This is a genomic window from Hydrogenophaga sp. GW456-12-10-14-TSB4, assembly GCF_059424305.1.
On record NZ_JBWKZH010000021.1, the window covers coordinates 1 to 54,776 of the forward strand.

General features: G+C 69.7%; 54 protein-coding genes (1 of these 54 running past the window's edge). 32 read left to right on the plus strand and 22 right to left on the minus strand.

Features of this window, described 5'->3' with window-relative positions; all coding sequences use genetic code 11:
- Together AC07ZS_RS12285 and AC07ZS_RS12290 are read left to right on the plus strand one after the other, a co-directional pair.
- Positions 1-881: isocitrate lyase/PEP mutase family protein (locus AC07ZS_RS12285; protein WP_494798885.1), on the plus strand; the 881-nt coding region annotated here is incomplete at its 5' end.
- Positions 882-884: 3 nt separating this feature from the next.
- Positions 885-1,184, plus strand: a complete 300-nt coding sequence (locus tag AC07ZS_RS12290; protein ID WP_494798886.1) for a YciI family protein — start codon at positions 885-887, stop codon at positions 1,182-1,184.
- 4 nt (positions 1,185-1,188) lie between these two features.
- Here AC07ZS_RS12290 and AC07ZS_RS12295 read toward each other — a convergent pair whose 3' ends face one another.
- Positions 1,189-2,100, minus strand: a complete 912-nt coding sequence (locus AC07ZS_RS12295; RefSeq protein WP_494798887.1) for a glutaminase — start codon at positions 2,098-2,100, stop codon at positions 1,189-1,191.
- Between the two features lie 12 nt (positions 2,101-2,112).
- Positions 2,113-2,763, minus strand: coding sequence for an NUDIX hydrolase (locus AC07ZS_RS12300; protein WP_494798888.1), 651 nt, complete (start codon positions 2,761-2,763; stop codon positions 2,113-2,115).
- A gap of 142 nt (positions 2,764-2,905) precedes the next feature.
- Between AC07ZS_RS12300 and AC07ZS_RS12305 the strand changes: the two genes are divergently transcribed.
- The 6 genes from AC07ZS_RS12305 (at position 2,906) to AC07ZS_RS12330 (ending at position 9,819) form a co-directional block, all read left to right on the plus strand.
- On the plus strand, positions 2,906-3,721 hold the full coding sequence (locus tag AC07ZS_RS12305) for a cysteine hydrolase family protein (RefSeq protein WP_494798889.1): 816 nt from the start codon (positions 2,906-2,908) through the stop codon (positions 3,719-3,721).
- Positions 3,722-3,747: 26 nt separating this feature from the next.
- Positions 3,748-4,935, plus strand: coding sequence for a nicotinate phosphoribosyltransferase (gene pncB / locus AC07ZS_RS12310; RefSeq protein WP_494798890.1), 1,188 nt, complete (start codon positions 3,748-3,750; stop codon positions 4,933-4,935).
- Between the two features lie 28 nt (positions 4,936-4,963).
- The gene (locus tag AC07ZS_RS12315; RefSeq protein WP_494798891.1) at positions 4,964-6,679 is read left to right on the plus strand and encodes an NAD+ synthase; all 1,716 of its coding nucleotides are present in this window, start codon (positions 4,964-4,966) and stop codon (positions 6,677-6,679) included.
- Between the two features lie 27 nt (positions 6,680-6,706).
- Positions 6,707-7,729, plus strand: coding sequence for an NUDIX domain-containing protein (locus tag AC07ZS_RS12320; protein ID WP_494798892.1), 1,023 nt, complete (start codon positions 6,707-6,709; stop codon positions 7,727-7,729).
- Positions 7,730-7,844: 115 nt separating this feature from the next.
- The gene (locus AC07ZS_RS12325) at positions 7,845-8,837 is read left to right on the plus strand and encodes a Bug family tripartite tricarboxylate transporter substrate binding protein (protein ID WP_494798893.1); all 993 of its coding nucleotides are present in this window, start codon (positions 7,845-7,847) and stop codon (positions 8,835-8,837) included.
- A 4-nt stretch (positions 8,838-8,841) separates the two neighbouring features.
- Positions 8,842-9,819 (plus strand): D-2-hydroxyacid dehydrogenase family protein, encoded by a 978-nt coding sequence (locus tag AC07ZS_RS12330; protein WP_494798894.1) that lies wholly within the window; start codon positions 8,842-8,844, stop codon positions 9,817-9,819.
- On the opposite strand, the gene AC07ZS_RS12335 is transcribed toward AC07ZS_RS12330, so the two are convergent.
- Genes AC07ZS_RS12335 through AC07ZS_RS12350 form a run of 4 tightly spaced genes read right to left on the minus strand, consistent with a single transcriptional unit; the run spans position 9,785 to position 14,481 of the window.
- Positions 9,785-10,621, minus strand: coding sequence for an alpha/beta fold hydrolase (locus AC07ZS_RS12335; RefSeq protein WP_494798895.1), 837 nt, complete (start codon positions 10,619-10,621; stop codon positions 9,785-9,787). The genes AC07ZS_RS12330 and AC07ZS_RS12335 overlap by 35 nt on opposite strands.
- Positions 10,611-12,710 (minus strand): acetate--CoA ligase family protein, encoded by a 2,100-nt coding sequence (locus tag AC07ZS_RS12340; protein WP_494798896.1) that lies wholly within the window; start codon positions 12,708-12,710, stop codon positions 10,611-10,613. Before AC07ZS_RS12340 ends, AC07ZS_RS12335 begins: the two co-directional genes overlap by 11 nt.
- Before the next feature lie 7 nt (positions 12,711-12,717).
- Positions 12,718-13,512, minus strand: a complete 795-nt coding sequence (locus tag AC07ZS_RS12345; RefSeq protein WP_494798897.1) for an enoyl-CoA hydratase/isomerase family protein — start codon at positions 13,510-13,512, stop codon at positions 12,718-12,720.
- A gap of 24 nt (positions 13,513-13,536) precedes the next feature.
- A complete protein-coding gene (locus AC07ZS_RS12350; RefSeq protein WP_494798966.1) occupies positions 13,537-14,481 on the minus strand; it encodes a tripartite tricarboxylate transporter substrate binding protein in 945 nt (314 codons plus the stop codon).
- Between the two features lie 142 nt (positions 14,482-14,623).
- Between AC07ZS_RS12350 and AC07ZS_RS12355 the strand changes: the two genes are divergently transcribed.
- From AC07ZS_RS12355 to AC07ZS_RS12365, 3 genes are all read left to right on the plus strand, one after another.
- Positions 14,624-15,424 carry an IclR family transcriptional regulator gene (locus AC07ZS_RS12355; RefSeq protein ID WP_494798898.1) on the plus strand — a complete coding sequence of 267 codons (801 nt, stop codon included), beginning with the start codon at positions 14,624-14,626 and terminating at the stop codon, positions 15,422-15,424.
- A 150-nt stretch (positions 15,425-15,574) separates the two neighbouring features.
- Positions 15,575-16,021: a lipocalin family protein gene (locus tag AC07ZS_RS12360; RefSeq protein WP_494798967.1), complete on the plus strand. Its 447-nt coding sequence runs from the start codon at positions 15,575-15,577 to the stop codon at positions 16,019-16,021.
- 137 nt (positions 16,022-16,158) lie between these two features.
- Positions 16,159-16,608: a hypothetical protein gene (locus AC07ZS_RS12365; RefSeq protein ID WP_494798899.1), complete on the plus strand. Its 450-nt coding sequence runs from the start codon at positions 16,159-16,161 to the stop codon at positions 16,606-16,608.
- 1 nt (position 16,609) lies between these two features.
- Here AC07ZS_RS12365 and AC07ZS_RS12370 read toward each other — a convergent pair whose 3' ends face one another.
- The 11 genes from AC07ZS_RS12370 to AC07ZS_RS12420 form a co-directional block, all read right to left on the minus strand.
- Positions 16,610-17,626, minus strand: coding sequence for an NAD-dependent epimerase/dehydratase family protein (locus AC07ZS_RS12370; RefSeq protein WP_494798900.1), 1,017 nt, complete (start codon positions 17,624-17,626; stop codon positions 16,610-16,612).
- Positions 17,566-18,540, minus strand: a complete 975-nt coding sequence (locus AC07ZS_RS12375) for a fumarylacetoacetate hydrolase family protein (protein ID WP_494798901.1) — start codon at positions 18,538-18,540, stop codon at positions 17,566-17,568. The genes AC07ZS_RS12370 and AC07ZS_RS12375 overlap by 61 nt, the downstream gene beginning before the upstream one ends.
- A gap of 41 nt (positions 18,541-18,581) precedes the next feature.
- Positions 18,582-19,364, minus strand: a complete 783-nt coding sequence (locus AC07ZS_RS12380) for an SDR family NAD(P)-dependent oxidoreductase (protein ID WP_494798902.1) — start codon at positions 19,362-19,364, stop codon at positions 18,582-18,584.
- Positions 19,361-19,939, minus strand: coding sequence for a cupin domain-containing protein (locus AC07ZS_RS12385; protein ID WP_494798903.1), 579 nt, complete (start codon positions 19,937-19,939; stop codon positions 19,361-19,363). The genes AC07ZS_RS12380 and AC07ZS_RS12385 overlap by 4 nt, the downstream gene beginning before the upstream one ends.
- Positions 19,940-19,949: 10 nt before the next feature.
- Positions 19,950-20,924, minus strand: a complete 975-nt coding sequence (locus tag AC07ZS_RS12390) for a Bug family tripartite tricarboxylate transporter substrate binding protein (RefSeq protein ID WP_494798904.1) — start codon at positions 20,922-20,924, stop codon at positions 19,950-19,952.
- A 31-nt stretch (positions 20,925-20,955) separates the two neighbouring features.
- A complete protein-coding gene (locus AC07ZS_RS12395) occupies positions 20,956-22,425 on the minus strand; it encodes an NAD-dependent succinate-semialdehyde dehydrogenase (protein WP_494798905.1) in 1,470 nt (489 codons plus the stop codon).
- 13 nt (positions 22,426-22,438) lie between these two features.
- The gene (locus AC07ZS_RS12400) at positions 22,439-23,458 is read right to left on the minus strand and encodes a dihydrodipicolinate synthase family protein (RefSeq protein WP_494798906.1); all 1,020 of its coding nucleotides are present in this window, start codon (positions 23,456-23,458) and stop codon (positions 22,439-22,441) included.
- Between the two features lie 25 nt (positions 23,459-23,483).
- Entirely contained in the window at positions 23,484-24,503 is a 1,020-nt protein-coding gene (locus tag AC07ZS_RS12405) for an ornithine cyclodeaminase family protein (protein ID WP_494798907.1), read from the minus strand.
- A gap of 99 nt (positions 24,504-24,602) precedes the next feature.
- Positions 24,603-25,514, minus strand: coding sequence for a LysR family transcriptional regulator (locus tag AC07ZS_RS12410; protein ID WP_494798908.1), 912 nt, complete (start codon positions 25,512-25,514; stop codon positions 24,603-24,605).
- A 43-nt stretch (positions 25,515-25,557) separates the two neighbouring features.
- Positions 25,558-25,764 (minus strand): hypothetical protein, encoded by a 207-nt coding sequence (locus tag AC07ZS_RS12415; RefSeq protein WP_494798909.1) that lies wholly within the window; start codon positions 25,762-25,764, stop codon positions 25,558-25,560.
- Positions 25,765-25,810: 46 nt separating this feature from the next.
- Entirely contained in the window at positions 25,811-27,373 is a 1,563-nt protein-coding gene (locus AC07ZS_RS12420) for an acetolactate synthase large subunit (protein WP_494798910.1), read from the minus strand.
- Between the two features lie 141 nt (positions 27,374-27,514).
- On the opposite strand from AC07ZS_RS12420, the gene AC07ZS_RS12425 reads away from it, so the two are divergent.
- Complete coding sequence (locus AC07ZS_RS12425) at positions 27,515-28,234, plus strand: alpha/beta hydrolase (protein ID WP_494798911.1); 720 nt, start codon at positions 27,515-27,517, stop codon at positions 28,232-28,234.
- Between the two features lie 15 nt (positions 28,235-28,249).
- Here AC07ZS_RS12425 and AC07ZS_RS12430 read toward each other — a convergent pair whose 3' ends face one another.
- Positions 28,250-29,188 (minus strand): LysR family transcriptional regulator, encoded by a 939-nt coding sequence (locus tag AC07ZS_RS12430; protein ID WP_494798912.1) that lies wholly within the window; start codon positions 29,186-29,188, stop codon positions 28,250-28,252.
- A 116-nt stretch (positions 29,189-29,304) separates the two neighbouring features.
- Here AC07ZS_RS12430 and AC07ZS_RS12435 point away from each other — a divergent pair, with 116 nt between their 5' ends.
- Genes AC07ZS_RS12435 through AC07ZS_RS12450 form a run of 4 tightly spaced genes read left to right on the plus strand, consistent with a single transcriptional unit; the run spans position 29,305 to position 34,243 of the window.
- Positions 29,305-30,450: a cupin domain-containing protein gene (locus AC07ZS_RS12435; RefSeq protein ID WP_494798913.1), complete on the plus strand. Its 1,146-nt coding sequence runs from the start codon at positions 29,305-29,307 to the stop codon at positions 30,448-30,450.
- Between the two features lie 35 nt (positions 30,451-30,485).
- Positions 30,486-31,460 carry a Bug family tripartite tricarboxylate transporter substrate binding protein gene (locus AC07ZS_RS12440; protein WP_494798914.1) on the plus strand — a complete coding sequence of 325 codons (975 nt, stop codon included), beginning with the start codon at positions 30,486-30,488 and terminating at the stop codon, positions 31,458-31,460.
- A gap of 18 nt (positions 31,461-31,478) precedes the next feature.
- Positions 31,479-32,825 carry a 2-oxoadipate dioxygenase/decarboxylase HglS gene (gene hglS / locus AC07ZS_RS12445; protein WP_494798915.1) on the plus strand — a complete coding sequence of 449 codons (1,347 nt, stop codon included), beginning with the start codon at positions 31,479-31,481 and terminating at the stop codon, positions 32,823-32,825.
- Positions 32,822-34,243 (plus strand): FAD-binding oxidoreductase, encoded by a 1,422-nt coding sequence (locus AC07ZS_RS12450; RefSeq protein ID WP_494798916.1) that lies wholly within the window; start codon positions 32,822-32,824, stop codon positions 34,241-34,243. Before hglS ends, AC07ZS_RS12450 begins: the two co-directional genes overlap by 4 nt.
- 4 nt (positions 34,244-34,247) lie before the next feature.
- On the opposite strand, the gene AC07ZS_RS12455 is transcribed toward AC07ZS_RS12450, so the two are convergent.
- The gene (locus tag AC07ZS_RS12455) at positions 34,248-35,288 is read right to left on the minus strand and encodes a LacI family DNA-binding transcriptional regulator (protein ID WP_494798917.1); all 1,041 of its coding nucleotides are present in this window, start codon (positions 35,286-35,288) and stop codon (positions 34,248-34,250) included.
- Between the two features lie 148 nt (positions 35,289-35,436).
- On the opposite strand from AC07ZS_RS12455, the gene AC07ZS_RS12460 reads away from it, so the two are divergent.
- The 11 genes from AC07ZS_RS12460 to AC07ZS_RS12510 are packed head-to-tail and all read left to right on the plus strand — an operon-like array spanning position 35,437 to position 45,151.
- Positions 35,437-36,339: an MBL fold metallo-hydrolase gene (locus AC07ZS_RS12460; protein WP_494798918.1), complete on the plus strand. Its 903-nt coding sequence runs from the start codon at positions 35,437-35,439 to the stop codon at positions 36,337-36,339.
- An 11-nt stretch (positions 36,340-36,350) separates the two neighbouring features.
- On the plus strand, positions 36,351-37,142 hold the full coding sequence (locus AC07ZS_RS12465) for an SDR family NAD(P)-dependent oxidoreductase (protein WP_494798919.1): 792 nt from the start codon (positions 36,351-36,353) through the stop codon (positions 37,140-37,142).
- 7 nt (positions 37,143-37,149) lie between these two features.
- Positions 37,150-37,911: an SDR family NAD(P)-dependent oxidoreductase gene (locus AC07ZS_RS12470; protein ID WP_494798920.1), complete on the plus strand. Its 762-nt coding sequence runs from the start codon at positions 37,150-37,152 to the stop codon at positions 37,909-37,911.
- A gap of 10 nt (positions 37,912-37,921) precedes the next feature.
- Positions 37,922-38,791: a branched-chain amino acid ABC transporter permease gene (locus AC07ZS_RS12475; protein ID WP_494798921.1), complete on the plus strand. Its 870-nt coding sequence runs from the start codon at positions 37,922-37,924 to the stop codon at positions 38,789-38,791.
- 4 nt (positions 38,792-38,795) lie between these two features.
- A complete protein-coding gene (locus AC07ZS_RS12480; protein ID WP_494798922.1) occupies positions 38,796-39,797 on the plus strand; it encodes a branched-chain amino acid ABC transporter permease in 1,002 nt (333 codons plus the stop codon).
- Complete coding sequence (locus AC07ZS_RS12485) at positions 39,794-40,573, plus strand: ABC transporter ATP-binding protein (RefSeq protein WP_494798923.1); 780 nt, start codon at positions 39,794-39,796, stop codon at positions 40,571-40,573. Before AC07ZS_RS12480 ends, AC07ZS_RS12485 begins: the two co-directional genes overlap by 4 nt.
- Positions 40,560-41,276, plus strand: coding sequence for an ABC transporter ATP-binding protein (locus tag AC07ZS_RS12490; protein ID WP_494798924.1), 717 nt, complete (start codon positions 40,560-40,562; stop codon positions 41,274-41,276). The genes AC07ZS_RS12485 and AC07ZS_RS12490 overlap by 14 nt, the downstream gene beginning before the upstream one ends.
- Positions 41,277-41,307: 31 nt before the next feature.
- Positions 41,308-42,468, plus strand: a complete 1,161-nt coding sequence (locus AC07ZS_RS12495; protein WP_494798925.1) for an ABC transporter substrate-binding protein — start codon at positions 41,308-41,310, stop codon at positions 42,466-42,468.
- 4 nt (positions 42,469-42,472) lie between these two features.
- Entirely contained in the window at positions 42,473-43,453 is a 981-nt protein-coding gene (locus AC07ZS_RS12500) for a Bug family tripartite tricarboxylate transporter substrate binding protein (RefSeq protein ID WP_494798926.1), read from the plus strand.
- 4 nt (positions 43,454-43,457) lie between these two features.
- Positions 43,458-44,375, plus strand: a complete 918-nt coding sequence (locus tag AC07ZS_RS12505) for an NAD(P)-dependent oxidoreductase (RefSeq protein ID WP_494798927.1) — start codon at positions 43,458-43,460, stop codon at positions 44,373-44,375.
- A 23-nt stretch (positions 44,376-44,398) separates the two neighbouring features.
- On the plus strand, positions 44,399-45,151 hold the full coding sequence (locus tag AC07ZS_RS12510) for an SDR family NAD(P)-dependent oxidoreductase (protein ID WP_494798928.1): 753 nt from the start codon (positions 44,399-44,401) through the stop codon (positions 45,149-45,151).
- A 69-nt stretch (positions 45,152-45,220) separates the two neighbouring features.
- Here the strand turns inward: AC07ZS_RS12510 and AC07ZS_RS12515 are convergent, their stop codons facing one another.
- Together AC07ZS_RS12515 and AC07ZS_RS12520 are read right to left on the minus strand one after the other, a co-directional pair.
- Entirely contained in the window at positions 45,221-46,837 is a 1,617-nt protein-coding gene (locus AC07ZS_RS12515) for an FAD-dependent monooxygenase (RefSeq protein WP_494798929.1), read from the minus strand.
- Positions 46,838-46,846: 9 nt separating this feature from the next.
- Positions 46,847-47,842, minus strand: coding sequence for a tripartite tricarboxylate transporter substrate binding protein (locus tag AC07ZS_RS12520; protein ID WP_494798930.1), 996 nt, complete (start codon positions 47,840-47,842; stop codon positions 46,847-46,849).
- A 66-nt stretch (positions 47,843-47,908) separates the two neighbouring features.
- Between AC07ZS_RS12520 and AC07ZS_RS12525 the strand changes: the two genes are divergently transcribed.
- Positions 47,909-48,835: a LysR family transcriptional regulator gene (locus AC07ZS_RS12525; protein WP_494798931.1), complete on the plus strand. Its 927-nt coding sequence runs from the start codon at positions 47,909-47,911 to the stop codon at positions 48,833-48,835.
- On the opposite strand, the gene AC07ZS_RS12530 is transcribed toward AC07ZS_RS12525, so the two are convergent.
- The gene (locus AC07ZS_RS12530; RefSeq protein WP_494798932.1) at positions 48,832-49,749 is read right to left on the minus strand and encodes a LysR family transcriptional regulator; all 918 of its coding nucleotides are present in this window, start codon (positions 49,747-49,749) and stop codon (positions 48,832-48,834) included. The genes AC07ZS_RS12525 and AC07ZS_RS12530 overlap by 4 nt on opposite strands.
- A 107-nt stretch (positions 49,750-49,856) precedes the next feature.
- On the opposite strand from AC07ZS_RS12530, the gene AC07ZS_RS12535 reads away from it, so the two are divergent.
- The 4 genes in view from AC07ZS_RS12535 to AC07ZS_RS12550 are tightly spaced (at most 26 nt apart) and all read left to right on the plus strand, a layout consistent with a single transcriptional unit that may run on beyond the window.
- Positions 49,857-50,819 (plus strand): Bug family tripartite tricarboxylate transporter substrate binding protein, encoded by a 963-nt coding sequence (locus AC07ZS_RS12535; RefSeq protein WP_494798933.1) that lies wholly within the window; start codon positions 49,857-49,859, stop codon positions 50,817-50,819.
- Positions 50,820-50,821: 2 nt separating this feature from the next.
- Entirely contained in the window at positions 50,822-52,267 is a 1,446-nt protein-coding gene (locus AC07ZS_RS12540) for an NAD-dependent succinate-semialdehyde dehydrogenase (protein WP_494798934.1), read from the plus strand.
- The gene (gene mdlC / locus AC07ZS_RS12545; protein ID WP_494798935.1) at positions 52,264-53,853 is read left to right on the plus strand and encodes a benzoylformate decarboxylase; all 1,590 of its coding nucleotides are present in this window, start codon (positions 52,264-52,266) and stop codon (positions 53,851-53,853) included. Before AC07ZS_RS12540 ends, mdlC begins: the two co-directional genes overlap by 4 nt.
- Positions 53,854-53,879: 26 nt before the next feature.
- A protein-coding gene (locus AC07ZS_RS12550) for a Bug family tripartite tricarboxylate transporter substrate binding protein (RefSeq protein ID WP_494798936.1) crosses the window boundary here: on the plus strand, positions 53,880-54,776 show its 5' portion. It continues 84 nt past the right edge of the window; the window shows 897 of its 981 coding nt (coding positions 1-897); the start codon lies at positions 53,880-53,882; the stop codon falls past the right edge of the window.

Here is a 54,776-nt window from a genome sequence, read left to right on the forward strand (position 1 = left end):
CCCCCATGACCACCGTCAACGCCACCCCGTCCCCCCACTTCCGCGACCTGGTCGCGAGCGAACGCCCGCTGGTGCTGCCCGGGGCGCACGACGCGATCTCGGCGCTGCTCATCCAGCAGGCGGGCTTCAAGGCCTACTTCATCGGCGGCTTCCCGCTGGTCGGTGCGCGCTTCGGCCTGCCCGACATCGGCCTGGCCACCCTGGGCGAAATCGGCGCGGGCGTGCGCGACATCCTCGCGGTGTCCGACCTGCCGGTGCTGGTGGACGTCGACAACGGCTACGGCGATGTCAAGAACGTGGTGCACGCGGTGCACACCTACGAGAAGATGGGCGCCCAGGCCCTGTTCTTCGAGGACCAGGTGTCGCCCAAGCGCTGCGGCCACATCGTCGGCAAGGAGCTCCTGTCTTGCGAGGAAATGGAGCGCCGCATCCGCGCCGCCGCCGAGCAGCGCCGCGACCCGCGCACCTTCATCATTGCCCGCACCGACGCCCGCGAGGTGGTCGGCATGGACGAAGCCCTGCGGCGCGGCGAGCGCTACGCGCGGGCCGGTGCCGATGGCCTGTTCATCGAGGCGCCGGAGTCGGTGGACGAGCTGGCGCTCATCGGCCGCCACCTCGCCGGTGTGCCCCTGATGGCGAACATGCTCGAAGGCGGGCGCACGCCCATCCTTCGCCCGCAGGCGCTGGAAGACCTGGGCTTTCGCATCGTCATCTACGGCATCTCGCTCCTGATGCGCAGCGTGCGCGTCATGCAGGACAGCCTGGCCGACATCCGCAGTGGCGAACTCAAGCTGGTGGGCACCGGCGTCGGCTTCGAGGAGTACAAGCGCATCGTCGGCTTCGACCGCTGGTCCGGCATCGAATCGAAGTACGGGGCTTGAGGCATGGTCTATGTGTTCCATCTCCTGGACCGCCCTGGTGCGGCGGCGCTGCGCGACGCGGTCCGGCCTGCGCACAAGGCCTACCTGGCCCAGGTCGAAGACCGGATCGCCTTTGCCGGACCGCTGCTGAGCGACGACGGCCGCAGCATGGTGGGCAGCCTGCTGGCGATCGACTTCGAGAGCCGCGAGGCGGCGGTGCGCTGGCAGCAGCACGAGCCCTTCACCCAGGCGGGGCTCTACGCCAGCGCGGCGGTGCACGCGTTCGAGAACCTGTGGCCCAAGAAAAGCGGCCAGGTGCCCTGAGCCCTCAGAACACCGACAGCCCGGTGCGGGCGGTGAACAGCTCCAGCGCCTGCATGCCCAGCAGCGAGTTGCCGGTGGCGTCCAGCGCGGGCGACCACACGCACAGGCTCAGCTGGTCGGGCACCACGGCCACGATGCCGCCGCCCACACCGCTCTTGCAGGGCAGGCCGATGCGGAAGGCGAACTCACCGGCGGCGTCGTAGGTGCCGCAGGTCAGCATCAGGGCGTTGATGCGGCGCGTCTGGCGCTCGGTCAGCAGCCGCTCGCCGGTGAACGGGTGCTGCCCGTCGCGGCACAGGTAGCCGGTGGCGCGCGCCAGCTGCAGGCAGGTCATGCGCACCGCGCAATGGTGGAAGTACGCGTCCAGCACGGTCGCCACATCGTTGTCGATCTTGCCGAAGCTCTTCATGAAGTTGCCCAGCGCGATGTTGCGAAAACCGGTCGCGGCTTCCGAGGCCGCCACTTCCTCGTCGAAGCGCACCGGCTCGTCGCACAGGCTGGACACCAGCGCCAGCATGGCGGCCTTCGCATCGCCCTGGCTCACCAGCCGGTCGGTGACGGCGATCGCGCCGGCGTTGATGAAGGGGTTGCGCGGCGTGCCTTGCTCGGCCTCCAGCTGCACCAGCGAGTTGAACGGGTTGCCCGAGGGCTCGCGCCCGATGCGCTCCCACAGGCTCTCACCCAGGGCGCGCATGCCCAGGGTCAGCGCAAACAGCTTGGAGATGCTCTGGATCGAGAATGGCGTGGCGCTGTCGCCGGCCTGGGCCTCCTGGCCGTCGCAGGTGCGCAGCGCGATGCCGAACTGCGCCGCCGGCACCCGCGCCAGCGCGGGAATGTAGTCGGCCACCCGGCCTTCCATGCCCAGCCGGGGGCGCAGGGTGCGGACGATGTCGTCGAGAACGGGTTGGAACTGCATGGTCGATGGTCCTCAGAGGCCGCGGTCGCGCACGCTCAGCGAGGAGCGGAACTGCTTCTTGAGCCGGTAGAGCTGCGCGGGCCGGTTGCGCCCGCCGAGCTTGGTGGCGCCGGGGACTTCCTCCAGGATGCCGAGGTCGTCGAGCTTGCGCCGGAAGTTGGGCAGGTTCAGCGGCTGCGCCAGCACCGCCTCGTACACCGCGTGGAGCTCGGGCACCGTGAACTCCTCGCCGCACAGGAAGGCCGGCAGCGACGAGTAGGCGGCCTTGTTGCGCACCCGCGCCAGCACGCTGGCGATGATCTGCGCGTGGTCGAAGGGCAGGGCAGGCAACTGGCTCACCTTGAACCGGTGCACCCCATCGCCCAGCACGCTGGCCGGCACCAGGGCGTAGTAGACGACGGTGAGCGACCAGCCTCGCGGGTCGCGGCCCGGGCCGGAGAAGGTGCCGTACTCTTCCAGGTAGGGGCTGACGACGCCGGCCTTGTGTTTCAGCACGCGCGCGGCCGCCGCGCCAGCATGGTCGTCCTTGTCCTCATGGACGTAGCCCCCGGGCAGCGCCCAGAGGCCCTTGAAGGGCTCGCTGTCGCGCTTGAAGAGAGCGACCTCCAGTTCGCCCTCGACCAGGGTCAGGAGCACGGCATCGACGGTCAGGATGATGGTCATGGTTTGAATTTTTCCGGATTCTATCCCTTAGATCCAAAATGAATCGAATGGGTGCTTTTATTCTTTCACCGACTAAGATGCAAAAAGAATCAAAGTGTGTATACTAAGGCCATCGACACCCACCAAGGAAGGACGGACGGACATGCGCACCAAGCTCCTGATCATTGATCCCCAGAACGACTTCTGCGACATCGAAGGCGCGGCGCTGCCGGTGGCGGGGGCCGACGAAGACCTGCGGCGCCTGGCCCGCTTCATCGAAGCCCACACGGCGCGCATCGACGACATCACGGTGACGCTGGATTCGCACGCCAGCGTGGCGGTCGAGCGCACCACCTTCTGGCTCGACCGCGAAGGCCGGACTGTGGCCCCGTTCACCTTCATCACCGCCGCGAGCGTGGCGGCCGGCGAGCACCGGCCGCGCGATGCCGGCCTCACCGGCCAGGTCGTGGCCATGCTCGACCAGCTGGCCGCCGCCGGCAAGGCCGGCATGGTGGTGTGGCCGGTGCACTGCGTCACGGCCACCTGGGGGCACAACATCCAGCGCGCGGTGGCCGACAGCCTTGCCGTCTGGGAAATGGCCCACCAGCGCGCGGTGACCAAGGTGCTCAAGGGCGAGTACCCGTTGACCGAACACTTCGGCGTCTTCGAGGCCGACGCCCCCGTGGCCTCGGTGCCGAGCACGCAGTTCAACCGGGCGCTGGCCGCGTCGGTGGCCAGCGGGGCCGACGTCGTCGCGTTCGCGGGACAGGCGTCGAGCCACTGCGTGGCCGCCAGCTACGACCAGTTCATGCGCTTCCTGGCCGGTTCGCCGGCCTTCGCGCCCCAGGTGGTGCTGCTGCGCGACTGCATGAGCCCGGTGCCCGGGTTTGAGACACTGGCAGACGGTTTGTTCGAGCGCGCACGCGCCGCCGGCAGCCTGGTGTTGAGCGTGGACGAGTTCGCCGCGCGGATTTGCTGACTTCAGACCAAGACAAGGAAAGCACCATGAACTTCTCGCCCGTTGTGACCTCGCTGCTGGGCACCGATCTCTACAAGTTCACCATGCTGCAGCCCATGCTGCATTCGATGCCGGCCAACCAGGCGGAGTACCGCTTCGTCTGCCGCAACGAACCCGGCTACCCGCTGAGCGAGCTGCGGGAAGAGGTGGAACGCCAGCTGGCGCACCTCTGCACCCTGCGCTTCACCGAGGACGAGCTGCAGTACCTGGGCGGCCTGCGGTACATGAAGTCCGACTTCATCGACTTCCTGCGCATCTTCCAGCTTCAGCACCGCTACGTGACGGTGGCCGCCGAAGGCGAGCACCTGGTCATCGTGGCCCAGGGGCCCCAGATCCACGTGATGTTCTTCGAGATCTTCGTGCTGGCCATCGTCAACGAGATCTACTTCCGGCGCCTGGCCACGCCCGAGGTGCTGAGCGAAGGCCGCCGGCGCCTGCGCGAGAAGATCGCGCTGCTGCGCACCGTCGGTGCCCGGCGCCGGCACCCGTTCGAGTTCTTCGACTTCGGCGTGCGCCGCCGCTTCTCGGCCGCGTGGCAGGAAGAGGTGGTGGCCACCTTCGCGAAGGAAGTGCCCGAGTTCTTCAAGGGCACCTCCAACGTGCACCTGGCGAAGAAGTACGGGCTGGTGCCGATCGGCACCATGGCGCACGAGTACCTGCAGACCTTCCAGGCCATGGGCGTGCAGCTCAAGGGCTTCCAGAAGGCGGCGCTGGAGACCTGGGTGCAGGAGTACCGCGGCGACCTGGGCGTGGCCCTGACCGATGTCGTGGGCATGGACGCCTTCCTGGCCGACTTCGACCTCTACTTCGCCAAGCTGTTCGACGGCCTGCGCCACGACTCGGGCGACCCGGTGGCCTGGGGCGAGAAGGCGCTGGCGCACTACGAGCGCCTGAAGATCAATGCGCACACCAAGCGCCTGGTGTTCTCCGACGGCCTGGACCTGCCGACCGCCATCGGCCTCTACGAGCACTTCGCCGACCGCATCCAGACCGGCTTCGGCATCGGCACCAACCTGACCAACGACATGGGCCTGCCGACCCTGAACATCGTGATGAAGCTGGTGAGCTGCAACGGGCAACCCGTGGCCAAGCTCTCCGACTCACCCGGCAAGACCCTCTGCGACGACGAGACCTTCCTCGCCTACCTGCGCCAGGTGTTTCGCGTCGCGGCCTGAGACCTTCTTTCACCCACCGAGGACCTCCATGTTGCGCGTGACCTGTGCCCAGATCAACCCGACCATCGGCGACATCGAAGGCAACATCGCCCTGATGCTGGCAGCGGCGCGCCAGGCCCGCCTGGACGGTGCGAGCCTGGTGGTCTTCCCGGAGATGAGCCTCACCGCCTACTACCCGGGCGACATGCTGGACGAGCGGCCGTTCCAGCAGCGCGTGGAGAAGGGGATCGAGCAGCTCCGGCTGGCGACCCGCGAGCTGCCGGGTCTGCACTGGGTGGTGGGCGCGCCGCTGCGCCGCGAGGGCCCGGGCAAGCCGTTCTACAACGGGCTGATGGTGATCCGCAACGGCGAGGTGCTGCTGCAATACGCCAAGCAGCTGCTGCCCACCTACAACGTGTTCGACGAGCGGCGCCACTTCGAGCCCGGCCCCGAGCACAGCGCGCGCACGCTGCGCGTGGACGGCGCGCGGGTGGCCTTCATGATCTGCGAGGACGGCTGGAACGACGAGGGCGCCGACTACAGCATCAACCCCTTCTCCCAGCTCTCGGAGGTGTTGCCCGATCTGGTGATCTCGATCAACGCCAGCCCGAGCAACGTGGGCAAGCGCGAGCAGCGCCACCAGGTGTTCGGCAAGGCGTGCGCGCGCCACAAGCTGCCCTTGCTCTACGTCAACCAGGTGGGCGGGCACGACCAGCTGGTGTACGACGGCGCCTCTTTCGCGGTGGACGCCGGCGGGCGCATCGTCCACGAAGCCCGGCGCTTCCGCCAGGATGTCACCACCCTGGCCTTCGACCCCGGCACCCAGGCGTTCTTCCGCGCGGACGGCAGTCCGCTGGTGGTGCCTGTCGATCCGGCCGGGCTGAGCACCATGGCCTTCTACCGCCAGCAGATCGTCCTCGGCCTCCAGGACTACGCCCGCCGCTGCGGCTTCACCCAGGTGGTGGTCGGTTGCTCGGGCGGCATCGACTCCGCGCTCACCCTGGCGCTGTCCGTCGAGGCGATGGGCGCCGACCACGTGGTGGCCATCACCATGCCCTCGCGCTTCTCCAGCGAAGGCAGCGTGTCCGACTCGGTGCGCCTGTGTCAGAACCTCGGCATCCGGCTCCTGGAGCACCCGATCCACGAGATCGTGGCGCGCTACGAGCAGGGCTTCGCGCCCGCCTTCGGCCGGGCCCTCGAAGGGCTCGCGCTGGAGAACCTGCAGGCGCGCGTGCGCGGCACCATCCTGATGGAATTCTCGAACACCTTCGGCCACCTGCTGCTCACCACGGGCAACAAGTCCGAGGTCTCCGTCGGCTACTGCACCCTGTACGGCGACACCAACGGAGGCCTGGGCCTGATCGGTGACCTCTACAAGACCGAGGTGTTCGCGCTCTCGCGCCACCTCAACGAGGCGGCCGGCTGCGAGCTCATTCCCGTGAGCATCATCGACAAGCCTCCCTCGGCGGAACTCGCGCCGGACCAGAAAGACACCGACAGCCTGCCGCCCTACGAGCTGCTCGACGAGATCCTCAAACAGCTCATCGAAGGCGAGCGGCTGCCCGCCTGGGAGAAGGAACAATCGCAGGCCGTTGTGGCGCAGCTGCAGGCGACGACAGAGGGGGCGGCCCTGGCCCGGCGCGTGGCCGGCATGATCGCCCGCAACGAATACAAGCGGCGCCAGGCGCCACCCGTGCTGCGCGTGCGGCCGCGGGCCTTCGGCAGCGGCCGCCAGATGCCGATCGCCGCGGTGACCGTGGCCTGATCCCCCGACCCCAACCACAGGCGAACCATGTCCATGTCCTCTCAAGCCGATCTCGCGGTCGTCATCGGCCGCTGGCAGCTCCCCCACCTCGGTCACCTCCGGCTGTTCGAGGCCGCGCTGGAGCGCGCCGCCCGGGTCGTGATCGTGATCGGCTCGTCCTTCCGCTCGCGCGACACGCGCAACCCCTTCACCTGGGAAGAGCGCCGCGACATGGTCCTGGCGATGCTGCCGGGGCAGGCCGGGCGCCTGCGCTTCGTGCCGGTGCGCGACTGCTACGACGACGAGCGCTGGGCGCGCTCGGTCCACGCCGAGGTCGAGGCCGTGGCCGGCGGGACGCGCGACATCCTGCTGATCGGCCACCCCAAGGACGCCACCACCGGCTACCTGAACCACTTTCCCGACTGGAAGCGCGTGGGCGTGACCCCGGTGGACGGCCTGGACGCCACGGCGCTGCGCAAGCTCTACTTCGAGAGCGACGACGTCGGCATGGCCTTGACCCTCCTGGCACCGCAGGTCCACCCGAGCACCGCGAGCTACCTGCAGGCGTGGGCGCTGCTGCCCGAGCATGGCCGCCTGCGCCGCGAGGCCCTGGTGGTCGCGGCCATCCGGGCGAAGTACACGGCACCGCACTACCTGGCCGCCGACGCGCTGGTGACGGCCAACGACCACGTGCTGCTGATCCGCCGCGGCGGACAGGTCGGGCATGGCCTGTGGGCCGTGCCAGGGGGCTTCGTCGATCGGGGCGAGCGTTTCCTGCAGGCCGCCATCCGCGAGCTCCGCGAGGAAACCGGCTACGCCCCGCTGCCCTCGACCCTGCAGGCGGCGCTGCGCGAGTCGGCGGTGTTCGACCACCCGCTGCGCAGCCCCCGGGGCGGCATCGTGTCGATGGCGTTCCGTTTCGATCTCGGGCGGCTGGCCCACCTGCCCGAGGTGAAGGCCGCGGACGACGCCATGGAAGCGCGCTGGGTGCCCATCGCCGACCTGCCCGGCATGGAGGGCCGCTTCTTCGAGGACCACGACCGCATCCTCGACCGGCTCGTCGGGATCTAATTCCATTCCGTGGAATTGGGGTGGTGCGCACCCCGACCAGGCGACCTAAGCTGCGCGAAGGTGCCACGGCCCGGCCGTGCCGCCTTCCCATACCTAGACCTGGAGACACAGACCGATGAGCACCCAACACCCCTTGTCGCGCCGGCGCTTCAACGCCGCGATCGGCGCCAGCCTCGTCCTGCCGTTCGCGGCGGCGCAGGCGCAGGCACAGGCCTTTCCGAACAAGCCGATCCGCATCCTGGTGCCGTTCGCGGCCGGCGGCCCGACCGACCTGATGGCGCGCGCCGTCGGCAAGAACCTCTCGACCACCCTCGGGCAGCCGGTGATCGTCGAGAACAAGCCGGGTGGCGGTGGCGTGATCGCCATGGGCGAGGTGGCGCGCGGCCCGGCCGACGGCTACACGCTGGTGTTCCCGTCCATCCTCGCGGTGACCAACCCCGCGCTCATGCCCAACTACCCGTTCGACACGCTGCGCGACTTCGCGCCGCTGACGGTGGTGGGCTACATCCCGCACGCGCTGGTGGTGCGGCCCGATTTCCCGGCCAAGGACCTGCAGGCCCTGGTGGCCATGGCCAAGGCCGCGCCCGGCAGCGTCAACTACGGCTCTTCGGGCAACGGCACCTCGGCCCACCTCGGCGCCGCGCTGTTCGCACAGCGCGCCGACATCAAGGTCACGCACGTGCCCTACCGCGGCGCGGCCCCGGCGGTGCAGGACCTGCTGGGCGGCCAGATCCAGTTCATGTTCCTCGACATGAGCTCGGCCCTCGCGCAGATCAAGACCGGCAAGCTGCGCGCGCTGGCCGTGGCGCCGGCCAACCGCTTCGCCGGCCTGCCCGACGTGCCCACCGTGGCCGAGCAGGGCTACCCCGGCTTCAACGTGCACGGCTGGTACGGCCTGTTCGCGCGCAGCGGCACGCCTGCGCCCATCGTGCAGGCGCTCTACACGGAGGTGAAGAAAGCGCTGGCGTCGGCCGAGATCCGCGAGCTGTTCCAGAACTACGGCATCGAGGCCGGCGGCATGACGCCCGAGGACTACACCGAGATCGTGCGCAAGGACCTCGCCATGTGGAAGCGCACCGTCGACCAGCTTCAGATCACCTTGCAATAAATCCATGATCATTGCGATTCCCGACGACTATCAGGACTGCGTGCGGCACCTGGACTGCTTCGCCAAGCTCGCCGGCCACGAGGTGCGCATCTTCAACGACTCGGTGAAAGGCACCGACGCCCTGGCGGCGCGCTTCGCCGACGCCGAGGCCATCGTGCTCACGCGCGAGCGCACGCGCATCGACGCCGCCTTGCTCGACCGCCTGCCCCGGCTGCGCCTCATCAGCCAGACCGGCAAGCTCGCGGGCCATGTGGACCTGGCCGCGTGCACCGCGCGCGGCGTGCGCGTGGCCGAGGGCAGCGGCGCGGGGTCGGCCACGGCCGAGATCGCCTGGACGCTGGCGCTGGCCAGCCGGCGCCACCTGGTGAGCGAGGCCAACCGCCTGCGCGACGGGCAATGGCAGGGCCACCTGGGCCAGCAGCTCAGCGGCCAGCGCCTGGGCGTCTGGAGCTACGGCCGCATTGGCCGGCAGGTGGCGGGCTATGGCCGCGCCTTCGGCATGAAGGTGTGGGTGTGGGGCCGCGAAGCCTCGACCGCCGCTGCGCGCGCCGACGGCTTCGAGGTGGCGCCCTCGCGCGAGGACTTCTTCGCGCAGAGCGATGTGATCAGCCTGCACGTGCGGCTCAGCGCCGAGACCACGGGCATCGTGACGGCCGACGACCTCGCGCGCATGAAACCCACGGCGCTGCTGGTGAACACCAGCCGCGCCGAGCTGATCGCGCGCGGCGCGCTGGCGCATGCCCTGGCGCAAGGCCGGCCGGGTTTCGCCGCGGTCGACGTCTACGAAGAGGAGCCGGTGCTGGGCGCGAACCACCCCCTGCTGCGCCTGCCGAACGTGCTGTGCACGCCACACATCGGCTACGTGGAGAAGGACAACTACGAGCGCTACTTCGGCATCGCCTTCGACAACATCCTGGCCTATGCGCAAGGCCGCCTGACCGACGGGGTCAGTCCCGCAGCCAGCCCAGCAGCAGCGGGTTGATCGCGTCGGCCCGCTCGTACTGCACCCAGTGCCCGGCCCCGTCCACGATGCGGGTGCGGGCCTCGGGCAGCGGGGCGGCCAGCACGGGCGCGATGGCGGCGGGTTCGGCCGTCACATCGTGTTCGCCCCAGGCCAGCAGGGTCGGCCCGGCATAGACCGCCAGCGCCGCGGCGAGGCCGCCGGCGCGTGAGATTTCCTTGCTGCGGAACCGCGTGCGCACGCAGGCCTCGGTGTGCACGCGCAGCGCGAGCGGGTCGATGTCGTCGGCCGCCACGCTGAGCATGTGCATGGCGAGGTTGTGGCGCATGGCCTGTTCCACGGCGGTCGCATCGCCCGCGCGCCAGGCCGGCTTCCAGTTGACCAGCTCGCCCTTGGGGCGGCGCGCGCCCTGGTGGCCGCCGGTGCCCAGCAGGGCCAGGCGCCGCACCCGGGGCCGCCGCGCGGCCAGGTGCGCCGCGACCAGGCCGCCGAAGGAGAAACCCACCAGCTGCAGCGGTGTGTGGGGGCCGATGAGCGTGTCCAGCGTGGACAGCGCCGGGTCCAGCAGCGCGGCCAGGCCTTCGCCCTCGGGCGCGTCCGAATCGCCGAAGCCGGGCAGGTCGGGCACCCACACGGTGTGTTGTGCGGCCAGGGCCTCGATGTTGCGCACCCAGTGCAGCCAGCTGCCGTGGCCGCCGTGCACCAGCACCACCGGGCTGCCGCTGCCGAAACTGCGCCAGCAGACCCGACCGCCGGCCCAGGCCACGCGCTCGGTGCGGGCCTGCGCCGACAGGGTGTCGATCAGCGCCGTGTCAGTCCGCATGCGCGAGCACCACCACGCCGTCGGCCGCCTTCACGCCCAGGCCTTCGGGCAGCACGAACACCGGGTTGATCTCGGCCTCGATCAGGCGCTCGCCCAGCTGCGCGGTCATCTGCGAGAAGGCCACGATGGCCGCGACCAACGCGTCCACGTCGGCCTTGGGCCGGCCGCGGTAACCGTCGAGCAGGGGCCAGGTCTGGAGCTCGCGCACCATCTCGTGGGCCACTTCCCGGCTCAGGCCGCCTTGTGGGGGCAGCATGCGCAGGGTGGTGTCCTTGAACAGCTCGGCGGTGACGCCGCCCATGCCCAGCAGGATGGCCGTGCCCAGCGCGTCGCGGTGCATGCCGAGGATGAGCTCGGTGCCACCCGAGACCATCTCCTGCACCAGGAAGCGCGTGGGCTTCACCCCGGCCCTGGCCTGCACCTCGTCGGCCATGCGGCCCAGGCGCGCGCCGATCTGTTCGGGCGGCACGTTGACGGCCACGCCGCCCACGTCGCTCTTGTGCGTGATCTCGCCCGTGAGAATCTTCAGCACCACGCGCGCACCGAGCGCGCGCGCGGCCTGCTCGGCCTCGGCGGGGCTTCCCACCACGGTTTCGGCGGTGCAGGGAATGCCGAAGCGCGTGAACAGCTGCTTGCACTCGGCCTCGTTCAGCGAGCCGCCCGCGATGTCCTGCACCGGCACCGGGGTGCCCAGCGGCGCGGCGGCGTGCTCGGCCCAGCGGCGGGTCTGCAGCATGCCCTTGAGCGCCGCCGTGCAGCTCTCGGCGTCGGCGAAGGCCGGCACGCCGCGTTGCGTCAGCAGCGCGGCCACCTGCGGCGCATGCGGGCTCACGTAGGCGATCACCGGTTTGTCGCTCAGCGGCAGGCAGTCCTGGATCGCGTTGGCCATCAGCTCGGGCATGGCCAGGCTGGACGAGCCCACGATGATGGTCAGCGCGTCGTAGCTCGGGCTCTCCAGCAGGGCGCGGATCGCGCCGCGCAGCAGCTCGGGCTGCAGGCCGGCCAGCGTCACGTCGATCGGGTTGCGGTCCAGCGCGGCCTGCTCGCCGGTCTGCAGCGCGCGCAGTTTCGCGGCGGTGGCCTCGTCGGGCGGCGGGGTCTCCAGGCCCGAGACACCGTAGCTGTCCGACACCAGCGTGCCGGCGCCGCCGGTGGAGGTGAGGATGGCGACGCGGTGACCGCGCAGCGTGCGGCCGGTGGACAGGGCCGACGGGATGTCCAGCAGGTCGCTGAAGGTCTGCGCGCGGATCACGCCCACTTCCTTGAACAGCGCGTCGTACATGCGGTCGGCGCCCGCGAGCGCGCCGGTGTGCGACACGGCGGCCTGGGCACCGGCCTCGGAGCGGCCGATCTTGAAGGCCACCACCGGCTTGCCGGCGCGCGCGGCCTTCAGCGCGGCCTGGCGGAAGCGCTCGGGGTCGCGCACGCTCTCCACGTACAGCGCGATGACCCGCGTGGCATCGTCGTCGGCGAGCTGGTCGATGAAATCGGCGAGGTCCAGGTCCACCTCGTTGCTGGTGGAAATCAGCTTGGACAGGCCGATGCCGCGGGCCGCCGCGCGCGAGAGCAGGGCACCCAGGATGCCGCCGCTTTGCGACACCACGCCCACCGAGCCGACCGGAAAGTGGTCCATCTCCAGCGCGCCGCTGGCCGAGAGCACGATGCGGTCGGTGAGGTTGACCAGGCCGATGGTGTTCGGCCCGAGGATGCGCATGCTGCCCGCGGCCTCCCTCAGCTGCGCCTGGCGGCGCGCGCCTTCTTCGCCGGTCTCGGTGTAGCCGCTGGCCAGCACGATGGCGGCGGCCGTGCCGCGCGCCGACAGGTCCTGCACCGCCTTGTGCGCGCGCTCGGCGCCGAGCAGCACGATGCCCACGTCCGGCACGGCGGGCAGGGAGGCGATGTCCGGGTAGCAGCGCAGGCCGTCGATTTGCTCGACGCGCGGATTGACCGGGTAGATGTCGCCGGTGAAGCCGTGCTTGCGCAGGTAGGCCACCGGGCGGCCGGCGGTCTTGCCCGCGTCGGCCGAGGCGCCGATGACGGCGACGCTGCGCGGCTGCAGCAGCCGGGAAATGGGAGACACGGGGTTCATGGGGCGTTCATTCCTTGGGCGTGGCCTTGTTCAGGAAGGCCATCACCGATTCGCGGTGTTCGGTGCTGGTGTAGCAGATGCCCTGGGCCTGGCTGCCCTGGGCGAAGACCTGCTGCGCCGGCAGCTCGAAGGTCTGGTTCAGGATGGTCTTGCTCAGCGCGAGCGCGGTGGCCGAGCCCTGGCTGAGTTCGCGCGCCCAGGCCTGGGCGTCGGCCAGCAGCCGATCCGCCGTGGTCTTGCGGTCCACGATGCCGAGCGAGAGCGCCTCGTCCGCATCCACCTTGCGGCCGGTGAAGATCAGCTGCTTCGCGGTGGACAGGCCCACGCGGCGCGGCAGGAAGTACATGCCGCCGCCGTCGGGCACGATGCCGCGGTGGATGTACGACCAGGTGAAGCTGGCCCACTCGCTGGCGATGACGAAGTCGCAGGCCAGCGCCGTGTCGGCGCCCAGGCCGGAGGCCGCGCCGTTCACGGCGGCGATCACCGGCTTGGGCATCGTGTGCAGCAGCGACTGCGTGTGGTGCACGCGCTGCTGGCGGTGCCAGCCATTGAAGCCCACCTCGCCCGCCGGGGCGTTCATGCGCTTTTCCATGCCGGCCACGTCGCCGCCCGCGCAGAAGCCTTTGCCGGCGCCGGTGAGCACCAGCGCGCGGATGGCCTTGTCGGCCGCGACCTGCTCCAGGGCCTCAATGAATTCGGCGCGCATGGCGTCGCTCATGGCGTTGCGTTTCTCGGGCCGGTTCAGCGTGAGCGTGGCGATGCCGGTGTCAACCTGCAGATCGATCAGGGGAGGCGTGGACATGGTGGGTTCCAGAGAGAGGAGAGGTCAGTTCGAGGTGATGTTGTTTTCTTTGACGATCTTGCGCCAGCGCGCTTCTTCGGCGCGCACATAGGTTTCCAGCTCGGCCGGTGCCCCGGCGCTGATCACCAGGCCTTCCTGTTCGACCTTCTTGCGGAACTCGTCGGTGGCCACGGCCTTCTTGGCGGCAGCGTTGAGTTTGGCAATCACGTCGGCCGGCGTGCCGGCGGGCGCGTACAGGCCGTACCAGCTCTCCATCACGTAGCCGGGGATGGTCTCCGCGATGGCAGGCACGTTCTTGAGCACCGCCGAGCGTTCGGCGCCGGTCACGCCGAGCGCGCGCAGCTTGCCGCTTTCCAGGCCCGAGGACACGGCGGTGGCGGTGCCGAAGATCATGTCCACCTGGCCGCCCATGAGATCGGTCAGCGCCGGGCCCGCGCCGCGGTAGGGGATGTGCTTCATCTGCACCTTGGCGAGGTTGTCGAACATCTCGCCGGCCAGGTGCGCCGAGGTGCCATTGCCCTGCGAGGCGTAGTTGAGCTTGCCCGGGTTGGCGCGGGCCGCGTCCAGCACGTCCTTGACGGACTTGTAGGGGCTCTCCGCGCGCACCACCAGCACGTTGGGGCCCTTGCCGATCAGGATCACCGGCGCGAACGCCTTGTCGTTGTCGTAGGGCAGCTTGGGCATCAGGCTGGGGTTGACGGCGTGCGCGAAGGTCGAGATCACCAGCGTGTAGCCGTCGGCCGGGCTCTTGGCCACGAGGTCGGTGCCGATGATCGTGCCCGCGCCGGGCTTGTTCTCGATCACCACCGTCTGGCCCAGCTCCCTGGACATGCCCAGGCCCAGGGTGCGCGCGATCAGGTCGGTGCCGCCGCCGGGAGCGAAGGGCACGACCAGGCGGATCGGCTTGTCGGGGAACTGGGCCAGGGCGGCGGTGGTGGCGAGCGCTGCCGACACGAAGAGAAGGCTCATCCGCGCGGCGGCGGTTCGACGGGAAAGGTGCATGGTTGTCTCCGGTAAGGCCATGGGAAAACGGTGTTTTTCTCAGGGAAGCATGCTACGGTCGATGCTTCCCGGCCGCACCCCTCCAATTCCAATCAGTGGAATAACGAACATGCAGACCATCCCCGTTCCGACCCCGTCCGAGGACAGCTTCGGCCGCTCGCCCACCAACCGCTCCCTGGAGCGCGGCATCCTGATCCTGCGGGCGTTCCGCCCCGGGTCCAGCTGGCTGGGCAACGGCGACCTCGCGGAGCGCACCGGCTTGTCGCCGTCCACCATCAGCCGCCTCACGCAGACCCTGGTGGGCGCGGGCCTGCTGCAGCACGACCGCCAGCGCCGCGCCTACCGCCTGGCGCCGCCGGTGCTGAGCTTCGCGCACGCCATGCGGGCCGGCTCGCAGGTGCTCGCGGTGGCCGCGCCGCGCATGCGTGCGCTGGCCGAAAGCCAGCGCGTCAACGTGGGCCTGGCCGCGCCCGACCACGACGAAATGGTGTACCTCGAATCCATCCGCTACAACCGCCGCGTGGCGCTGCGCAATGTGGTCTCGGGGCAGCGGGTGCCGATGGAGCTCACCTCGCTGGGCCGGGCCTACCTGTCCACCGTGTCGACGGCCCGGCGCAAGGCTTTGTTCGGCGTGTTCCAGCGGCGCTGCGGCAGCCACTGGCCCGAGGTGCAGGCCGACATCCTGGCGGCCGTCCGGCAGGTGCAGGAGCAGGGCTTCTGCGCGGCGTCCTGGCAACCCGAGGTGGTGGCGATGGCCATGCCGCTGAGCACCGTGGAGGGTGTCTACGTGCTCAACCTCAGCGTCTCCACCGAGGAGCCGCTGGCGCGCGTGGTGCGCGAGCTCTCGGGCTCGCTCAAGGCGCTGGCCACCGAGCTGCAGGATGCGCTGGCGCGGGAAATCGACGTGTGAGCGCGCCGTGTGCGGTGCCGAACAGACTTCGCCAACCGGCGCGCCTACAAAGGCTTCATGATGAAAAAAACGGCTTCCTGGTTCTGGCCGCTCGCGCTGGTCGCCGGCGCCTTGCTCGTGTCGGGCTGCGTGGTGCGCGTGCCCGACAAGCTGCAGCCCGTCACCGACTTCGATGTGGGCCGCTACGCGGGCACCTGGTACGAGCTGGCGCGCATCGACCACCGGTTTGAAAAAGGCCTGGTCAACGTCACCGCCCAGTACAGCCTGAACCCCGACGGCACGGTCAAGGTGGTGAACCGCGGCTTCAACCCGGCGAAGAACGAGTGGAAGCAGGCGACCGGCACGGCCCGGTTCCTGGGCGACCCGCGCACCGCCGCGTTGAAGGTGTCCTTCTTCGGGCCGTTCTACGGCGGTTACAACGTGGTGCGGCTGAGCGAGGACTACCAGACCGCGCTGGTGATCGGCAACACGCGGGACTACTTCTGGCTGCTTTCGCGGCAGAAGACGATGCCCGAGGCGCAGAAGCAGGCGCTGCTGGCCGAGGCCGCCCCGCTGGGCGTGGACCTGAACCAGGTGATCCACGTTTCCCAGCAGTGACCGGGGTGTTGCCCGGGGGGGAAACCCGGGTGCGGAATTCACGCTTTCAAGGGCTTTCTGCGCGGTTCGGTCGGCGGGGCTCACCCGCTCGTGCCAGGGTCTGCAGAATGAAGCCAGTTGCACTTTGTTTCTGGTCCATGCCCGTCATTCTGTTTCCGTTGTCCCAAGCCCGGCGCAGCGCCGCCACCGATCCCCGCCTGGGCCGCCTGGGGATCGACGAGGTGGATGCCCTGACCCAGCTCGATTTCTATGCCTGCACCGGCGTGCATGCGGAGCACGGCACCCTGCTGATCGAGCCCGACGACGAGGCCCGGCTGCTGCAGTACCTGGAGTTCCACGGCCTGCGCCTGCCGCGTGCGGTCGAGGCGAAACCCGTGCTGGAGCTGTGCAACGACCTGCGCTGGTCGTACGGCGAGGCCGTCCGTTGGGCGGCGCGCGGCGACGCCGACATCGCCGTGCAGTTTCCCGGGCTCAACGCCGAGAAGCTGGACTACGTGCGCGCGGTGGCCGGCCAGGAGCGGCGGGCGGCGAGGGACATGGCCCGAAAGCTCTTCGGCAGCCGGGTCGGTGACGTCTTCCTGTACTAGGTCAGTCCAGGCGCTCGCCCAAGGCGCGGCGCACCATCTGCTCGGCGGTGCCGTCGTCGCGCAGACCCAGCGCTCTCGACGCGCGATCATCCAGAACAGGGTAGCGACCGAAGACCGATTCCACGGCGGGTTGCGGTGCGTACCGCGCCAGCCCGGTCCTGTCGTCGCCGTACAGAGCGGCCAGTGTGCGCACCACTTCCTCGATCGAGAGCCGCAGCACGGGCAGGGGCCATGCCCGGCCCGCGTCGGCCCGGGGGACGTCCATCACGGCCGCCTGCATCAGGTTCTGGGCGCATCGCCGGGCCGACATCCACCAGGCGGTGGCCGTGGGGCCAACGGGGCAGACAAAAGACTCGCCGGCGGCGAGCGCGTGCAGCAGGTCGCTCATGAAGGCCGACGTCAGACCCGAGGGTGAGCGCGGGCGGGCGACGATGCCGGGCAGGCGGACGGAGCGCCCGTCCAGCAGGCCCCGGCGGGTGAAATCCGCCAGCAGAATCTCGCACGCGAGTTTGTGCGCACCATACGTCAGCGGCGGATGCAGCGGGGTGTCGGGGGCGACACGGTCGGGCAGATCGGTCCCGTAGACGGCGATGGTGCTGGCGTACACCACCGTCGGCGCAGGTCTGTCCGGGGTCCTGGCGTCGGCCAGGATCTCGAAGAGGCCCAGCGTGGCGTCGAGGTTCACGCGCCGGCCCTGCGCGTAGTCGGCTTCGGCCGCGCCGCCGGGCACAGCGGCGAGGTGGAACACGGTGTCGGGGCGGAACGCCGCGATGGCCCCGCGCACCGCGTCCGAGGACAGGTCTCCTTGCACGGCCTCCACCCCTTGCGGCCATGCGGCGAGTTGGCGATCCACCGCCGCGATCGCCGAAAGCCGGCGCATGCCCAGCCGTCCGTGCGCGGCAAGCGCGTCGATCAGCACCGAGCCGATGTAGCCGCCCGCACCGGTCACCAGCACCCTCATGCCTGCACCACCCGCTGATCGATGGCGCCGAATACCGGGTGACCGTCGTGTTGGCATGCCATCCGGACGCGGTCACCAAAGCGCATGAACGTGGTCCTGGGGCTGCCGTGCTCGATCGACTCGATCGCACGGCGCTCCGCGATGCAGGCCGAGCCGTTCCGGCCGCCCGCGTTCGAGACGGTGCCCGAGCCGATGATGGTGCCGGCGGACAGGCGACGCGTCTTCGCCGCGTGCGCGATGAGCTGATCGAAACCGAAGTTCATCTCTCCCCCATGCGGATGGCCGAACCACTCGCCGTTGAACGCGATCTGGAGCGGCAGCTGCACCCTGGCGTCGCGCCAGGCCTCCCCGATCTCATCGGGTGTCACGACGACCGGCGCAAAACTGGACGAGGGCTTGGCCTGGAAGAAGCCGAAGCCGGTCTTCATTTCGCGCGGACCGAACGCGCGCAGGCTGACGTCGTTGATCTGGGTCAGCAGGAGAATGCGGTCCCGTGCCTGTTCCGCCGTGCATCCCATCGGCACCCGGTCAACGATGACGCCGAACTCACCTTCAAAGTCGATGCCGTGCGCTTCATCGGGCAGCTCGATGTCGTCGTGCGGTCCCAGGAAGTCGTCGGACCCGCCCTGGTACAGGAGCGGGATGGTGTCGATGTCGGGGATGGGGGGCATGTTGAAGGCCTTCTCCATCAGGCGCGCATGGTTCAGGAAAGCGGACCCGTCGCACCATTGCGGCGACCGGGGCAAGGGCGCCGCCACCCGGTGCGGGTCGAACCCGAACGCGCTCTTCAGGGCGCCGGTGTTCAGCTGGTCGTACAGATGCTGCAGCGGGCGCTTCGCGCCGTGCCAGTTCTCGACGGCCGCCAGCAGGCTGGGGGCGACGGCGGTGGCATCCACCGCCCATTGCAGGTCTTTCGACACCACGACGAGGCGGCCGTCCCTGCAGTCGGACGGAAGGGTGGCGAGTTTCATGTCAAAGGACTTTCGTTGTGGTGGGCAAGAAAAAAGTGGTGTCAGCTGCCATCCGTGACGAGCGTGCCGCCGTCGACCACGAGGGTCTGCCCGGTGATGAAGGCGCCGGCGCGGCTGGCGAGCATGACGGCCACCCCGGCCACCTCTGCGGGTTCGCCGACGCGCCGAAGCGGGGTCATGGCCATTCGGCGTTCCATGAACGCCGGGTCGGCCAGCAGGCCATGGGACAGGGGCGTGCGGATGAGACCCGGTGCGATGGCGTTGACGCGCACGCCCGAAGGACCCCATTCGACGGCGAGGTTGCGAGCCATCTGCGACAGCGCGGCCTTGGACAATCCATACAAGCCGATCGCGCGGTTGCCCCGCAGACCGGCGATGCTGGCGAGAAATACCACACTGCCGCCGCCCGAGCGGGCCATGGCCGGCAGCAGGCCTTTCGACAGCGTCAGGGCGGAGCGCAGGTTGATGTCCATCACCCTGGCCCAATCGGCCTCGGTCGTGGCGCACAGCGGCCCCGCAGGGCCTTGCACGCCGGCGCAGTGCACCAGGATGTCCAGGGACGGGAAGTCCTGGCGCACGCCGGCCGCGAGGCCCTCCACGGAACCGGTGTCGCCCATGTCCGCCGCGCGGCCCTGCACGTCCAGCCCGGCCGCGCGCCACTGGGTCTCGGCCTGCCGGCAGGCATCGGCACCCAGGTCGCTGGCCACGACCTTGGCACCGTGCACCGCCAGGGCCTCCACGATGGCGCGGCCCAGACCGCCCGTGGCGCCCGTGACCAGCGCCACCCGGCCCTGCAGGGCGAACAGCTCCGATGCTGGACTCATGCGCCGTCCAGGGCTGCCGAAAGGGTGGGCTCGTAACGCCCGTCGATCAGCACGAACAGCATGCGGCACGGCTTGCCGGAGCGGTTGGCCCAGGCGTGGTTGGTCCCGCGCTGGATGACCACGCTGCCCGGCCGGAGGGGCACCTCACCTTCGTCGAGGATCAGGGTCAATTCGCCTTCGATCACCACGCCGTAGTCGACCGACTCCGTGCGGTGCATCAGTGGGTGCGGCGAACCCGCCTTGACTTTCGAGGCGCCCACGTCGCCGATTTCGCCGAAGGCCGCTTTCATCCGCGCTTCGCCGCTGGCCAGGAATTCGGCCGTGTCGGGTGGAATGTCCACGAAGCGAAAGCGCGTGCCCGTTTTCGGCGGAGGCAGCATGAGCGGACCCGGTGTCGGGTCCGGTCCGTTGTCGATCGGCGCGGGCGTGGCGTCCGTGCTCCAGACCTCGTGGAAGACGGTGCCGGGGATGGCCGCGACTTCCTTGACGGTCGGCAAGGGGCCATTGGACACGACGACCGCCTGGCCGTGCTCGTTGTGACCGGTCACGACGCGGTGGATGGGGGGGAATGCCATGGAAACTCCTTCAATCCTTGAACGTCAGCTTGGCGTCGGTGACGATGCGCCGGTACACCGTCATGTCCTGCTGCACGGAAGCGGCGAGCGTGGCGGGCGGGCCGCCCGCCGACGTGATGCCCAGGTCTTCCATCTGCTTGACCAGGGTCGGGTCGGCCAGTGCGGTGTTGACCGCCTTGTTCAGCTTGTCCACCAGCGGCGCGGGCGTGCCCAGGGGCGCGAAAACGCCCAGCCAGGAGCCCAGGACAAATTCCTTCAGGCCGCTCTCTGCGGCCGTCGGCACGTTGGGCAGGCGAGGGTCCCGGTGCTCGCCCGTCACCGCCAGGATCCGGACTTTGCCGGCGTCCGCGTAGGCCTTGGCGGTCGCGTCGAAGGTCAGGTCCAGGACGCCGCCCGCGACGTCGATGATGGCCGCCGACGTGGACTTGTAGGGGACGTGGACGATTTCGGTGCCCGTCAGGCTCTGGAAAAACTCGCCTGCAAAATGCGCACCGCTGCCGACGCCGGCGCTCCCGTAGCTCAGCTTGCCGGGGTTCTTCCTGGCGAGGGCGATGAACTCGCTAAGCGTGTTCACCGGCAGTTTGGCGCTCACCACCACGGGCAGTCCGTACTTGCCCACTTGCCCCACCGGCATCAGGGCCTTGATGGGGTCGTACTTCACGGACGCATCCGTGATGGGCAGCAGGGTGTAGCTCGGGTTGGTGAAGAGCAAGGTCATGCCGTCCGGCGTCGCCCGCATCACCGCTTCCGACCCGATGCGCGAACCCGCGCCGGGCCGGTTCTCGATGATCATGGTCTGCGCCAGCGCCTTGGACATGCGCTCCACGACGCCGCGCGCGACCTGGTCCGAAATGCCGCCGGCGGTGAAGGGCACGATGACCTTGATGACGTTCGGGTTGGCCTGCGCGGACGCGCCTGCGGCGGCACCCAGCACCGCAGCCCCCAGCAAGGATTGCAGGACGTTGCGCTTGAATCGGTTGAACATGGGAGTCTCCTGTTGTGAATCGTAGAGGGGTCTAGTGGCTGGCGATGCCGTCCCAGCACAAGTACTTGATTTCGATGAACTCGTCGATGCCGTATTGCGAGCCTTCGCGGCCCAGGCCGCTTTGCTTCACGCCGCCAAAGGGCGCAACCTCCGTCGAGATCAGGCCGGTGTTGATGCCCACCATGCCGGACTCGATCGCCTCCGCGGTGCGCCAGATGCGCGAGGCGTCCCGGCTGAAGAGATAGGCGGCGAGGCCGAACTCGGTGTCGTTGGCCATGGCGATGGCTTCATCGTCCGTCGTGAAGCGCACCAGCGGCATCACGGGGCCGAAGGTCTCTTCCACCGCGACCGCCATGCCTGGCTTGACGCCGCTGAGCACCGTGGGCTGGAAGAAGTTGCCGCCCAGCGCATGCCGCCGGCCGCCGGCGAGCACGCGTGCGCCGGCGCGCACCGCCTGAGCGACGTGGTCCTCGACCTTCTGAACAGCGCCGGCATCGATCATCGGCCCGATCTGCACGCCTTCGTCCAGGCCGTTGCCGACCGGGAGCGCCGCGACGCGCTCGGCGAGGCGCCGGGCCAGTGCGTCGTGAATCCCGTCCTGCACCAGCACGCGGTTGGCCGCGATGCAGGACTGGCCGGTGTTGCGGAACTTGGCGACCAGGATGCCTTCGACCGCGAGGTCGATGTCCGCATCGTCGAACACGATGCACGCCGCATTGCCACCGAGCTCCATGGAGCACTTCTTGATGGTGGACGCCGATTGCTGGAGCAGGACACGGCCCACCTCGGTGGACCCGGTGAAGGTCAGCTTGCGCACCAGCGGGTGGGAGGTCAATACGCCGCCGATGGCCCGTGTGTCGGACCCCGTGACCACGTTGAACACCCCCGCCGGCACGCCGGCGCGCAAGGCCAGCTCGCCCAGCGCCAGGGCTGTCAACGGCGTCTGGCTGGCCGGCTTGACCACCATGGAGCAGCCCGCCGCCAGCGCGGGGCCCGCCTTGCGGGCAATCATGGCCGCAGGAAAGTTCCAGGGTGTGATGGCGGCGCAGACCCCGATGGGCTGTTTGAGCGTGACGATGCGCTGCGTGTCCCTGGGCGCAGGGATGACGTCGCCGCGCACGCGCTTGGCCTCTTCGGCGAACCACTGGATGAAGCCGGCGGCGTAGTCGATCTCCCCGCGCGCTTCGGACAGGGGCTTGCCTTCCTCCAGCGTGATCAGCGTCGCCAGGTCGTCCTTGTGGTCCATGATGAGCTGCCACCAGCGCAGCAGGACCTGCGAGCGGTGCCGGGCGGTGGTCTGGCGCCAGGCGCGAAACGCCCGGTCGGCCGCCAGCACAGCGCGTTCGGTCTCCGCCTCCTTGCAACGCGGCAGGCGAGCCAGGCGTTCGCCGTTGGCCGGGTTGAAAAGGTCGGTGCTGCCGTGCGATGTGTCGGCGATCCATTGCCCGTCGATCAGGGCGGCTTCGCGCCACAGACCCGGGTCCTTCAAAAGCGATTTCATGGGTCCGGGCCGTTCAGCAAGGGAAGCGACCCACCATGTACTGGCTGTCGGGGTCGTCGGTCACGGGGAGCCGGGAGGCCACGAGGCCCTGGCGCAGCTGTTTCATGAACCGGTCGGGCACGCGCATCGCGGGTGCGCGCAAAGGGCCGCCGTTGAAACCGGCCAGCCAGTCCTGGTACTTCCACATGGTGCGGTTCAACACACCCGTGCCGCCGGCGTACGACTGCGCGGCCGCGCCATTGGCGTTGCGCGCCGGGTTGACCTGCCAGTACAGCGCCATGGCCTCTTCCCACTTCCCCTCGCGCGCGAGTTTGAAAGCGCGCGGGTAATAGTCGCTCATCCACTGCGTGTTGCTGGTGCCGGAAAACTGGAGCTGCATCAGACTCATGAGCGGAATGGCATCGCCCTCGATGGGGCAGCTGATCACCACCTCGTCGCGGAAGTGGTGGTACATCTCGCACAGGCCCGCCGGCAGGGGGAAGCCCTGTTCGGATTTGATGGCCACGATGTTGGGGCAGTCTTTCAGCAGGCGGCGCACGAAGTCCACCGACATGCCAGCGGGGTGCACGCGTTCAAAGCCCCACAGGGGGATCGGGAACAGCATCACCGCCAGGTCGGTCGCGTCGCAGAACTGCTTGGTGTAGTCGTAGATCTCCTGTTCCGTCGTGGGCCAGAACTGGGGCGGGTACGACAGCAGAACGATGTCTGCACCGGCCTTCTCCGCCAGGCGGACCGCGCGGATGTTCTCCGCCAGGGTGCCGAACGCGGCATGGAAGAAGAGCCCGAAGTCCTTGCCGCCGGTGTCGCGCGCCCAGGCGGTGAACTGAGCGTTCTCCTCGGGCGTGATGGACACCTCGGCGCACAGCAGGGTGTAGCTGTACCCGAGCTTTTTCGCGAGTTCGATGTCGTGGCGGATGCCGCGCTCGTTGAGCTTCGAGAGATCGGCGGCGTACGACGGGTTGGTCACGGCGGAGCAGCCCACGAGGTGCTGACGTGCCCAGGCGCGGGCGTCGGTGCGTTTGTACGAGGCCATAGGGGTTCCTTTGTGGATGGGTTGGTTACTTGGAGACGGGGACGATGCTGTGGGCCAGTGGTGTGCCCAGGCCTTTTTCGCGGGCGCGGGCCAGCAGCATTTCGGCGGTGATGACGTCTTGCAGCGCGGAGCCGACCGACTTGTAGACCACGATGTCGGACGCCCGCTCGCGCTGCGCCCGACCGGCGACGAAATCGCCGAGCGAGACCAGCTTGGCCGACACGTCCACTTGTGCCTTGCCGGCTGCGATCAGGTCGCCGGTGTCGTGCGCCACTTCGTCGACCATGTCGGCCACGATGAGCCCGGCCCGCGCCAGCACCTGTTCATCGACCTCCCGCTGCTCAGGCAGGGTGGATCCGATGGACACCACGGTCATGCCGGGCTCCAGCCACTCGCCGCGCAGAACGGGCGACTCGTCGCGGCTGCGCGCTGCGCACAGCACCACGTCCGCGCCGCGAACCGCTGCCGGGGCGCTGTCTGCGGCTTGCGCGCGCAGACCTTCCTGGGTCCGCATGTCGTTCGCGAACCGCTCGCGGCTCGCCGGTGTGGGGCTGAACACCTTGACGGCGGCGATCTCGCGGATGGCTGCCAGCGCGAGCAGCAGGCCGCGTGCCTCGAAGCCCGACCCGATGACGGCCACCTGCAGGGGTTTGACGGGCGCGGCCTTGTCCACCGCGACCGCCGCGGTCGCCGCTGTGCGGATCCCGGTGACGCGGTTGCCGTCGATCAGCGCGGCCAGGCCCATCGTCGCTTCGTCAAACAGGGAAATGAGGTAGCTGGCGCGGCGGTGGCGGGTCGAGGCGGAAATCAGTTTGCACCCCATGTGACCGCCGGTGGGCGAGACCGCCGTGAGTCCCCGCAGCCAGCGCCCGTCGCCCCGGGCCATGGAGCGCGGGGGCACCATGGCCGGGTCGATGGTGCTGGCGTAAGCCTGCCGCAGGGCCTGAACGGCTGAGGGCCAGTCGGTGAGCTGCGCGACTTCGGCGTCCGAAATGAAAAGTGTCGGCGGCACGGCGATCGCCGCGTCGGGGTGGGAGGTTCCCAAGGCATGTCTCCTGAAGATAGGAGCGCATGCTAGGGAGGAAGCTCTGTGCGAGCGAGAGCCGGAGCGCGAAAGCAGCTATCCGGAAATCGGGTGACTGGATTAGACGGTCTGCGGTTTCAGCAAAGCAGGCGCCACCGACAGGATCAGCTGGACGACCTCGCGCAGTGCCAGCGTGGATGGCCGGTGCAAGGTGGTGCCCAGCACCACCGAACGCGAGAGCACCGGCTCGACGATGCGCAGGGTGGCCAGCCGTTCGCGCTCGGGCGCGCTGAGTTGGCCGGCGGTGATGGCGAACCCACCGCCATGGGCGGCGATCGCATGCTGGAGGTGGATGGAGTCGGCCTCCGCGCCGATCCTGAGCACCGTGTCCCGCTGTCGCGCCAGCGTCTCCAGCCGCGAGCGCATGGGATGGGGGTTGGAGGGCAGCACCAGGGGCAGTCCCAGCACCTCGTCGAAAGCGATGGTCCGGCGCGCGGCGAGCGGGTGATCGAGGGGCGTGATCAGCAGCAGCGGCAGCCGGGTCAGGACGGGCTCGTCCGGGCGCGCGGTGTCCTCTTCCCGCAGCAGCAGCGAGAGGTCCAGGCGGCCTTCCTTGAGCCACTCTTCCAGCTGCGCGCTCGATCCCTCGATGATGTGCAGCTGCACCTCCGGGAAGCGGTGCTTCACCTCGCCGAACAAGGGGCCGGCCAACAAGGCCACGGTCGATGGCAGCAGGCCCAGCCGGACCTCGCCCATGGGAATGCCCCGGCTGGAGCGGATGTCGTCGGCCAGCTGCTCCGAGGCCAGCATCATGGCCTTGATGCGGGGGTAGATCCGTTCACCCAGTTCGGTCAGCACCACACCCCGCCCCGTGCGCCGGAACAGGCGGCTGCCGGATTCCTCTTCAAGCTGTGCGATGTGCCGGCTGACGACCGATTGCGGCATGTCCAGTGCGGCGCTGGCGCGCGAAATGCTGCCGAGCTCGGCGACTTTCGCGAACAAATGCCATTTCGGATCCAGGACGGTCTGCACGGCGGTATTGTGTCCGGGAAACGGCGAGGCGCTCCACGGCCCGCTAGGGTGTTCGTTCTGCGTGACCGGCCTGCACCGCTGCGCGCCCGATCTCGATCAGGGTCTGCCTCAGCCACTTGTGTCCGGGGTCGTGGTGCTGGCGCTCGTGCCAGGTCACGCTGACCTCCACGGCCGGCACCTCGAACGGCAGCGGCAGCACCTGGATGGGCAGGACCGCGGCGTTGGAGCGCGCCACCTGTTCCGGCACCACGGCCAGCAGATCGGGCGCATCTTCCTGCGGCCCTGACGGGGCGCCGTCACAGCACCACTTCGATCAGGCCGGGGCCGGGCGAGGCGAGGCTGCGCCGCACCGCGTCGGCCATCTCGCCCAGCGTGGTGACGCGGCTGGACGGCACGCCGTGGCCGGTGCCCAGGGCCACCCAGTCCAGCGCGGGGCGGTCGATGCTCAGCATGTCGGCGGCGCGCCGGCCGGGGGCGCCGGCGCCCACCTGGTTGAACTCGCCGCGCAGGATCTGGTAGTGGCGGTTCGCGAACACGATGACCGTCACGTCCAGGCTCTCGCGCGCCATGGTCCACAGGGCCTGCAGTGTGTACATCGCGCTGCCGTCGCCTTCCAGGGCGATCACGCGCCGGTCCGGCGCGGCGATCGCGGCGCCCACCGCCACCGGCAGGCCGTAGCCGATGGAGCCGCCCATGTTGGTCAGCCATTCGTGCGGTGCGGCGCCCCGCGTCGCGCCGTCGAACGCGCGGCCGGTGCTGACCGCCTCGTCCACCACGATGGCGTTGTCCGGGATGAGCGCCGCCAGCAGGGCGCCGATGGTCTCGGGGTTGAGCAGGCCGTCCTCCAGCTCGGGTCGCGCCGGCGCGCGCTCGACCAGGGTGGCCTGCGTGCGCGTGGCCCCCAGGGCCTCGCACAGGGTGTGCAAGGCCTCTTCCGGGTCCTGCGCGGCGTGGGACAGGGTGTGGAACCGCGTGCCCGGGGGCGCCAGCCGGCCGGGCTTGTCGGGGTAGGCGAAGAAGGCCACCGGTTCGACCGCGTTGACCCGCACGATGTGCTCGAAGCGCGACAGCACCTTCAGCGCCGCCTCCACGGCATAGGGCAGGCGCGGAATCGCGACGCGGCCGGCGCCGCGCTCGATGCTGGGCGAATAGAACTCGGACATCACCGCGCAGCCCGTGGCCGCCGCGATCCGGCCGGCCCAGGCCGTGGCACGGGCCAGCGTGGCCCGGCCGCCCAGCAGCAACAGCGTTCGGGGGCCGTGCTGGCGCAGGTGCGCGGCCAGCTCGAGCACCTGGCGTTCGTCGACCGGCTCGGCCGGGGCTTCGCGCACCGGGCCCAGCCCCTGGGGCGCGTGCGCGGCGGGCGACCACGCCCTATCCGCCGGCAGCACCAGCGTGGCGATGCGGCCGGGGCGGCCGCGGGCCTGCGTGACCGCCTCCCGGCCGTCGGCCTGCAGGCGCTCGCCCGAGGCGATGGTGCGCACCCAGTGCGACATCGGCCGCGCGACGCCTTCGATGTCCGAGGTCAGTGGCGCGTCCAGCGCGAGGTGCGTGGTGGCGTGTTCGCCGACGATGTTGACGATGCCCGAGCGCGCCTTTTTGGCGTTGTGCAGGTTGGCCAGGCCGTTGGCCATGCCCGGCCCCAGGTGCAGCAGCGTGCCCGCCGGGCGCTGGCGGATGCGGTAGTAGCCGTCGGCCGCACCGGTGACCACGCCCTCGAACAGGCCGAGCACGCAGCGCATGCCTTCGATGCGGTCGAGCGCGGCCACGAAGTGCATCTCCGAGGTGCCGGGATTCGCGAACATGGTGTCCACGCCGCCTTCCAGCAGCGTGTGTACCAGGGCTTCGGCGCCGTTCATGCGGGTCTCCTCTGTGGGGTCCATTCAGGGTGTCGGGGGATTTCAACATGCCTGGCGCGCGCGCCGGCATCGACACCGCTGATGCCGCCATCGAATGGCGGGCATGGCGCGCAGGGGCCTGTGCGCTTAGATTGCGGGCCCATGACGCTTCAAATCTCTTCCCTGCCTTCTCCCACCACCCTGTCCGTGACCCCTGCCGGCGTGCGCGTGCCCACGGTGTACTGGTCGCCCGAAGGGCCGAGCCGCGGCATCGTGCTGGCCTGTCACGGCGGCAGCGGCCACAAGCTGTCGCAGGCCGTGCTGGCGATCGCGGCCCACTGCCTGCCCCTGGGCCTGACCGTGCTGGCCATCGACGGCCCGGTGCAGGGCGAGCGGCGCAGCGACGGCAGCCTCGACCCCGTGGTCGCGCGCAACGCCTTTCGCGAAGCCTGGCGCGCCGGCGTCGGGCGCACGGGCATGGCCGAAGAATGGCGCGCGGCGCTGAATGCGCTGCTCGCCGTGCCGGGCCACGCGGGCCTGCCGATCGGCTACATCGGCGTGTCCATGGGCACGGCCTACGGCCTGCCGCTGCTGGCGGTGGAAGCGCGCATCCAGGCCGCCGTGCTGGGCCTGTGGGGCACCACCTACCCGGCCAGCGAGCACCTGGCGGCGCACGCGCAGCAGGTGCGGTGCCCGGTGTGGTTCACGCAGCAGTGGAACGACGAGTTCTTCGACCGCGAAGGCACGTTCGCCCTGTTCGATGCCATCGGGTCGAGCGACAAGCGGCTGGTGGCCTACCCCGGCCCGCACCGCGAGCTCGAAGGCGCGCGCCTGGCCGATGCGGTGGCGTTCATCGCCGGGCGCCTGTTGCCCGCGGCCTGAGGGCCCGGCCCGGCGTCAGAGGGTCGCCCGGGTCGACAGGGCCTGGCCGATGTCCCTGAGCTTGCCGCGAAGCCACTTGTGGCCCGGGTCGTTGTGCATGCGCTCGTGCCAGGTCATGCTCACGTGCACGGCGGGCACGCGAAAGGGCAGGGGCAGCACCTGCAGGGGCAGCGTTTCCTGCGATTGCATGGCCAGGTGTTCCGGCACGACCGCCAGCAGGCTGGACTTCGCCACCACACCGGGCAGCAGCGTGAGGCTGGACACCAGCAGCGCGACCCGCCGCGACTGGCCCAGCGCTTCCAGGGCCTCGTCCACGATCACCTCCATCGTGGCATGCACCACGGGCGGCGCGCCCCAGCGCACGTGGTCCGACTCGGTGAACTGCTTGAGGCTCAGGCTGCCTTGAACGTCGGGGTGGTCCTGGCAGGCGATGCACACCAGGCGCTGCGGGTACAGCGTCATCTGCCGCAGCTCCGACGGCGGCGTGCGCACGAAGGCCAATGCGAGGTCGAACTCGCCGTCGCGCAGGTACTCGGACAGGCGCCGGGGGTCGCCCGGGTGCACGGTGAAGCGCATGCGCGGCGCTTCCTGGCGGGCCACCGCCATCAGCTCGGGCAGCACCACCCGCGAGATGCCGTCCGAAGACATCACCTTCCAGCGCGAGGTCGATGCCGCCGGGTCGAACTGTTCGTCGGCAAAGCCGCGCCCTTCCAGGAAGTCCGTCATCTCGCGGATGCGGCTGACCAGTTCGAGCGCGCGCGGTGTGGGCTCCATGCCGGTGGTGGTCTTGACCAGCAGCACATCGCGGAACACCTCCCGCATGCGCGCGAGCGCCGCGGACATGGCCGGCTGCCCGATGTTCATGCGCTCCGCCGCCCGGGTCACATGGCGTTCTTCCACCAGGGCCTCGAGGTATTGCAGTTGCTGGAAAGTGAGGCGGTGCAGCCCGGTCATGTCGGCATTGTCTCCTGGTCCTGATCGACTGAGGCGAATGGCGTCATCGACGTCGGGCCATGGCGTCGGCCGTCGAAAGCCCATCCAATACGCAGCATATCAACGGAGACCCATCCATGACCACCCTGAGTACCCCAACGGCCCCTGCGGGCGCCCTGTCCCTCGAACAGATGAACCGCCAGCTGGCGAGCTTTCCCGGCTATCGCGTGGCGGAGCAGTCGCCGGCCGCCGCGCACCGCGACGCGGTGCTGCGCCTGTTCGGCGGCCCGCTGACGCCGCTGATGGCAAGCGCCGACGCCCAGGGCCGTTTTGCCCGCGCCGCGCTGTCCTGCCCGCCCACCGCCTGCACCGGCAAGCTGGAGCTGGCCCAGGGCGCACAGACGCAGCCCTGGCGCAACCCCGATGCCATCGAATGCGTGTTCTGCGTGGAAGGCCGCGTGGAAGTCCGCTACGGTCCCCAGCTGGCGAACCGCCTGACGCTGGGCCGTTTCGACATGGTTTCGATCCCGGCCAATGTGCGCCGCCAGCTCGTCAACGTCGGCGACGAGACCGCCCGCACCGTGAACGTGCTGAGCGTGGCACCACAAGGCCGCTACGACGCCGTGTTCGACGCCGCGCTGGCGCCGCAGGTCCCGCCCGCCGCCGCCGGCGCGCTGGGTGTGCGCTTCGACAGCGACGCCGGCGATGCGATCGATGCCGCGGTGCTCGAAGGCCGCGTGACGCGCTTCGAGACCCTGGTGCCCTACAAGAAAGACCTGAACCGCACCAGCGGCCTGCCGCCCGAGGCCACCGAAGCGCTGTCGGCCGGCAACGTGTTCCCGCTGATCGTGCCCGAGGGCCACATCGGCCGCTCGCGCACCGCGCCGATGTACGGCAACCAGGGGCTCTACATCTCGATCGCCGAATGCCGCGCCGGCACCGACGGCCCGCCGCCGCACGCCCATTCCGACACGCAGGAGTCGTTCTACGTGCTCGACGGCACCTTCGACATGTGCACCGGCTTCAAGAACGAAAGCGTGGTCAAGGTCCAGCCCAACGACCTGATCGCCATGCCCAACAAGGTCATGCGCACCTTCTGCAACACCACCGGGCGGCCCGCGCGCCTGCTGGTCATCATCCAGGGCCCCGACCGCATGAGCGACACGGTGTCTTTCTCCCGCGACATCGGGCAGGATTTCGCCAAGCGCTTCGGCCCCGAGACCATCGAGGCCTATTCCAAGATCCGCATGACCTTCGACGCCGAAGAGCGCGTTGGCATCTGATGCCCGCCTCACGGAACGAGTACAAAGAGACAACCATGAACCGACGAATTCTGCTGGCCACGGCCATCGCCTGCTCCGGCGCCGCCGCGCTGCCCTTCACCGCGTCCGCCCAGGACAAGTTTCCTTCCCGCCCGATCCGCCTCATCGTGCCGGCCGCGCCGGGCGGCAGCACCGACATGGGTGCGCGCATCGTGGCCAAGCTCATGGGCGAGTCGCTGGGGCAGCCGGTGGTGGTCGAGAACAAGGGCGGCGGCGGTGGCCGCATCGGCCCTTCGGAAGTGGCCCGCGCGCCGGCCGACGGCTACACGCTGCTCTACGGCAACAACATCGGCCAGGCCCTGCTGCCGGCCGTGGTGAAGACCCTGAGCTACGACCCCTTGAAGAACTTCGCGCCGGTCGGCGGCGCGTTCTGGTATTCCACCGTGATCGTGTGCAACCCCAAGGCCCCGTTCGACGACCTCAAGGGCATGATCGAGCACGCGAAGAAGAACCCGGGCAAGCTCAATGTGGCCACCGCCGGCCCCGGCAGCGGCAACCACTTCAGCAGCGAGCTGCTGAGCAGCATGGCCGGCATCCAGGTGTCGCATGTGCCCTACAAAGGCAATGCGCCGGCCACGCAGGACGTGGTGGCCGGGTTCGCCGACTGCATCCACATCGGTGAAGCCAAGCCCTACCTCGACACCGGCCGGCTCAAGGCCATCGCCACCACCGGCGTCAAGCGCGACCCTCGTTTCCCGCAGCTGCAGACGGTGGACGAACTCGGCCTCAAGGGCTTCGACGCCACCTGGTGGCAAGGGGTGTTCGCGCCCGCCGGCACGCCCAAGAACGTGATGGATGCGCTGTCGTCCGCGATGCGCAAGTCCATCGAAAACCCCAGCGTCAAGGAAGCGATGTTCGACGCCGGCTTCGTGCCCGAGTTCATGGCACCGGCCGAGGTCAATGCGCGCATCAAGAGCGACATGGTCAAGTTCCAGAAGATCGCCACCGACGCCAAGATCCACATCGACTGACAAGGTCATCCGCCTCCCATGAGCCATATGCATCCGGACGACATCCGCACGCTGTTCTCGCGTGCCATGTCGGATCTTTACCGCACGGAAGTGCCTCAGTACGGCAGCCTGTGCGACCTGGTCGCCCAGGTCAACGAGGCCGAGCTGGCCCGCAACCCCCGGCTGGCCCAGCGCCTGCGGCGCGACGGCCAGCTCGACCGCCTCGAAGTCGAGCGGCACGGCGCCATCCGCCTGGGCAGCGCGCGCGAGCTGGCCACCATCCGGCGGCTGTTCGCGCTGATGGGGATGCGGCCCGTGGGCTACTACGACCTCAGCGCGGCCGGCGTGCCGGTGCATTCGACGGCGTTTCGCCCGGTCACCGATGCCTCGCTCGACCACAACCCGTTCCGCGTCTTCACCTCCCTGCTGCGGCTGGAGCTCATCGCCGATGCGGCCCTGCGCCAGCGCGCGCAGGAGATCCTGTCGCGGCGCCAGATCTTCACGGCGCGCTGCCTGGCCCTGCTGGAGCAGGCCGAGCAGCAGGGCGGCCTGGCGGCCGGGGACGCGCGCGAGTTCGTGAGCGAGCTGATCCACACCTTCAAGTGGCACCACGAAGCCACCGTGGACCTGGCGACCTACCGCCAGCTGCGCTCTGCCCACGCGCTGGTGGCCGACATCGTGTGTTTCAAGGGACCGCACATCAACCACCTGACGCCGCGCACGCTGGACATCGACCAGGTGCAGCAGCGCATGCCCGGCGCCGACCTGGCGGCCAAGGACAGCATCGAAGGGCCACCGCGCCGCGCGGTGCCGGTGCTGCTGCGGCAGACCAGCTTCCTCGCGCTGGAGGAGCCCATCCGCTTCATCGGCGAGGCGGGCGACGGCACGCACACCGCGCGCTTCGGCGAGGTGGAGCAGCGCGGCTGTGCGCTGACCCGAAAGGGCCGGGCGCTGTACGACCAGCTGCTGGCGCAGGCCCGCTCGGGCGTGAAGAACGCCTTCGACGCCTTCCCGGACGACGTGCAGGCGCTGTTCCAGGACGGGCTGGCCTTTTTCCGCTTCGAGGTGGACGCCGCCCGGCTGGCGCAGACCGCGCCCCCGGCCGATGCCGAGTTGCCGCAGCTGGTCGCGGGCGGCTGGCTCGCCCTGACCCCCATCACCTACGAAGACTTCCTGCCGGTGAGCGCGGCGGGCATCTTCCGCTCGAACCTGGGCGAAGAGGTGCGCAGCAGCTACGACAGCCAGGGCCAGCAGGCGGCGTTCGAGCAGGCGCTGGGCAGCCCGGTGATGGACGAGATCGCGTTGTACGAGGCCGCGCAGGCGGCCTCCCTGGCGGCGTGCGAACGCCGCCTGCGCGCTGCGTGCGCCACGGGCAGCGTCGGATGACCCGGCCCGACATCGACACCGGTCTCGCCGATCGCCTGCGGGACCGGCTGGGTGAACGCGGCCTCGTGCTCGACCGCCCCGACATGGCGCCTTACGAGGCCTCCGCGCGCCACGGTTCGGGGCAGGCGCTGGGCGTGGTGCGTCCGGCCGACCTGGCGCAACTCGCCTGGGTGGTGCGCGAGCTGATCCACAGCGGCGCGCAACTGGTGCCGCAAGGCGCGGCGACCGGCCTGGTGGGCGCGGCCACGCCCACGGCGGATGGCACGCAGTGGGTGCTGTCCACGCAGCGCTTGCGCGATGTGCTGCACATCGACCCGGTCAACCGCAGCGCCACCGTGGCGGCGGGCTTTCGGCTGTCCGACGTCAACCGCGAAGCGCAGGCGCACGGCCTGTGCTTCCCCATCGATCTCGGTGCGGACCCGACCATTGGCGGCATGGTCGCCACCAACACCGGCGGGGCCCGGCTGATCCGCTACGGCGGCGTGCGCGAGAACCTGCTCGGCGTGCAGGCCGTGCTGGCCCATCCCGCCGGGCAGCTGGTCGGGGCCGACCGCAACCTGCGCAAGAACAACACCGGCCTGGACTGGGCGCAGCTGCTCTGCGGCAGCTTCGGTGCCTTCGGCATCGTGGGCCGGGCCACGATCAAGCTGCACCCCCTGCCGCAGCAGAGCGCCACGGCGCTGGTGGCGGTGGACTCCGCCGACACCGCCGTCGCCCTGGCGTGCGCGCTCGAACAGGACATGGGCGATTTCGTCAGCGCGTTCGAGGGCATGTCCCACGGCGCCCTGCAGGCGGTCGAGCGCCACCAGGGGCAGGGCGTGTTTGCGCAGACGCCGCCCTACGCGGTGCTGATGGAGGTCTCCAGCGCGGTGGCGCCGGGCCGCGGCCTGGACCTCGAAGGCATGCTCATGGCCTGGCTGGAAGGCCGGATGGAGCAGGGCGGCATCCTGGACGCCATCGTCGACAAGCCCGCGCAGCTCTGGCGCATCCGCCACGCGATCAGCGAGTCGGTGCAGTCGCAGGGGCGGCTGGTCGCGTTCGACGTGGCGGTGGCGCGCTCCGCGTTCGCCCCGTTTCGCGACGAGGCCCAGGCGCTCATCGAACAACACCTGCCCGGCGCGCGGCTCTGCGACTTCGGCCACATCGGCGACGGCGGCGTGCACCTCAACATGACGGTGCCCGACGACACCCAGGCGGCGCAGATCGAGGCCTTGCGCGAGGCCCTGTACGAAGCGGTGGTCGTGCGCTTCTCGGGCAGCTTCAGCGCCGAACACGGCGTGGGGCCCTACAACCAGCGCTTCTACGACCGCTTCACCGAAGCGCCGCTGCGCGGCCTGTGCTCGGCCCTGCAGCAGGCGCTGGACCCGGGCCTGCAGCTGGGCAACGTGCGGCTGGGCGAGGCGGCGCTGCCGGCCTGAGGAATCAGCCGGCCAGCGGGGGTGCGCACGAATGACGCAGCACCATTTCGGTCGGCATTTCGAGCATGCGGTAGGGCGCGCGTTCTTCGCCGTCCTCCCGCAACCGCTCCAGCATCATCTCCGCCGCCCAGCGGCCGCACAGCGCGATGTCCCAGCGCACGGCGGTGATGGCCGGCGTGCTCAGGCGCACCAGCTCGGTGTCGCCGATGCCGATGAGCGAGAGCTCGCGCGGGACCGACAGGCCCAGGGTGCCGACGGCCGACATCACACCGGCCAGCATCTGGGTGCCCAGGCAGATCACGGCGGTGGGCCGTTGCGCCTGCCCCAGCATGTGCTTGGTCGCGCTGAAGGCCATGTCGCCGCCCGAGGCTTCCAGGATCGCCTCCAGCGCCGGGTCGTATTCGATGCCGGCTTCCTGCAGCGCCTCGCGGTAGCCGGCCAGCCGCTCGCGGCCGGGCCGGATCGAGGCGCTGGGGGTCATCAGCGCGATGCGGCGATGGCCGAGCCCGATCAGGTGGCGCGTGGCCTCGTGCGCGCCCATGCGGTGGTCGGGCCCGACCGCATCGCCGATGCCGAGCAGATCGCGGTCGTGGAACACCACCGGCAGGCGCAGCGACTGCAGGGCCTGCAGCGTGCGCGGGTGCAGTTCGTCGGCGATGCCGGCGATGACGCCGTCCACCCGGCCCCGCCCGAACAGCTCCAGCAGCGCGACATCGCGCTCGGGCTGGCTCTTGTCGTTGGCCACGATGAGGAAGTAACCCTCGGCCTCCAGCCGCTCCTGCACCGCCGCGAGAAAACGGCCGTGCAGCGGGTTGGCCATGTCCGAGACGATGGCGCCCACGGTCATGGTGCGCTGCGTCTTCAGGCTCTGGGCCACGCTGTTGGGGATGTAGTTCAGCGCGCGGGCGGCCTCGAGCACCTGCTTGCGCAAATCGTCCGAGACCCAGTTCTTGCCGGTGAGCACGCGCGAGACGCTGCCGGGCGACACGCCTGCATGGCGCGCGACGTCGGAAACCGTGGGTTTTCGGGGCGAGGTCTCTTTCACGCCGGCGATTCTCCCACAGCTTGAAATTTACTGAAATCGATATGAGTTAACTTCAAAACAAGCCAGGGAATACCCTATAAAACGTGCCTAATATCGTTATTAGACTTCGTGCCATTCTCAGCCACTTCAGCCGCAGCGCATTTCCGACATGAAGACCATCACCCTGGGCAGCATCACCATCGACCGCGTCGTCGAATACGAAACCATTTTTCTGGACGCGGCGTGGATGTACCCCGCCGTCACGCCCGAGATGCTCGACCGCCACCAGGCCGAACTCGGCCCGGTGCTGATCCACCCCGAGACGAAGAAGCTCGGCCTGAGCTTCCACAGCTTTCTGATCCGCACGCGGGGCAAGAACATCCTGGTCGACACCTGCAACGGCAACCACAAGCACCGCGGCCCGCGCATGGCGTGGCAGCACCTGCTGGACTCGCCCGACTACCTGGGCAACCTGGCCAGGTTCGGCCTGCAGCCCAAGGACATCGACTACGTGCTGTGCACCCACCTGCACACCGACCACGTGGGCTGGAACACGCGGCTGGAGGACGGCCGCTGGGTGCCGACCTTCCCGAACGCCAAGTACGTCATGGCGCGCCAGGAGTTCGACCACTTCAACCGCCTGCACGCCGGCAAGCCCGACTACCCGGTGGGCCACGGCTCCTTCGCCGACAGCGTGTTGCCCATCGTCGAAGCCGGGCAGGTCATGTTCGTGGACATGGACCACCTGGTCGAAGGCACGCTGGACGACGGCGTCTGGCTGGAACCCACGCCAGGGCACACGCCGGGCCATGTGTCGATCCACGTCAAGGGCGGCGGGGTCGAGGCCATCATGACCGGCGACCTGATCCACCACCCGATCCTGTTCCTCGAACCCACGCTGGAGACGCAGCACAACTTCGACCAGGCGATGGCCAACGCCTCGAAGAACAAGGTCATCGAACGGCTCGCCGACACGCAGGACCTGCTGCTGACGGCGCATTTCCCCACCCCCACGGCCGGCCGCATCTGCTCGTGCAGCAGCGGCTTCCGTTTCCGCTTCCTCGACCAGTGAGCGCCACCACCATGAAACGACTCCAAGACAAGATCTGCCTGCTGATGGGCGGGGGCTCGTCCTTCCACGAGGGCGGCCTGAGCAACGGCCAGGCCGTCGCGCTCACCTTCGCCCGCGAAGGGGCTGCGCTGGCCGTGGTCGACAAGAACCTCGAGGCGGCGCAGGCCACAGCCGCGCAGATCGAGGCCGCCGGCGGCCGTGCCATTGCGCTGCAGGCGGACGTGAGCCGCCACGCCGACGTGAGCGCCGCCGTGGCCGCCACCCTGGAGGCCTACGGCCGCATCGACATCCTGCACAACAACGTGGGCATCGAGGTGCGGGGCGACGTGGTCGAGAGCAGCGAAGCGTCGTGGGACCTGGTGCACGACGTCAACCTCAAGAGCGTCTTTCTCACCTGCAAGGAAGTGATCCCCATCATGCAGCGCCAGGGCGGTGGCGCGATCGTCAACGTGTCTTCCACCGCCAGCCTCAAATGGAGCGCGCAGGCCTTCATCTCGTACAGCTCGTCGAAGGCAGCGGTGAACCACATGACGCGGGTCATGGCGCGCCAGTACGCGCACCAGAACATCCGCTGCAACGTGGTGGTGCCGGGCATGATCGACACGCCCCACATCCGCACGCTCTACAAGGACAAGACGGCCGAGGAGTTCGAGCAGATCATGGCCACGCGCAACGCGCGCTGTCCCATGGGCCGCCAGGGCACCAGCCAGGAGATCGCCAATGCCGCGCTCTTCCTGGCCTCCGATGAAGCGTCCTACGTCACCGGCGCCGTGCTGGTGGTCGACGGCGCCATGAGCATCTGAGGTGGACATGGAACTCCAACTGGCCAAAGACAAGGTGGTGCTGATCACCGGCGCCTCGCGCGAACGCGGCATCGGCCTGGCGACTGCCCGGCTGTTCGCCGAACACGGCGCCAAGGTCGCCATCCTCGACCTCGACGAAGGCGAAGCGAGCGCGGCGGCGCAAGGGCTTGGTGACGCGCACATGGGTGTGGGCTGCGACGTGACGGATGCGCAGGCCTGCCAGGCGGCGGTGGCCGCCGTCCTGCAACGCCACGGGCGCATCGACGTGCTGGTCAACAACGCCGGGCTCACGCAGCGCAAGGGCGTGCTCGACGTCACCGACGCGGACTACGAACTCGTGACCAGCGTGGTGCTCAAGGGCACTTTGCTCATGTCGCAAGCCGTGCTCCCCATCCTGCGCCGCCAGGGCGGTGGCAACATCGTGTGCGTGAGCTCGCTCTCAGCCCTGCAGGGTGGCGGTGTCTTCGGCGGCGCGCACTACTGTGCGGCCAAGGCCGGCGTGCTGGGCCTGGCGCGGGCCATGGCGCGCGAGTTCGGGCCGGACAACATCCGCGTCAACGCGGTCGCGCCGGGTCTCATCCTGACCGACTTCTCGCGCGGCGCGAACCCCGACTCGGCCAAGCACGAGCTGGCGCGCAGCTTCCCGCTGCGGCGCGTGGGCATGCCGGCGGACATCGCCGGCGCCTGCCTCTACCTGGCCAGCGACCTGGCGGCCTTTGTCACCGGCATCACGCTGGACGTCAACGGCGGCGCCTTCATCCGGCCCTGAGGAGCAGCGAATGGTCATCTCCCTCATCGTGGCCGGCCTCGCGCTCGGCAGCATCTACGCCCTGCTGGGCCTGTCCCTGGTGCTGGTGAACAAAGCCACCGACGTCGTCAATTTCGCCCAGGGCGAGATCGGCATGATCGGCGCCTTCACCGGCATGACCGTGCTGGCCGCTTCCGGCTGGCCGCTGCCCCTGGTGTTCGTGGTCGGCATGCTCAGCGGCGCGCTGCTGGGCATGTTCCTGGAGCGGGTGGTCATCCGCCCGCTGGGCGCCGCGCCGCACCTGAACCTGCTGATCGTGACGGTGGGCCTGTGGTTCATCTTCAACAGCGTGGCGGGCCTGATCTGGGGCTACGACCCCTACCGCTTTCCCTCGCTGCTGCCGGCCGAGCCGCTGGACCTCTTCGGGGCCAAGGTGCCGCCGAGCAGCCTGGGCATCGTGGCCGTGGCCTGCGTGGCCATGGTGCTGCTCTACCTGTTCTTCGAGCACACCCGCGACGGCATCGCGATGCGCGCGGCCAGCAACAACCCGCGCGCCGCGCGGCTGATGGGCATCCGCGTCGAGCGGGTGGCCGCGATCTCGTGGGCCGTGGCCTGCGGTCTCTCGGTGACCTCGGCCATGCTGATCGCGCCGGTCACCTTCCTGGACCAGCAAATGATGGTGCCGGTGATCCTCAAGGCGTTCGCCGGCGCCATCCTCGGCGGCTTCACCAGCCTGCCGGGTACCGTGGTGGGTTGCGTGCTGCTCGGCCTGGCCGAAACCTTCGTGGGCGCCTACCTCTCGGCCGCGCTCAAGGACGCCCTGGCCTTCACCCTGATCATCCTGGTGCTGATGGTCAAGCCCGCCGGCCTGTTCGGCCGCTCCATCCGAAAGAAGGTGTGACGTGATGCGCGCACTCAAACAACACGGGCTGGCCGGCCTCGCGCTGGTCGCCGCGCTGGTCGCGCCGCACGGCGTGGGCCCCTACGGCCACTACATCCTGGCCATGGTGCTGGTCTATGCCCTGGTGTGCATGAGCATGAACGTGCTCATGGGCATGGGCGGGCAGATCTCCATCGGCCACGCCGCGTTCTGGGCCATCGGCGCCTACACCAGCGCCGTGCTGGTCTCCAAGCTGGGCGCGCCGCTGCTGCTGGGCGTGCTGGCCGGCGGCGTGCTGGCCTTGCTGGCGGGCCTGCTCGTGGCGCTGCCGGCGCTGCGGGTCCAGGGCCACTACCTGGCGATCGCCACCCTGGGCTTCGCGCTGGTGGTGCACCAGATCCTCTACGAGTGGGACGCCGTCACCGGCGGCCGCTCGGGCATGCTGGTCACGCGGCCCTCGCTCTGGGGCATCGACCTCTCCAGCGACCTGAGCTACTACCACGTGGTGCTGGCGGTCTGCGTGCTCGCCGCCTGGCTCACGCACAACTTCCGCCAGTCGATGGACGGGCTGGGGCTGATGGCGCTGCGCATGAGCCCGACGGCGGGGCAGGTGATGGGCATCGGCCGCGCCCGCAGCCTCTTCGTGGCCTTCGGCATCAGCGCTTTCCTCACCGGCCTCTCGGGCGCGCTCTTCGGGCACCTGATCGGCCAGCTGAGCACCGACTCGTTCACGCTCACCGTGTCGCTGAGCTTCATGACGGCGGCGGTGGTCGGCGGCATGAACAGCGTGGCCGGCGCCATCCTGGGCGGGCTGTTCCTGGCGCTCGCGCCGGAGCTGCTGCGCAGCCTCAAGGACGCGCAGAACATCGTCTACGGCCTGATCCTGATCGGCTTCATGCACTTCCTGCCCGGCGGCATCGCCTCGCTGCCGCAGCGCCTGGGCGAGCTGTGGCGCCACCTGCGCGAGCGCCGCGCCGCCGGCGAAGAGGCCGCTGCCGTGCCCCGGCAGAAAGGCGGTGTCGCATGAAAGAAGGTTTGAAGATCCGCGGCCTCTCGCTGTCCTTCGCCGGCCTCAAGGCGCTGGAGGACGTGAGCTTCGACGTGCCGCCGGGCGCCATCGTCGGCCTGATCGGGCCCAACGGCGCCGGCAAGAGCTCGCTGCTCAACTGCCTGAGCCGGCTCTACACGCCCAACCAGGGGCAGCTGCACTACCAGGGCGTGAACCTGCTGGAGCAACCGGTGCACCGCCTGGCGGCGCTGGGCATCATGCGCACCTTCCAGAACCTGGAGATGTTCCCCGAAGCCAGCGCGCTGGACAACGTGCTCACCGGCAGCCTGTTCCGCCACCGCGTCGGCCTGCTGTCGCAGCTGCTGACCCTGCCGCGCGCGCGCCGGGCCCATGCCCGCGCCCGCGAGGAGGCGCGCTCCTTTTTGGGCAAGGTGGCGCTCGAGCACCTCGCGGACACGCCGGTGGGCGAGCTCGCCTTCGGCACGCAGAAGAACATCGAGCTGGCCCGCGCGCTGGCCGGCCAGCCCTCGCTGCTGCTGCTCGACGAGCCGGCGGCCGGCATGAACCCGCAGGAGTCGCAGTGGCTGGGCGAGCGCATCCGCCGCATCCGCGACGAGCTGTCCACCAGCGTACTGCTGGTCGAACACGACATGCGCCTGGTGATGAGCGTGTGCGAGCACATCGTGGTCCTGGTGCAGGGCCGCAAGGTGTTCGAGGGCACGCCCGCCGAAGTGCGCTGCCATCCGCTGGTGATCGAGGCCTACCTCGGGGAGGAAGAACATGCCGCTGCTTGAAGTACGGGGTTTGCGCGCGCGCTACGGCGGCATCCGGGCGCTCATGGGCATCGACCTCGATGTCGAGAAAGGCGACGTGGTCTCGCTGCTCGGGGCCAACGGCGCCGGCAAGTCCACCCTGATGGCGGCCATCACCGGCGTGATGACCAAGGGGGTGGAGGGCTCGATCCGGCTGGACGGCAAGGAGATCCTGGGCCTGGGCGCGGACAAGGTGGTGCGCGAGGGCGTGGCGCTCTCGCCCGAAGGGCGCCAGCTCTTCGGTGACCTCACCGTCGCGGAGAACCTCAGGATGGGCGCCTACACGCGGCGCGACAGCGCCGGCATCCAGGCCGACTGGGACCGCGTGCTGCACATCTTCCCCCGCGTGAAGGAGCGGCTGTCGCAGCTCGCGTCCACCCTCTCGGGCGGCGAGCAGCAGATGGTGGCCATCGGCCGCGCGCTGATGTCGCGGCCCCGGCTGCTGCTGCTCGACGAGCCCTCGCTGGGCCTCTCGCCGCGCTTCGTGCAAGACATCATGAAACTGATCAGGCAGATCAACGAGCAGGGCACCACGGTGCTGCTTGTCGAGCAGAACGTGCGCCAGGCCCTCCATATCTCCAACCGCGCCTACGTGATGGAGAAGGGCGCCATCCAGATGTCCGGGGAGGCGGCCACCGTCGCGCGCGATCCCCGTGTCTTGTCAGCGTATCTCGGTGCCGATTGAGCACCTCTTAACCCCCACCCCAGGAGACAACATGCAACGCAGAAACTTCACCAAGCTGGCCATCGCGGCCGCCGCCACCTTCACCGCGCTGTCGGCCCATGCCGAGCCGGGCATCAGCGACAAGGAGATCCGCCTGGGCGGCATCCTGCCGCTGCAAAGCGGCCTGTCGGCCGGCGCCACCCAGTACCGCGACGGCCTGGACGCCTACTTCAAATGGGTCAACGCCAACGGCGGCATCCACGGCCGCAAGATCGTCTGGGGCGCGGAGAACGACTCCTACAACCCGCAGCAGGCGGTGGCCGCCGCCAAGAAGCTGGTGGACCGCGACGAGGTGTTCGCCATCGTCGGCACGCTGGGCACCACCAACACCCTGGCCATGCTGCCCTTCCTCAAACAACGCGGCGTGCCGCTGCTCGGCCCGCTGGGCAGCCACCCCAACATCAACGAGCCGGAAGACCGCAACGTCTTCCCCATGTCGCCCCTGGGCCCGCTGCACGGCCGTTCGCTGGCCCAGTTCGCCAACGAGAACCTCAAGGCGAAGAAGATCGCGGTGTTCTACCAGGACGACCAGTACGGCAAGGAGCTGCTGGCCGGCGCGAAGAAGTACGCGGCGGACAACGGCATGACCGTGGTGGGCGAGGCGGTGTACGTGCCCAGCGACGTGGACGTGAGCGCCCAGGTGCTGGCCCTGAGCAAGACGCAGCCCGACGCGGTGCTGATGGCCGTGATCCCCAAGCAGGGCGCGCTGTTCCTGCAGGGCGCGCAGCGCATCGGCTTCAAGTCCGCCTTCCTGGCGCCGCAGCTCATGGCCGACCCGGTGGCGCTGCAGCTCGCGGGCGAGGCCATCAACGGCCTCTACATGAACGTGTACGTGGCGCACGAATCCATGACCACCCCGGCGGTGAAGGAAGCGCAGGAAATCCTCGCGAAGTACGCGCCGCAGACGCCCCCGGGCTACTGGGCCTTCGCCGGCATGTCGGGCGCCAAGATGTTCCACCTCGCCGCCCAGAAGGTGGGCAAGGACCTCACGCGCGAGAAGCTGCTCGCCCAGCTCAACGCCACCGGCCGCTTCCCCACCGGGCTGGTGCCACCGGTCAACTACACCGAGGCGCGCCGCTCCGGCCCCGAGTCGTTCGGCTACGCCCGATGGGAGGCCGGCAAGGTGACGATGATCAAGACCTGGGCGGAGTGAGCACATGAACCACGCGCTTCGTTCATTCCGGCGGGCCGCCGTGCTCGCGGCGCTGGCCGCCGTCGGCGCGGCCCAGGCGCAGGACGCCGGGGATTTCCCCCGGCAGCCCATCCGCATCGTGACCGGCTCGTCGGCCGGCAGCGGCAGCGACATCGTGGCCCGCTACCTGGGCATCAAGCTGACGCCGCTGCTCGGCCAGCCCATCATCGTGGAGAACAAGCCGGGCGCCGCCGGCACCATCGGCACGCTGTACGTCGCGCGGGAAAAGCCCGACGGCTACACCCTCACGGTGGGCGGCGCCTCGACCCACATGCTGAGCGCCGCGCTCAACCCCAAGCTGGGCTACGACCCGGTCAAGGACTTCGCCACCATCGGGCAGATCGGCACGGCCGGCATCCTGCTCATCGCCAACAAGAACTTCCCCGGCAACGACCTGAAGGACATCGTCGCGATGGCCAAGGGCAAGCCGGAGTCGGTGCAGTACGCCAGCTGGGGCAACGGCTCGACCGGGCAGTTCTGCGGCGAGGTGTTCAGCCAGCTCGCGGGCGTGAAACTGCTGCACGTGCCGTACAAGAGCATTCCCCAGGTGATCACCGACGTGGAAGCCGGCCACATCCAGCTGGGCTTCTCGGACATCTCGTCCGGCACGGCCTTCGTCAAGGCCGGCAAGGTCAAGGGCATCGCCACCTGCGGCTCGCGCTCGCCGGCCCTGCCCAACGTGACGAGCTATTCGGACCAGGGCATTCCCTTCGACCGCACCTTCCGCTGGGGCCTCTATGCGCCCAAGGGCACGCCCAGGCCGGTGGTCGACAAGCTGGCCGCCGCGCTCAAGAACGTGCTGGAGCAACCGGAGGTGGTGGCCAAGCTGCTCGAACTCGGCATCACCGCCGCGTTCACACCGGGCGAAGAAATGGCGGCGGTGACGGCGCGCGACATCGAAGCCTGGAAGGCGGTCGCCAAGGACGCCAACCTGAAGGCGGACTGAACCCGTGGCGCGCTCGACACCCCGCCACGTGGGCCTGATTGGCCTGGGCCTGATGGGGCGGGGCATGGGGCTGAGCCTGTTGCGCGCCGGTTTCGCGCTCACCGTCCTGCCCCACCGCCAGCGCGCGGTGGCCGACGAACTGATCGCCGCCGGCGCGCGCGAGGTCGCCTCGCCGCGGGAGGTGGCCAGCGCCAGCGATGTCGTGGTGCTGTGCCTGCCGGGCCAGGAAGCGGTGAACGAGGTGCTGCTGGGCCGCGACGCGCTGGTGGCGGGGGCGCGGCCCGGATTGCACGTGCTCGAATGCTCCACGCTCACGCCCGACGCCGGCGTGCGGTTGCATGGCGCGGCGAGCGCGCACGGTGTGCGCCTCGTCGATGCGCCCTTGACCGGCGGGCCGCGCGAGGCGATGGCCGCGCGCCTGCACGCGCTGGTGGGGGGCGAGAGCGATGCCGACGCCGACTTCGTCTCGCCCGTGCTCGCCGCCTTCTGCCAGCGGCAGCACCGGTTTGCCGGTGTGGGCCAGGGCTACGCCGCCAAGCTGGTCAACAACCTGCTGGCGTTCGCCCACCTCACGGCCGTGGCCGAGGCGATGACGGTGGCCGCCAAGGCCGGCCTGGACATCGAGACGCTGACGGGCGCGATCGAATGCTCGGGCGGGCAGAGCCGCTGCCTGAGCGGGCTCGCGCCCTGGCTGTCGGGGCGCGGCGAAAGCCGCTCCATCGTCACGCTGCGCACGGCGGCCAAGGACGTGGGCTACTTCTGCCAGTTCGCGGGCGCGCTGGGCGCCCTGGGCCCGGTGGCCTCGCAGGTGAACAGCCGCCTCGCGGACGCTTTGGCCGAAGGGCTGGGCGACGCGTTGACCCCCCGCTACGTGCAGCTGGTGGCTGCGCGGGAGGGGGTGACGCTGCCAGGGAATTCCTGAACTTTGTTTTCAAGAGGACACGCATGGATCTGTTGATGAGGGGAAAGCGCGCGCTGGTGACTGGCGCCACCGCGGGACTGGGCCGGGCCATTGCCATCGAACTGGCCGCCGAAGGGGTTGACGTGGCCGTGGTGGGGCGCAGGCCTGAGCTGCTCGACACGGTGGCACAGGAAGCGCGGTCGCGCGGGGCGGCGCGCCAACTGCAGATCTGTGCCGACCTCTCCGGGGAGGGCGCGCCTGACACCGTCGCGTCGACCGTGCGGGCCTCGTGGGGCGGCGTCGACATCCTGGTGAACTGCATGGGCGTGAGCCGCCAGGTCGCGCTGTCCACACCGGACAGCGAATGGGAGGCGGTGATGACCTTGAACTGGACGCGGCATCGCCAGCTGACCTCGCTCTTGCTGCCGGGCATGCAGGCGCGCGGCTGGGGCCGGATTGTCAACGTCACCGGCAAGAACGAGGCCAGCGGTCTCAATGCCACGGTGGTGGCGAAAGCCGCTGTGAATGCCTGGTCGAAAGGGCTCTCGGACCTGGTCGCGGCGGATGGCGTCACCGTCAATTGCGTTGCGCCCGGGCGGCTGGATTCCGAGCAGATGCGCCGGATCTACCCGGCGGATCGCCGCAAGGAAGTTGAAAACGCGGAGATCCCCATGCGGCGGTTCGGCGAGCCGGAGGAGCTCGCCTGTCTGGTCGCCTTTCTGGCCTCCGCGCGCGCGAGCTACATCACCGGCACACTGAGCCATGTGGACGGTGGTGCGCGCCGCTACATGTTCTAGCGCCTGCGGCTCAGCGTACCGAGACCCGCTCGGGCACGGGTCTTGCGCGAAGACCTGGTCCGCTGAGCGTCAGCCGCCGCGCGCCATCGCCAACACCGCGCGCGCCTGCGCCGCATCGGCACCCGGGGTGTCGCTCGTCCAGGCGACGAAGCTGTCCGGGCGCACCAGCACCAGGCGCGCTTCGTAGCGCGCGGCCTCGCCGGTCCTGCTGTCTTCCACCACGTCGAGCGGCAGCTTCAGGGCCGCCGCCGCGTCGCGGAAGGCCTGCACCTCGTCGGCACCGGCGTCCAGCGCGATCAGCGTGAAACCCGGCCCGAAGGCTTCGTACACGTTGCCGCCGCTGGACAGCACCGCCGGGGCGATGTGGTGACCGGCACTGGCGACGAACCGGTGCGAGCCCACCGAGCTCGGGCCCTTCCCACTGCCGTTGGCTTGCACCACCGGCGAGCCTTCGTAGTTCGGCTCGAACGCATGCACCTCGCCCACCGCGCCTTTCGCGCGCGCTTGCCAGGCCTCGTCGAACGCGGCCTGGTTCACCGCCGGGTCGTGCGTCTCCAGGAACGCGCGGTCGGTGTCGATCGACTTGGCGATGAAGTCCTTGATCGTCGAGCCGAACACCGGGCGGCGCTCCGCGTCGTACGAGTCGAGCAGCGGCTCGCCGCCCCAGCCCTGCAGCGTGGCGGCCAGCTTCCAGCCCAGGTTGCGCGCGTCCTCCAGGCCCGAGTTCACGCCATAGCCCCCGTAGGGCGGGTGGCTGTGGGCGGCGTCGCCCGCGATGAACACGCGCCCCTGGCGGTAGCGGTCGGCCAGCATGAAACGCAGGTCCCAGAAGCCGATGTGCTCGAACTCGACCTCAAACGGCGCACCCACCGCCTCGTGCAGGTAGGCCGCGAAGTCGAAGTTGTCCTTGGTGGTGCCGGGCGGCACCGGGGCATGGAAGAACCAGGTGCTGCCCAGGTCCACGCGGCCGAAGAATTTCCAGTAGCCCTTCAGCTCGGGCTGCAGCACGTTGTAGTAGGACTTGCCGGGGTAACGCTTGAGCAGTTCGTGCAGTTCCGTGGACTTGAACACCAGCAGCACCATCATGCGGTCGTGGTCCGTGCGGCTCTGGGTCATGCCGGCCTTGTCTCGGATCACCGAGCGCGCGCCGTCGCAGCCCACGGCATAGGCCGCGCGCAGCTGCCGCCGGCCCGAGCCGCCGCGCTCCACCACGCTCACCGTGACGCCGTCGGCGTCCTGCTGCACGTCCTCGGCTTCCCAGCCGAACAAGGTGTGCACGCTGGGCAGCTCCGCCACGCGGCGGCGCAGCACGGCCTCGGTGGCGTACTGGGGCAGGCGCTCGTTGCCGGTGAAGTAGTAGGGCTTGACCAGGTCGCGCTGCAGCCAGTCGTAGTGCGGCCCCAGCAGGGTGCCGTAGGCCGTCAGGCCGCCGATGCCGTACTCCGGCGGAATGGTGCGCGCGGCGCGCAGCGCCGGCTCCGCGCCCCAGGCGTGGAAGTGCTCCATGGTGCGCTGGGTCAGGTTCTGGCCCTTGGGAATCGGTTGCGGTTGCGGGTAGCGCTCCACCACCACGCAGCGCACGCCGCGCTGGCCCAGCTCGATCGCCAGACCCATGCCCACCGGGCCGCCGCCCACGATGACCACCTCGGTGTCGATGGTGCCGGCTTTGCTGTTGTGATTGCTCATGGGGTTGTCTTACTCGGCGGTGATGCCTTGGGCCTTGATCAGGGATGCCCAGCGCTGGGCGTCGGCCGCCATCAGTTTCTGGAACGCTTCGGGGGTGGAGTGGGCGGGCGTCATGCCCTGGGTCTCGAACGCGGTGGCCAGCGCGGGCTGCGCCAGGATCTCCTGCAGCTCCTTGTTCAGGCGGTCGATGATCGGGCGCGGCGTGGCCGCCGGGGCCAGCACGCCGTACCACATGTCCACGTTCAGGTTGCCGATGTTCAGGCTGCCCAGCGGCGGCACGTCGGGCAGCAGCGGGTTCGCCTGGCTCGAGCTGATGGCCAGCGCCTTGAGCTTGCCAGCCTTGATGTGCTGCAGCGCCACGTGGATCGGCAGGAACATCAGTTCGATCTGCCCGCCCAGCAGGTCGGTCACGGCCGGGGCCGTGCCCCGGTAGCCGATGTGCGTGATGGAAATCTTCGCGCGGTTCTTCAGCAGCTCCATGGCCAGGTGGTGCGGCGTGCCGGCGCCCGGCGAGCCGTAGTTGAGCGCACCGGGGCGGGCGCGGGCGCGCTCCAGCAGGCCCTGCAGCGAGTCGATCTTCGTGCCGGGGTGGGTCACCAGCAGCAGCTGGCCCCAGCTGGTGAGCGAGACGGTGGCGAGGTCCTTGACCGGGTTGAAGCCCGCGTTCGGGTAGAGCGCGGCGTTCATCACCAGGGTGTTGACGCTCACCAGCAGCGTGCTGCCGTCCGGCGCGGCGCGCACGACCTCCAGGGTGCCGATGTTGCCGGAGGCGCCGGCCTTGTTCTCGACGAAGAACGGCCGCTTCAGGCGCTCCGCGAGCTGCGGCGCGATCTGGCGCGCGATCAGGTCGATGCCGGTACCCGGCGTGAAAGGCACCACCAGGCGGACCGGGCCGGTGGCGGCGTCCTGCGCCCGCACGAAAGGCGCGGCCAGCGCGGCCATGCCACCGAGCACGAGGTGGCGGCGAAAGCGGGACGGCGGGGAAACGGTGTGAGAGGAATGCATGGCCTTGTCTCCATTGAATGAGGGAGAATTACAGCAACACCTTTGACATTCATCAAACGGAAGATTTTGAAGAACTCTTCAAGAAAACTGATCAATGTGGGCAGCCGCCAGCTCCAGGCCTTTCTGGAGATCGGCCGCCTGCGCAGTTTTGCCAAGGCCGCCGAGCAGGTGCACCTGTCGCCCTCGGGCATGAGCATGCTGGTCAAGGAACTGGAAGAGCAGGTCGGCGCGCGCCTGTTCGACCGCACCACGCGCTCCGTCACGCTGACCGACGCCGGGCGCCGCCTGCAGCCGGTGGCCGAGCGCATCGTGGCCGAGCTGCGCGACATCGAAGACGTGATCGGCGGCAGCGAAGCCGCCGTGCGCTCGCGCATCGACGTGGCGGCCACACCCATGGTGTCGGCCAGCCTTCTGCCGGAGGTCATCAGCGGCTTCAACCAGAGCCATCCGCAGGTGCAGGTCCACCTGGCGGACGTGGACGTGAGCGTCGTGCGCCAGCGCATCCTCGAAGGCGAGGCCGACATCGGCCTGGGCTTCTTCATCAAACCCGCTGTGGGCCTGCTGCGCCAGCCGCTGTGCAAGTTCCGGCTGATGCGCATCAGCCCGCCGGGCACGGGCGATGGCGGCCTCGGGCCCAGCCAGACCTGGGCCAGCCTGGCGGACCTGCCGCTGATCAGCCTGCCGGTGGACAACCCCATTCAGGCCGTGATCGAAAAACACCTGGAGCGCATCGGGCGCGCGCACGAGGAGCGCCCGCGCATGAACCTGATCGGCACCCTGATCGCCATGGTGCGCGCCGGCCGGGGCCATGCCATCGTGCCGTCCTTCGCGCTGGAAGACTGCCTGCGCCAGGGCCTCAAGGTGGCCATGCTGAGCAACCCCACGGTGCACATCGAGCTGCATGTGGTGTCGCTGCGCGGCACGCAACCCAAGCTGGCGGCGACCGCGTTTGCTGCCGCCGTGAAGAAGGCGGCGTCGCGCGTTCGGGGTTAGACCTTGTGCCGCGCCACCTGGCGCAGCGCATCGAGCAGGCCGTCCACCGCCGCGAAGCCGCTCGCGTCCTTGCGCCAGTACATGGTCATGGCGCTGGCCGTCTCCAGCTGCAGCGGCAGGCGCTTGAGCATCTTCCAGCGCTCGGGCAGTTCGATGGCGCGCTCGGAGACCACGGCCACCATGTCGCTTTCGGCCACCAGCGCGATGGTGGCGAGCAGGGAGTTGGACTGCACGCTCGCGGTCGGGATGGCGCGGCCGGCGGCCGAGAGCGCCGATTCGAGCAGGTCGCGCGCGGGGATGTCGCGCGTCCACACCACCCAGCGCTGCGCCAGCAGGTGCGACCACTGCAGGGACTTGCGCCGGGCCAGCGGGTGGTCCGGGCGCACCGCGAAATGCAGCCGCTCTTCGTACAGCACCTCCGAGGCGATGCCGGGGTCGTGGTACTTGGCCGCCGGGCGGCCCACCGCGATGTCGATCTCGCGCTGCGTGAGCTGCTGGAACAGCCGGTCCATCGGCGCCTCGACCAGTTCCACGCTCGCGTTGGGCATGCTGGACAGCAGCGAGAGCACCGCCTGCGGCACCACGCCCGCGATGGTGGCGCCGGAGGCGCCGATCACGGCGCGGCCGCTGCCGCCGCTGCGCAGCGCCGACATCTCTTCCCGAGCCCGGTCGAGTTCGTTGCCGATGTGCACCGCGAACTCGCGCAGGATGCGGCCATGGGCGGTGGGGCGAAGCCCGCGCGCGTGGCGCTCGAACAGCGTGAGGCCGATGTCGGCCTCCAGCTCCTTGAGCCACTTCGAGAGCGCGGGCTGTGTCATGTTCAGCCGCTCGGCCGAGTGGCTGATGTTCTGCGTCTCGGCCAGGCTGACCAGGATCTGCAGGTGCCGAAGGCGCAGTCGATTCGTCCAGTCCATGGGCCGTCCTGCTATGTCCTGAAAGTTATGGATGAGAGCAATTTCTCATTTTACGTGGCATGGCATCGGGTCAATACTCGAAGCCTTCAAGAACAGGAGACAAGACCATGATCCGCCGACACCTCGTGGCGGGCATCGCGCTTTGCGCCGTTGCCCTTGCCGCACACGCCCAGGACAACTACCCGTCCAAGCCCATCAAGTTCGTCGTCGGCTATTCGCCCGGTGGCTCCAACGACATCCTCGCTCGCATCATCGCCAAGCGCGTGGGCGACAGCCTGGGCCAGCCGGTGGTGGTGGAGAACCGCCCCAGCACCGGCGCCATCGTGGGCGCGGTGGTGACCAAGCAGGCCGCACCCGACGGCTACACGCTGATGATCGGCGCCAGCGGCCCGCTGGTGATCAACGCCGCCACCTACTCGAACCTGCCGTACTCGCCGCAGAAGGACTTCATCCCGATCTCCACGATCGCGACCTTCCCGCTGATCGTCTCGGTCAAGGCGGACTCGCCGTTCAAGTCCATGCCCGACCTGGTGAAGTTCACCAAGGAAAACCCGCAGCTCTCCAACTACGCCTCCAGCGCCTCCACCTTCCAGCTCGCCACCGAGCTGCTGAAGGAGCGCACCGGCATCCAGTCGCAGCACGTGCCCTACAAGGGCAGCGGCGATTCCATGAAGTCCGTGGCTGGCGGCGAGACCACCTTCAGCATGCTCGACCCGGGCCCGGCGGCCGGTGCCATCCACGGCAAGCTGGTGCGCGGCCTGGCCGTGTCGTCCGACGTGCGCAACCCGTCCTTCCCCGACATCCCCACGCTCAAGGAGCAGGGCATCGACCTCAGCATCCAGTTCTGGATCGGCCTGTTCGCACCCGCCGGCACGCCCGCACCGATCGTGAAGCTGCTGGAGCGCGAAGTCGCCAAGGCGGTGCAGCACCCGGAGACGCTCAAGAGCATGGCCCAGCTGGGCCTGACGCCCGCCTCCAGCACCTCGGAAGCCTTCACCCGCCAGATCGCGCAGGAGATCCCCACCTGGACCGAGGTGGCTCGCAAGAACAACATCAAGGCGGACCAGTGAGCATGAGCGAGACGGTCTACCGCGCGCCGCGCCTGTTCATCGGCGGGCAATGGCGCGCCGGCAGCGCGGACACGCGCAGCGCGGTGATCAACCCCGCCACCGAGGCGGTGCTCGACGAGCTGACGCACGCCTCGGCGCGCGACCTCGACGATGCGCTCGCGGCGGCGGCGCAGGGTTTCAAGGTCTGGCGCGCCACGCCGGCGGCGACCCGCCAGCGCATGCTGACGCAAGGGGTGCAGAACCTGCGCGCGCAGCGCGAGGTCATCGCGCGCCTGCTGACGCTGGAGCAGGGCAAGCCCCTGCCCCAGGCGCGCATGGAAGTGGACGTGGCCGCCGACATGGTGCAGTGGTACGCCGAGCAGGCCAAGCGCGTGTACGGCCGCATCCTGCCGGCGCCGCAGCCCGGTGCCGACTACGAGGTGCGCAAGGAGCCCGTGGGCCCCTGCCTGCTGATGTCGCCCTGGAACGTGCCGGTGATCCTGGCCGCGCGCAAGCTCGGCGGTGCGCTGGCGGCGGGTTGCTCCTGCATCCTCAAGCCGCCCGAGGAAACCCCGGCCTCGGTCGCGAAGATGGTCGAGTGCTTCATCGAAGCGGGTGTGCCCGACGGCGTGATCAACCTCGTCTTCGGCGTGCCGGCCTTCGTGTCCTCGCACCTGATCGCGTCGGACGTGATCCGCAAGGTCTCCTTCACCGGCTCGGTGGCGGTGGGGCAGGGCCTGGCCCGCCTGGCCGCGCCCGGGCTCAAGCGCCTCACGCTGGAGCTGGGCGGCCACTCGCCGGTGATCGTGTTCGACGACGCCGACGTGGAGGCCGCAGCGCGGCAGCTGGTCGCGGCCAAGTTCCGCAACGCCGGCCAGCTGTGCCACGCGCCCACGCGCTTCTTCGTGCAGCAGGGCGCCTACGCGCGCTTCGTCGATGCCTTCGCCTCGGCGGCCTCGGCGCTGCGCGTGGGCGACGGCATGGCCGACGGCACCGACATGGGGCCGCTGGCCAACGGCCGGCGCCTGGGCGCGATCCGCGAGCTCGTCGAGACGACGCGCACCGAGGGCACGCTGGTGGCCGGTGGCGAGCGCGTGGGCGAGCAGGGCTACTTCCACCAACCCACCGTGTTCGCCGACGTGAGCCCCGACGCCAAGGCCATGCGCGAAGAGCCCTTCGGCCCGGTCGCGCTGATCCGTGCCTTCGACACGCCCGCGCAGGCCGTCGAGCTGGCCAACGCCACGCGCTACGGCCTGGGCTCCTACGTGTTCACCGACTCCGCGCGCCTGCAGCGCCAGATGATCGACGACCTGGCGGTGGGCAGCGTGGCCATCAACAGCACCGTCGTGACCGTGGCCGAAGCGCCGTTCGGTGGCGTGCGCGACAGCGGCTACGGCTACGAGAGCGGCGAAGAGGGCCTCGACAGTTATCTCCACACCAAGTTCGTCAACCGCAGCTATTTCGCATGAGCCTCGTTTCTCCGCCCCCTTTCACCGTTCGCGACGGCGTGTACGACGTGCTGCGCCAGTTCGGCGTGGACACCATCTTCGGCAACCCGGGCTCGACCGAGCTGCCCATGTTCCGCGACTTCCCCAGCGACATCCAGTACGTGCTGGGCCTGCAGGAAGCCGTGTGCGTGGGCATGGCCGACGGTTATGCCCAGGCCAACGGCAAGGTCGGTGTCGTCAACCTGCACTCGGCCGCCGGTGTCGGCCACGGCATGGGCAACCTCTACACCGCGTTCAAGAACCGCACGCCGCTGGTGGTCATCGCGGGCCAGCAGTCGCGCTCGATCCAACCGCTGGACGCCTACCTGGCTTCCGAGCGCGCCACCGAGCTGCCGCAGCCGTACGTGAAATGGAGCATCGAGCCCGCGCGCGCGCAGGACGTGCCCCAGGCCATCGCCACCGCCTGCCGCCGCGCGCTGCAGGCACCCTGCGGGCCGGTGCTGGTCTCCGTGCCCTCGGACGACTGGGACCAGCCCGCCGAGCCGGTGCCGCCCCGCAGCGTGAGCCGGCGCACCGCGCCCGAGCCGCAGGCCGTCGCGGCGCTGGCGCAAGCACTTGCCGCGTGCGAGCGGCCGGTGTTCGTGACGGGCGCGGAGGTCGATCGATCCGGCGCGTGGCACGACATCGTGGCGCTGGCCGAGCGCCACGGCGCCAAGGTGTTCAACGCGCCCATGTCGGCGCGCGCGGGTTTCCCCGAAGACCATGCGCTGTTCCACGGCTTCCTGCCGGCGGTGAAGGCGCAGATCGTGCAGAAGCTGGCCGGCCACGACCTGATCCTGGTGGTGGGCGCGCCGGTGTTCACCTACCACGTCGAAGGCGAGGGCGCGCACATCCCCGAGGGCGCCACGCTGTGGCAGCTCACCGAAGACCCCGACGCCGCCGCGCGCACGCCGGTGGGCACCTCGGTGGTGGGCGACGTCGCCCTGGCGCTGCAGGCGCTGCAAGGCGCGCAGCCGCAGCGCCTCCGCACCGCGCCGCCGGCCTGGGTGCGCGAAGCGCGCGCCGAGCCGGGCGCACCGATCCAGGTGGCTTACCTCCTGCAGACCATCGCCGAACTGCGCTCGCCCGACGACGTGATCGTGGAAGAGGCCCCCACCGCCCGCGTGGTGATGCACCAGCACCTGCCCATCCTGAAGCCGCGCAGCTTCTTCACCATGGCCAGCGGCGGCCTGGGCCACAGCATGCCGGCCGCCGCCGGCATCGCGCTGGCCTGGCGCGAGCGCCGCGTGATCGCCATCATCGGCGACGGCTCCAGCATGTACTCGATCCAGACGCTGTGGACCGCCGCGCAGCTGGGCCTGAACATCACCTTCGTCGTCGTCAACAACCGCCGCTACGGCGCGATGAAACGCTTCGGCGGCGTGCTTGGCTTCCCGGCCGGTGCCGTGCTGCCGGGCACCGACCTGCCGGGCCTCGACTTCGTCGCGCTGGCGCAAGGGCATGGGGTGCCCGGCGAACGCGTGGAAGCCGCCGACCAGTTGCACGCGGCCCTGAAGTCGGCCCTCGCCTCGACCGGACCCTCGCTCGTGGAAGTGCGGGTCGCCTGAACAACACCACCAGGAGACAAAAGACGATGAACACCAATCTTCCGCGCCGAACCTTCGTGGGCGCCGCCCTCGCCGCCGGCGCCGCGCCGCTGGCCTTTGCCCAGACCGGTCCCTACCCGAACCGGCCGATCCGCATCTTCGTGGGCTACGCCGCCGGCGGCGCGGTGGACACCATGGCGCGCATCGTCTCGCAGCGCCTGGGCCCGCTGCTGGGCCAATCCGTGATCGTGGAGAACCGCGCCGGGTCCGCCGGCCTGCTGGCCGCCGACACCGTGGCCAAGGCGCCGGCCGACGGCTACACCCTGCTGCACGGCGAGAGCGCCCTGCTGATCGCGCCGCAGCTGCAGAACCAGACTTCTTCGCTGGACCCGATCAAATCGCTCGTGCCCGTGGCCGGCCTGTTCCAGTCGCGCCTGCTGCTGGTGGCCAACAACGACGTGAAAGCCAACAACGCGGCCGAGTTCCTTGCGCTGGTCAAGGCCAACCCCGGCCGCTTCACCTACGGCACCTCGGGCATCGGCACGGTGCACCACCTGGGCGTGGAGCTGTTCAAGTCGCGCACCAAGACGCACCTGCTGCACATCCCGTACCGCGGCGCGTCGCAGCTCGTCACCGACGTGATCAACGGCCAGCTGCAGTTCGGCGTGGTGAGCGCGGCGGCCGGCGTGCCGCAGGTGCGCAGCGGGCGCGTGAAGGCCATCGCCATGTTCAGCTCAACCCGCCTGGCCGGCGCGGACGACATCGGCACCTTGTCCGAGGTGGTGCCCGGTTTCCACGTCGCGCCCCGGCAGATGCTGCTGGCGCCGGTGGGCACGCCGCAGGCCGTCATCGACCGCCTGAGCGCGGCCGTGGGCGAGCTGCTGGCCACGCCCGAGGCGGCCGCTGCCGCCACCGCGCAGGGCGTCACCACCGCCTACCTGGCG

Excerpts from the sequence above, each read along its gene's own strand:
- AC07ZS_RS12380 (WP_494798902.1), bottom strand. The coding sequence starts at position 19,364 with ATGAGTCCAGCATCGGAGCTGTTCGCCCTGCAGGGCCGGGTGGCGCTG.
- AC07ZS_RS12490 (WP_494798924.1), top strand. The coding sequence starts at position 40,560 with ATGCCGCTGCTTGAAGTACGGGGTTTGCGCGCGCGCTACGGCGGCATC.
- AC07ZS_RS12400 (WP_494798906.1), bottom strand. The coding sequence starts at position 23,458 with ATGGCCTCGTACAAACGCACCGACGCCCGCGCCTGGGCACGTCAGCAC.
- AC07ZS_RS12515 (WP_494798929.1), bottom strand. The coding sequence starts at position 46,837 with ATGAGCAATCACAACAGCAAAGCCGGCACCATCGACACCGAGGTGGTC.
- AC07ZS_RS12295 (WP_494798887.1), bottom strand. The coding sequence starts at position 2,100 with ATGCAGTTCCAACCCGTTCTCGACGACATCGTCCGCACCCTGCGCCCC.
- AC07ZS_RS12300 (WP_494798888.1), bottom strand. The coding sequence starts at position 2,763 with ATGACCATCATCCTGACCGTCGATGCCGTGCTCCTGACCCTGGTCGAG.
- AC07ZS_RS12470 (WP_494798920.1), top strand. The coding sequence starts at position 37,150 with ATGGAACTCCAACTGGCCAAAGACAAGGTGGTGCTGATCACCGGCGCC.
- AC07ZS_RS12375 (WP_494798901.1), bottom strand. The coding sequence starts at position 18,540 with ATGAAACTCGCCACCCTTCCGTCCGACTGCAGGGACGGCCGCCTCGTC.
- AC07ZS_RS12390 (WP_494798904.1), bottom strand. The coding sequence starts at position 20,924 with ATGTTCAACCGATTCAAGCGCAACGTCCTGCAATCCTTGCTGGGGGCT.
- AC07ZS_RS12320 (WP_494798892.1), top strand. The coding sequence starts at position 6,707 with ATGTCCATGTCCTCTCAAGCCGATCTCGCGGTCGTCATCGGCCGCTGG.
- AC07ZS_RS12530 (WP_494798932.1), bottom strand. The coding sequence starts at position 49,749 with ATGGACTGGACGAATCGACTGCGCCTTCGGCACCTGCAGATCCTGGTC.
- AC07ZS_RS12305 (WP_494798889.1), top strand. The coding sequence starts at position 2,906 with ATGCGCACCAAGCTCCTGATCATTGATCCCCAGAACGACTTCTGCGAC.
- AC07ZS_RS12465 (WP_494798919.1), top strand. The coding sequence starts at position 36,351 with ATGAAACGACTCCAAGACAAGATCTGCCTGCTGATGGGCGGGGGCTCG.
- mdlC (WP_494798935.1), top strand. The coding sequence starts at position 52,264 with ATGAGCCTCGTTTCTCCGCCCCCTTTCACCGTTCGCGACGGCGTGTAC.
- AC07ZS_RS12510 (WP_494798928.1), top strand. The coding sequence starts at position 44,399 with ATGGATCTGTTGATGAGGGGAAAGCGCGCGCTGGTGACTGGCGCCACC.
- AC07ZS_RS12385 (WP_494798903.1), bottom strand. The coding sequence starts at position 19,939 with ATGGCATTCCCCCCCATCCACCGCGTCGTGACCGGTCACAACGAGCAC.
- AC07ZS_RS12355 (WP_494798898.1), top strand. The coding sequence starts at position 14,624 with ATGCAGACCATCCCCGTTCCGACCCCGTCCGAGGACAGCTTCGGCCGC.
- AC07ZS_RS12480 (WP_494798922.1), top strand. The coding sequence starts at position 38,796 with ATGCGCGCACTCAAACAACACGGGCTGGCCGGCCTCGCGCTGGTCGCC.
- AC07ZS_RS12350 (WP_494798966.1), bottom strand. The coding sequence starts at position 14,481 with ATGAGCCTTCTCTTCGTGTCGGCAGCGCTCGCCACCACCGCCGCCCTG.
- AC07ZS_RS12395 (WP_494798905.1), bottom strand. The coding sequence starts at position 22,425 with ATGAAATCGCTTTTGAAGGACCCGGGTCTGTGGCGCGAAGCCGCCCTG.
- AC07ZS_RS12425 (WP_494798911.1), top strand. The coding sequence starts at position 27,515 with ATGACGCTTCAAATCTCTTCCCTGCCTTCTCCCACCACCCTGTCCGTG.
- AC07ZS_RS12485 (WP_494798923.1), top strand. The coding sequence starts at position 39,794 with ATGAAAGAAGGTTTGAAGATCCGCGGCCTCTCGCTGTCCTTCGCCGGC.
- AC07ZS_RS12340 (WP_494798896.1), bottom strand. The coding sequence starts at position 12,710 with ATGAACCCCGTGTCTCCCATTTCCCGGCTGCTGCAGCCGCGCAGCGTC.
- AC07ZS_RS12315 (WP_494798891.1), top strand. The coding sequence starts at position 4,964 with ATGTTGCGCGTGACCTGTGCCCAGATCAACCCGACCATCGGCGACATC.
- AC07ZS_RS12475 (WP_494798921.1), top strand. The coding sequence starts at position 37,922 with ATGGTCATCTCCCTCATCGTGGCCGGCCTCGCGCTCGGCAGCATCTAC.
- AC07ZS_RS12495 (WP_494798925.1), top strand. The coding sequence starts at position 41,308 with ATGCAACGCAGAAACTTCACCAAGCTGGCCATCGCGGCCGCCGCCACC.
- hglS (WP_494798915.1), top strand. The coding sequence starts at position 31,479 with ATGAGCCATATGCATCCGGACGACATCCGCACGCTGTTCTCGCGTGCC.
- AC07ZS_RS12450 (WP_494798916.1), top strand. The coding sequence starts at position 32,822 with ATGACCCGGCCCGACATCGACACCGGTCTCGCCGATCGCCTGCGGGAC.
- AC07ZS_RS12335 (WP_494798895.1), bottom strand. The coding sequence starts at position 10,621 with ATGCGGACTGACACGGCGCTGATCGACACCCTGTCGGCGCAGGCCCGC.
- AC07ZS_RS12365 (WP_494798899.1), top strand. The coding sequence starts at position 16,159 with ATGCCCGTCATTCTGTTTCCGTTGTCCCAAGCCCGGCGCAGCGCCGCC.
- AC07ZS_RS12460 (WP_494798918.1), top strand. The coding sequence starts at position 35,437 with ATGAAGACCATCACCCTGGGCAGCATCACCATCGACCGCGTCGTCGAA.
- AC07ZS_RS12500 (WP_494798926.1), top strand. The coding sequence starts at position 42,473 with ATGAACCACGCGCTTCGTTCATTCCGGCGGGCCGCCGTGCTCGCGGCG.
- AC07ZS_RS12430 (WP_494798912.1), bottom strand. The coding sequence starts at position 29,188 with ATGACCGGGCTGCACCGCCTCACTTTCCAGCAACTGCAATACCTCGAG.
- AC07ZS_RS12420 (WP_494798910.1), bottom strand. The coding sequence starts at position 27,373 with ATGAACGGCGCCGAAGCCCTGGTACACACGCTGCTGGAAGGCGGCGTG.
- AC07ZS_RS12370 (WP_494798900.1), bottom strand. The coding sequence starts at position 17,626 with ATGCCAACACGACGGTCACCCGGTATTCGGCGCCATCGATCAGCGGGT.
- AC07ZS_RS12325 (WP_494798893.1), top strand. The coding sequence starts at position 7,845 with ATGAGCACCCAACACCCCTTGTCGCGCCGGCGCTTCAACGCCGCGATC.
- AC07ZS_RS12440 (WP_494798914.1), top strand. The coding sequence starts at position 30,486 with ATGAACCGACGAATTCTGCTGGCCACGGCCATCGCCTGCTCCGGCGCC.
- AC07ZS_RS12330 (WP_494798894.1), top strand. The coding sequence starts at position 8,842 with ATGATCATTGCGATTCCCGACGACTATCAGGACTGCGTGCGGCACCTG.
- AC07ZS_RS12520 (WP_494798930.1), bottom strand. The coding sequence starts at position 47,842 with ATGCATTCCTCTCACACCGTTTCCCCGCCGTCCCGCTTTCGCCGCCAC.
- AC07ZS_RS12345 (WP_494798897.1), bottom strand. The coding sequence starts at position 13,512 with ATGTCCACGCCTCCCCTGATCGATCTGCAGGTTGACACCGGCATCGCC.
- AC07ZS_RS12535 (WP_494798933.1), top strand. The coding sequence starts at position 49,857 with ATGATCCGCCGACACCTCGTGGCGGGCATCGCGCTTTGCGCCGTTGCC.
- AC07ZS_RS12435 (WP_494798913.1), top strand. The coding sequence starts at position 29,305 with ATGACCACCCTGAGTACCCCAACGGCCCCTGCGGGCGCCCTGTCCCTC.
- AC07ZS_RS12540 (WP_494798934.1), top strand. The coding sequence starts at position 50,822 with ATGAGCGAGACGGTCTACCGCGCGCCGCGCCTGTTCATCGGCGGGCAA.
- AC07ZS_RS12290 (WP_494798886.1), top strand. The coding sequence starts at position 885 with ATGGTCTATGTGTTCCATCTCCTGGACCGCCCTGGTGCGGCGGCGCTG.
- pncB (WP_494798890.1), top strand. The coding sequence starts at position 3,748 with ATGAACTTCTCGCCCGTTGTGACCTCGCTGCTGGGCACCGATCTCTAC.